The sequence below is a fragment of the Pseudomonas sp. H9 genome, from assembly GCF_004353925.1.
Lineage (GTDB): Bacteria > Pseudomonadota > Gammaproteobacteria > Pseudomonadales > Pseudomonadaceae > Aquipseudomonas.
The window spans coordinates 1-57,671 of the sequence record NZ_SMOK01000002.1; the positions used below are offsets into that span (position 1 = coordinate 1).

General features: G+C 60.5%; 47 protein-coding genes and 2 pseudogenes (1 of these 49 running past the window's edge). 26 read left to right on the forward strand and 23 right to left on the reverse strand.

What is annotated here, in order from left to right; all coding sequences use genetic code 11:
* Together E1573_RS00010 and E1573_RS00015 are read left to right on the forward strand one after the other, a co-directional pair.
* Window positions 1-165 (forward strand): annotated as a pseudogene (locus E1573_RS00010) (phosphate-starvation-inducible protein PsiE); the annotation flags it as partial.
* A 69-nt stretch (window positions 166-234) separates the two neighbouring features.
* Window positions 235-429: pseudogene (locus E1573_RS00015) on the forward strand (phosphate-starvation-inducible protein PsiE); the annotation flags it as partial.
* Window positions 430-515: 86 nt separating this feature from the next.
* Here E1573_RS00015 and E1573_RS00020 read toward each other — a convergent pair.
* The 4 genes from E1573_RS00020 to E1573_RS00035 all read right to left on the reverse strand — a co-directional run bounded on the left by E1573_RS00020 (window position 516) and on the right by E1573_RS00035 (window position 4,956).
* Complete coding sequence (locus tag E1573_RS00020) at window positions 516-923, reverse strand: HPF/RaiA family ribosome-associated protein (protein ID WP_133209361.1); 408 nt, start codon at window positions 921-923, stop codon at window positions 516-518.
* Between the two features lie 176 nt (window positions 924-1,099).
* Window positions 1,100-3,439: a TonB-dependent Fe(3+) dicitrate receptor FecA gene (gene fecA / locus E1573_RS00025; protein ID WP_133209363.1), complete on the reverse strand. Its 2,340-nt coding sequence runs from the start codon at window positions 3,437-3,439 to the stop codon at window positions 1,100-1,102.
* 90 nt (window positions 3,440-3,529) lie between these two features.
* On the reverse strand, window positions 3,530-4,465 hold the full coding sequence (locus E1573_RS00030) for a DUF4880 domain-containing protein (RefSeq protein WP_133209365.1): 936 nt from the start codon (window positions 4,463-4,465) through the stop codon (window positions 3,530-3,532).
* A complete protein-coding gene (locus E1573_RS00035) occupies window positions 4,462-4,956 on the reverse strand; it encodes a sigma-70 family RNA polymerase sigma factor (protein ID WP_133209367.1) in 495 nt (164 codons plus the stop codon). Before E1573_RS00035 ends, E1573_RS00030 begins: the two co-directional genes overlap by 4 nt.
* 217 nt (window positions 4,957-5,173) lie before the next feature.
* On the opposite strand from E1573_RS00035, the gene E1573_RS00040 reads away from it, so the two are divergent.
* The 4 genes from E1573_RS00040 to E1573_RS00055 all read left to right on the forward strand — a co-directional run bounded on the left by E1573_RS00040 (window position 5,174) and on the right by E1573_RS00055 (window position 9,440).
* Window positions 5,174-7,144, forward strand: coding sequence for a ligand-gated channel protein (locus tag E1573_RS00040; protein ID WP_133209369.1), 1,971 nt, complete (start codon window positions 5,174-5,176; stop codon window positions 7,142-7,144).
* Window positions 7,145-7,219: 75 nt separating this feature from the next.
* On the forward strand, window positions 7,220-7,522 hold the full coding sequence (locus tag E1573_RS00045) for a DUF3649 domain-containing protein (protein WP_133209371.1): 303 nt from the start codon (window positions 7,220-7,222) through the stop codon (window positions 7,520-7,522).
* Complete coding sequence (locus E1573_RS00050; protein WP_133209373.1) at window positions 7,522-9,114, forward strand: PepSY domain-containing protein; 1,593 nt, start codon at window positions 7,522-7,524, stop codon at window positions 9,112-9,114. The genes E1573_RS00045 and E1573_RS00050 overlap by 1 nt, the downstream gene beginning before the upstream one ends.
* A complete protein-coding gene (locus E1573_RS00055; protein WP_133209375.1) occupies window positions 9,114-9,440 on the forward strand; it encodes a DUF3325 domain-containing protein in 327 nt (108 codons plus the stop codon). Before E1573_RS00050 ends, E1573_RS00055 begins: the two co-directional genes overlap by 1 nt.
* Window position 9,441: 1 nt before the next feature.
* On the opposite strand, the gene E1573_RS00060 is transcribed toward E1573_RS00055, so the two are convergent.
* Window positions 9,442-10,317: a helix-turn-helix domain-containing protein gene (locus tag E1573_RS00060; RefSeq protein ID WP_133209377.1), complete on the reverse strand. Its 876-nt coding sequence runs from the start codon at window positions 10,315-10,317 to the stop codon at window positions 9,442-9,444.
* Window positions 10,318-10,454: 137 nt separating this feature from the next.
* Between E1573_RS00060 and E1573_RS00065 the strand changes: the two genes are divergently transcribed.
* On the forward strand, window positions 10,455-11,372 hold the full coding sequence (locus E1573_RS00065; protein ID WP_133209379.1) for a DMT family transporter: 918 nt from the start codon (window positions 10,455-10,457) through the stop codon (window positions 11,370-11,372).
* 25 nt (window positions 11,373-11,397) lie between these two features.
* Here E1573_RS00065 and E1573_RS00070 read toward each other — a convergent pair whose 3' ends face one another.
* Both E1573_RS00070 and E1573_RS00075 read right to left on the reverse strand, forming a co-directional pair.
* Entirely contained in the window at window positions 11,398-12,369 is a 972-nt protein-coding gene (locus E1573_RS00070; RefSeq protein ID WP_133209381.1) for a D-glycerate dehydrogenase, read from the reverse strand.
* Window positions 12,370-12,559: 190 nt separating this feature from the next.
* Complete coding sequence (locus E1573_RS00075) at window positions 12,560-13,507, reverse strand: LysR family transcriptional regulator (RefSeq protein WP_133209383.1); 948 nt, start codon at window positions 13,505-13,507, stop codon at window positions 12,560-12,562.
* A 186-nt stretch (window positions 13,508-13,693) separates the two neighbouring features.
* On the opposite strand from E1573_RS00075, the gene E1573_RS00080 reads away from it, so the two are divergent.
* Genes E1573_RS00080 through E1573_RS00095 form a run of 4 tightly spaced genes read left to right on the forward strand, consistent with a single transcriptional unit; the run spans window position 13,694 to window position 18,486 of the window.
* A complete protein-coding gene (locus tag E1573_RS00080) occupies window positions 13,694-15,220 on the forward strand; it encodes an efflux transporter outer membrane subunit (RefSeq protein ID WP_133209385.1) in 1,527 nt (508 codons plus the stop codon).
* Entirely contained in the window at window positions 15,217-17,403 is a 2,187-nt protein-coding gene (locus E1573_RS00085; RefSeq protein WP_133209387.1) for an FUSC family protein, read from the forward strand. Before E1573_RS00080 ends, E1573_RS00085 begins: the two co-directional genes overlap by 4 nt.
* Window positions 17,393-17,593: a DUF1656 domain-containing protein gene (locus tag E1573_RS00090; RefSeq protein ID WP_038607063.1), complete on the forward strand. Its 201-nt coding sequence runs from the start codon at window positions 17,393-17,395 to the stop codon at window positions 17,591-17,593. Before E1573_RS00085 ends, E1573_RS00090 begins: the two co-directional genes overlap by 11 nt.
* An 11-nt stretch (window positions 17,594-17,604) precedes the next feature.
* Entirely contained in the window at window positions 17,605-18,486 is an 882-nt protein-coding gene (locus E1573_RS00095) for an HlyD family secretion protein (protein WP_133209389.1), read from the forward strand.
* A gap of 356 nt (window positions 18,487-18,842) precedes the next feature.
* On the opposite strand, the gene E1573_RS00100 is transcribed toward E1573_RS00095, so the two are convergent.
* Window positions 18,843-19,283 carry a universal stress protein gene (locus E1573_RS00100; RefSeq protein ID WP_133209391.1) on the reverse strand — a complete coding sequence of 147 codons (441 nt, stop codon included), beginning with the start codon at window positions 19,281-19,283 and terminating at the stop codon, window positions 18,843-18,845.
* Between the two features lie 158 nt (window positions 19,284-19,441).
* Between E1573_RS00100 and E1573_RS00105 the strand changes: the two genes are divergently transcribed.
* From E1573_RS00105 to E1573_RS00115, 3 genes are all read left to right on the forward strand, one after another.
* Complete coding sequence (locus E1573_RS00105; protein WP_133209393.1) at window positions 19,442-20,347, forward strand: LysR family transcriptional regulator; 906 nt, start codon at window positions 19,442-19,444, stop codon at window positions 20,345-20,347.
* Window positions 20,348-20,457: 110 nt separating this feature from the next.
* Window positions 20,458-21,999, forward strand: coding sequence for an MFS transporter (locus E1573_RS00110; RefSeq protein WP_133209395.1), 1,542 nt, complete (start codon window positions 20,458-20,460; stop codon window positions 21,997-21,999).
* Window positions 22,000-22,030: 31 nt separating this feature from the next.
* Window positions 22,031-23,092 carry an HlyD family secretion protein gene (locus tag E1573_RS00115; protein ID WP_133209646.1) on the forward strand — a complete coding sequence of 354 codons (1,062 nt, stop codon included), beginning with the start codon at window positions 22,031-22,033 and terminating at the stop codon, window positions 23,090-23,092.
* Window positions 23,093-23,101: 9 nt separating this feature from the next.
* On the opposite strand, the gene E1573_RS00120 is transcribed toward E1573_RS00115, so the two are convergent.
* The gene (locus tag E1573_RS00120; protein WP_133209397.1) at window positions 23,102-23,926 is read right to left on the reverse strand and encodes an SDR family oxidoreductase; all 825 of its coding nucleotides are present in this window, start codon (window positions 23,924-23,926) and stop codon (window positions 23,102-23,104) included.
* A 157-nt stretch (window positions 23,927-24,083) separates the two neighbouring features.
* On the opposite strand from E1573_RS00120, the gene E1573_RS00125 reads away from it, so the two are divergent.
* From E1573_RS00125 to E1573_RS00135, 3 genes are all read left to right on the forward strand, one after another.
* Window positions 24,084-25,688 (forward strand): response regulator, encoded by a 1,605-nt coding sequence (locus E1573_RS00125; protein ID WP_165957272.1) that lies wholly within the window; start codon window positions 24,084-24,086, stop codon window positions 25,686-25,688.
* A gap of 103 nt (window positions 25,689-25,791) precedes the next feature.
* A complete protein-coding gene (locus tag E1573_RS00130) occupies window positions 25,792-28,920 on the forward strand; it encodes a YadA family autotransporter adhesin (RefSeq protein ID WP_165957273.1) in 3,129 nt (1,042 codons plus the stop codon).
* Between the two features lie 34 nt (window positions 28,921-28,954).
* Complete coding sequence (locus tag E1573_RS00135; protein WP_133209403.1) at window positions 28,955-29,815, forward strand: hypothetical protein; 861 nt, start codon at window positions 28,955-28,957, stop codon at window positions 29,813-29,815.
* A 71-nt stretch (window positions 29,816-29,886) separates the two neighbouring features.
* Here E1573_RS00135 and E1573_RS00140 read toward each other — a convergent pair whose 3' ends face one another.
* From E1573_RS00140 to algD, 13 genes are all read right to left on the reverse strand, one after another.
* Window positions 29,887-30,351 carry a multidrug transporter gene (locus E1573_RS00140; protein WP_133209405.1) on the reverse strand — a complete coding sequence of 155 codons (465 nt, stop codon included), beginning with the start codon at window positions 30,349-30,351 and terminating at the stop codon, window positions 29,887-29,889.
* 106 nt (window positions 30,352-30,457) lie between these two features.
* Window positions 30,458-31,909 carry a mannose-1-phosphate guanylyltransferase/mannose-6-phosphate isomerase gene (locus E1573_RS00145; protein ID WP_133209407.1) on the reverse strand — a complete coding sequence of 484 codons (1,452 nt, stop codon included), beginning with the start codon at window positions 31,907-31,909 and terminating at the stop codon, window positions 30,458-30,460.
* Window positions 31,910-31,942: 33 nt separating this feature from the next.
* Complete coding sequence (locus tag E1573_RS00150) at window positions 31,943-32,590, reverse strand: alginate O-acetyltransferase AlgF (RefSeq protein ID WP_133209409.1); 648 nt, start codon at window positions 32,588-32,590, stop codon at window positions 31,943-31,945.
* Between the two features lie 12 nt (window positions 32,591-32,602).
* Window positions 32,603-33,760 (reverse strand): alginate O-acetyltransferase, encoded by a 1,158-nt coding sequence (locus E1573_RS00155; protein ID WP_133209411.1) that lies wholly within the window; start codon window positions 33,758-33,760, stop codon window positions 32,603-32,605.
* Window positions 33,761-33,771: 11 nt separating this feature from the next.
* Window positions 33,772-35,229, reverse strand: a complete 1,458-nt coding sequence (locus E1573_RS00160; protein ID WP_133209413.1) for an MBOAT family protein — start codon at window positions 35,227-35,229, stop codon at window positions 33,772-33,774.
* A 179-nt stretch (window positions 35,230-35,408) separates the two neighbouring features.
* Window positions 35,409-36,590 (reverse strand): mannuronate-specific alginate lyase, encoded by a 1,182-nt coding sequence (locus tag E1573_RS00165; protein WP_133209415.1) that lies wholly within the window; start codon window positions 36,588-36,590, stop codon window positions 35,409-35,411.
* Window positions 36,591-36,598: 8 nt separating this feature from the next.
* Complete coding sequence (locus E1573_RS00170) at window positions 36,599-37,999, reverse strand: alginate O-acetyltransferase (protein ID WP_133209417.1); 1,401 nt, start codon at window positions 37,997-37,999, stop codon at window positions 36,599-36,601.
* A 12-nt stretch (window positions 38,000-38,011) separates the two neighbouring features.
* Window positions 38,012-39,577 (reverse strand): mannuronan 5-epimerase AlgG, encoded by a 1,566-nt coding sequence (gene algG, locus E1573_RS00175; RefSeq protein WP_133209419.1) that lies wholly within the window; start codon window positions 39,575-39,577, stop codon window positions 38,012-38,014.
* An 18-nt stretch (window positions 39,578-39,595) separates the two neighbouring features.
* A complete protein-coding gene (locus E1573_RS00180; protein ID WP_133209421.1) occupies window positions 39,596-41,077 on the reverse strand; it encodes an alginate export family protein in 1,482 nt (493 codons plus the stop codon).
* Window positions 41,074-42,546 (reverse strand): alginate biosynthesis TPR repeat lipoprotein AlgK, encoded by a 1,473-nt coding sequence (gene algK / locus E1573_RS00185; RefSeq protein WP_256659442.1) that lies wholly within the window; start codon window positions 42,544-42,546, stop codon window positions 41,074-41,076. The genes E1573_RS00180 and algK overlap by 4 nt, the downstream gene beginning before the upstream one ends.
* A gap of 12 nt (window positions 42,547-42,558) precedes the next feature.
* A complete protein-coding gene (locus tag E1573_RS00190) occupies window positions 42,559-43,725 on the reverse strand; it encodes an alginate biosynthesis protein Alg44 (RefSeq protein ID WP_133209423.1) in 1,167 nt (388 codons plus the stop codon).
* Between the two features lie 37 nt (window positions 43,726-43,762).
* Window positions 43,763-45,253, reverse strand: a complete 1,491-nt coding sequence (gene alg8, locus E1573_RS00195) for a mannuronan synthase (RefSeq protein WP_177494552.1) — start codon at window positions 45,251-45,253, stop codon at window positions 43,763-43,765.
* Window positions 45,254-45,315: 62 nt separating this feature from the next.
* Window positions 45,316-46,632: a GDP-mannose 6-dehydrogenase gene (algD, locus tag E1573_RS00200; RefSeq protein WP_133209427.1), complete on the reverse strand. Its 1,317-nt coding sequence runs from the start codon at window positions 46,630-46,632 to the stop codon at window positions 45,316-45,318.
* A gap of 868 nt (window positions 46,633-47,500) precedes the next feature.
* On the opposite strand from algD, the gene E1573_RS00205 reads away from it, so the two are divergent.
* The 6 genes from E1573_RS00205 (at window position 47,501) to E1573_RS00230 (ending at window position 53,229) form a co-directional block, all read left to right on the forward strand.
* On the forward strand, window positions 47,501-48,481 hold the full coding sequence (locus E1573_RS00205) for a quinone oxidoreductase (RefSeq protein WP_133209429.1): 981 nt from the start codon (window positions 47,501-47,503) through the stop codon (window positions 48,479-48,481).
* Window positions 48,482-48,495: 14 nt separating this feature from the next.
* On the forward strand, window positions 48,496-49,344 hold the full coding sequence (locus E1573_RS00210; protein WP_133209431.1) for a TauD/TfdA family dioxygenase: 849 nt from the start codon (window positions 48,496-48,498) through the stop codon (window positions 49,342-49,344).
* Window positions 49,345-49,389: 45 nt separating this feature from the next.
* Complete coding sequence (locus E1573_RS00215; protein ID WP_133209433.1) at window positions 49,390-50,442, forward strand: 3-keto-5-aminohexanoate cleavage protein; 1,053 nt, start codon at window positions 49,390-49,392, stop codon at window positions 50,440-50,442.
* Between the two features lie 101 nt (window positions 50,443-50,543).
* Window positions 50,544-51,875: an MFS transporter gene (locus E1573_RS00220; protein WP_133209435.1), complete on the forward strand. Its 1,332-nt coding sequence runs from the start codon at window positions 50,544-50,546 to the stop codon at window positions 51,873-51,875.
* Window positions 51,876-51,898: 23 nt separating this feature from the next.
* Window positions 51,899-52,225, forward strand: a complete 327-nt coding sequence (locus E1573_RS00225; protein WP_133209650.1) for a Rieske 2Fe-2S domain-containing protein — start codon at window positions 51,899-51,901, stop codon at window positions 52,223-52,225.
* Entirely contained in the window at window positions 52,222-53,229 is a 1,008-nt protein-coding gene (locus tag E1573_RS00230) for a YeiH family protein (protein ID WP_133209437.1), read from the forward strand. The genes E1573_RS00225 and E1573_RS00230 overlap by 4 nt, the downstream gene beginning before the upstream one ends.
* 72 nt (window positions 53,230-53,301) lie before the next feature.
* On the opposite strand, the gene E1573_RS00235 is transcribed toward E1573_RS00230, so the two are convergent.
* On the reverse strand, window positions 53,302-54,321 hold the full coding sequence (locus tag E1573_RS00235; RefSeq protein ID WP_133209439.1) for an AraC family transcriptional regulator: 1,020 nt from the start codon (window positions 54,319-54,321) through the stop codon (window positions 53,302-53,304).
* Between the two features lie 320 nt (window positions 54,322-54,641).
* Between E1573_RS00235 and E1573_RS00240 the strand changes: the two genes are divergently transcribed.
* The 3 genes from E1573_RS00240 to E1573_RS00250 all read left to right on the forward strand — a co-directional run.
* Window positions 54,642-55,196: an alpha/beta hydrolase gene (locus E1573_RS00240; RefSeq protein WP_133209441.1), complete on the forward strand. Its 555-nt coding sequence runs from the start codon at window positions 54,642-54,644 to the stop codon at window positions 55,194-55,196.
* Window positions 55,197-55,306: 110 nt separating this feature from the next.
* Window positions 55,307-57,175 (forward strand): DUF1302 domain-containing protein, encoded by a 1,869-nt coding sequence (locus E1573_RS00245; RefSeq protein WP_133209443.1) that lies wholly within the window; start codon window positions 55,307-55,309, stop codon window positions 57,173-57,175.
* A gap of 40 nt (window positions 57,176-57,215) precedes the next feature.
* A protein-coding gene (locus tag E1573_RS00250; protein WP_133209445.1) for a DUF1329 domain-containing protein crosses the window boundary here: on the forward strand, window positions 57,216-57,671 show its beginning. The gene runs 900 nt beyond the window's last position; the window shows 456 of its 1,356 coding nt (coding positions 1-456); it begins with the start codon at window positions 57,216-57,218; the stop codon falls past the right edge of the window.

Here is a 57,671-nt window from a genome sequence, read left to right on the forward strand (position 1 = left end):
GGCGACGTTTCGCACCACAAAGCGCCGGATGTCGGCTTGCTGTATGTGTGCGGCGGCATCCTGCTGTTGGCCTTCGCGATTCTGGTGGTGCGTTACGCTTCGTACCGCTACCCGTCGACCAAAGCCATCGATGCCAGCGGTAAAGAAATCGAAGAAAGCAAGTAACCAAACGGTGGGAGCGGGCTTGCCCCGCGATTGCAGTTTGTCAGGCACATTGCATCGCGGGGCAAGCCCGCTCCCACCGCCTTGACCCGCTTGCTCATCGGCGACGTTTCGCACCACAAAGCGCCGGATGTCGGCTTGCTGTATGTGTGCGGCGGTATCCTGCTGTTGGCCTTCGCGATTCTGGTGGTGCGTTACGCCTCGTACCGCTACCCGTCGACCAAAGCCATCGATGCCAGCGGTAAAGAAATCGAAGAAAGCAAGTAACCAGACGGTGGGAGCGGGCTTGTGTCACCTGCAATAAAAAAGGCGAGCCCATTGGGCTCGCCTTTTTACCGTCTGCGTTGTGTTATTCAGCTGATGCTGCGCGCTTGCTCGTTCTCGAGGAATTCTTCCTGTAGCAAGCCGTCGTTCTGAGCACCGTCAATGCTTTGCTGGGCCACCGCACGTTTGCTGCGCAGTTTGCCGTAGAAGTGCTCCAGTGCATGGTTGAGCTTGATCGCGGCGCCATCGACCGCCTGGTCGAGGGATGCGGATGTGTGGCTCACGGAAATCGGTTGATGGCCTTTTGGGCGTGCCTCCATCTGGCAGCGTTTGTCGTGCGGACCTGGCTTGGCGCCATTCTCGTCTCGCAGGTGGACCTCTACGCGGGTGAGGTCTTCTTCATATCGTTCGAGCGTGCTTTCTACTGTGCTACGGACCCACTCTTCCAGTCGAATGTTGCCTTGAATATGGTTGTCGCTATTGACTTGGATTTGCATAGTTCAATCCCTTATTCAGCTAGCTCGCAAGAGAATCGATGGGGCCTTGTCGGCCTGGAAACCATCGCCTCTTGACTACAAGGTCAGGCACTTGGCCGAACATTTCAAGCCCTTTTGAAAGATAAATTTCTTGTTGCAAAAAGCCCGGCGTCGGCCGGGCTTTTGCATGCGCTGGGTCAAAACGCGACAGAAGTCTGTAGGTATACCGTACGAGGCTCACCCACGTACTTGCCTTTGTTGTTGTCATCAAAGGAGCGTGTGTAGTACTGGTGATTGAGGATGTTCTTCACCCCAACGGCCACGTTCAGGTTCGCCAGTTGCGGGCCAAAATCGTAGCCCGCGCGGCTGCTGAACAGCATGTAGCCCGGGATGCGCCCGGTGCTGCCATCGGCACTTTCGGTCGAGGTGTTGGCGTTGTCGGCGAACTGGTCGCTCTGGTAGGTGCTGTCCAGGTTCAGCTGCCACGGGCCTTCGGTGTAACCGATGCCCAGGGTGCCTTTGTGGCGCGAGGAGAAGGGCACACGATTGCCCTTGTTCGGCCCGTCTTCGCGGATTTTCGCATCGACAAAGGCGTAGGTCGCATACACGTCAAAACCAGCCAGTGCCGGGTTCAGGCCTTCCAGTGCGTACTTGACGCTGGTCTCGATTCCTTGATGGCGGGTTTCGCCGCGGGCAATCACCGAGTCGTTGGTCTGGTTGCTTTCGTACTGGTTGTCGAAGTTGATCAGGAACGCGCCGATTTCCGCCTGCAACACACCGTCGTCATAGCGCGTACCCAGTTCCCAGGTGCGGGCCTTTTCCGGTTTCACTTCACCGCTGCTGACCCGGTTGGGCATCTGGCTGTACTGCACACTGCCAAACGAGCCTTCGGTGTTGGCGTACAGATTCCAGCTGTCGGTCAGGTGATACATCACGTTCAGTGCTGGCAGTGCGGTGTTGTAGTCGCCCTGGTAACGCACGCCGCTGATTTTGTTGGCCTGCTCGGAGTCGATCATTTCGTAGCGGATGCCCGGGGTGATGGTCCACTGGCCAATGTCGATACGGTCATCGAGGAAGATCGCGTGAGCATCGGTGCTACCACGGGTGTCACGGTCTTTGCGGCTGGCGGTGGTAGGCAACTGATCGGCGCTGATCGGCTCACGGTAGCGCAGTTCGTGGCTGGCTTCGTTGACGTAGCGGTAGCCGATACCCACTTCATGCCAGCTTTCACCGAGGGCGAAACCTTGCGAGAAGCGCGTTTCGATGCCGCGTACCCAGTACTCGCGGGGCGACAGCGAAATGAAGCTGCCCTGGTCGAGATAACCGCTGCGCAAGGTCTTGGTGAAGAAGCTGTTGACGCTGAATTGGCGAGCGTCTTCCTGGTAGTCGTAGCCGAGGTTGAACATGGTCCGGCGACCCCAGAACTTGTCGTCAAGTCGCGTCGACTGGTACGGGTCGGCGTCGTAATCGGCAACGCTCAGACCGCCGGGCATCTGTGCTTCACCTTCGTAATACTGGGCCATGGCGTGCAGGCTGTTGGCCTCGTCGAGCTGCAGTTTACCTTTGAGGATCAGGTCGTCGATCTGCGTGTCGCTGTGTTCGCGCCAGTCGCCGCCACGGGTGCCGGAGTACAGCAGGGCGCCGCCCAGGCCGTTGTCGTTGGTGCCGCCGGCGAGCAGGTTGGCGCTGGTCTTGAAGCCGTCATGGCTGGAAGACGGGCTGGTCTGGGTCTGGAAGCCTGCCTTGACGGTCGGTTCGTCTGGAATCGCCCGGGTCACGAAGTTGACGATGCCGCCGACGTTCTGCGGGCCGTAGCGCACCGCGCCACCCCCACGAACGACGTCCACGGCATCCATGTTGCCCATGCTGATCGGCGCGAACGACAACTGTGGCTGGCCATACGGCGCGAAGGGAACAGGGATGCCGTCCATCAGCACGGTAGAACGTGATGCCAGGCGCGGGTTGAGGCCACGAATACCGAAGTTCAGGGCCATGTCGTGGCTGCCGGTGCCGTTATTGTCTGGTGCGTTGACACCGGGAATACGGTTAAGCACTTCGCGGGCGGTGGTGGCGCCTTGGCGTTCGAATTCTTCACGGCGGATCACGTCGCGCGCGCCGGGATGCTCGAAGACGTTGTCTTGCTGAGCGACCCCCAACCAGTCACCGACCACGGTCGAAGTGCCCAGTTCTACCGGGGCACTGGCAGATGTTGCCGGTTGCAGGCTGAAGGCGTTTTCGCCTTCGGCACGCGCTTGCAGGCCACTGCCTTGCAGCAAAGCGTCCAGGCCCTGCTGTGGGCTGTATTGACCTTGCAGGCCGGGGCTTTGCACACCACTGGTCACTTGCGAGCCGAACGAGATCAGTACACCGCTTTCCCGGCCGAACTGGTTCAGGGCACTTTCCAGCGACATCGGGGCGATATGGTAAGTGCGTGCAGTGGCTTGTTCGGCCAGGGCAGGAACAGTGACAACGCTCAGGCCGATGCCGAACAGCAGTGGACGAAGGGCCTGGGCCAGTGGGCTGGGTCGAAGGGGCATGCAAGGTGTCCTTGAGAAGGTCAAAGCAAAGGGTTCTGCCTTCTCTGTCACGCGAGATGGAAAAACAGCTCAGGTGGTTTGAAGTTTTTTTCAGGCCCGTGCTTCGACCGTCACCCAGTAGCGGGTAAAGCGCCGCACACGTACCGGCAGGGCAACTTCCAGCAGGTCGAGAATACGTTCGCTGTCGGCCAGCGGATAACTGCCGGAAATCAGCAGGTCGGCCACTTCAGGGGCACAGTTGAGCTGGCCACGGCGGTAACGGCCCAACTCGTCGAGGAAGTCGCCCAAGCGCATGTGCGCAGCCACCAGCATGCCGTCGACCCACGCCCCGGCATTGCTGTCGATTAACTGCGTGGCCTGCCACTGCGGGCCGTTGAAGCGAGCCTGGCGCCCGGCGGCCAGGGGTTGGCCGGCAAGGCTGGCGCTGCCTTGGTGAACGCTGAGCTGGCTGTAATGGGGGTACTGGCGCAGGTTGTATCGACCGCTTTCGAGTTGCAGCAGGCCGAAGTCGGTGAGCAGGTGCAGCGGGCGGGTATCGTCAGCGACGGTGAGCTGTATTTCACCTTCAAGCAGGCGCACCAGGCGTAGCTGAGCATCGAACTGCACATCGGCGGCGCTGCGGGTGTTCAGGTGTAGCAGGCTGCCGTCGTCCAATGGTTGGCGACGTCGCTCGCCCACTGGGCTGCGGTAATCGGCCAGCAAGGTGGGCAATGGATTGTGTTGGTGCAGGGTCAAGCCAACGCTGCCTCCTACCCCCAGAATCAGCAAGGCCTTGAGTGCCCGGCGACGGCTGGCTGACTGCGGCGCTTGCAACGCCGCATGGGCCAGCGGCGAAGACAAACCACGTAGGCGCTGGTTGACGCGTTGGATGTGCTCCCACGCCCGGCGGTGTTCTTCATGGGCTTGCAGCCATTGCTGCAGTGCTTGCTGTTGGCGCGGATCGAGTGCTCCGCCCTGCAGTTCGATGAGCCAGTGCACAGCCTGCTCGGCCACCTGCGGCGAGAACGTCTGTTGGGCGCTGTTCACAGGGCAAAGTAACAGCGCAGGGCTGCCTTGTTCAGGTAACGCTTGACCGTGGCCAGGGAGATATTGAGCTGGGCGGCGATTTCGCCGTAGCTCAAACCATCGACCTGGGCCAGCAGGAACGCGCGTTTGACCACCGGGGCCAAGCCATCGAGCAGGCGGTCGAGTTCCAGCAGGGTCTCAAAGATGATCGCCCGGTGTTCCTCCGACGGCACCAACTCTTCTGGCAGTTGTGCCAACGCCTGGTAGTAAGCGCGCTCGATGTCTTGACGTCGGTAGTGGTTGAACAGCACGCGTTTGGCCACGGTGGTCAGGAATGCCCGCGGCTCGTTGAGCACGGGTGTTTCTCGGGCCTGCAACAGGCGCATGAAGGTGTCGTGGGCCAGGTCTGCGGCGTTGTCCGGGCAGCCCAGGCGTTGACGCAGCCAGCCGGTCAACCAGTTGTGATGGGCGTGGTAAAGGCCTTCGAGCGAGGAAGGGGAGGCACTGGGCACCGTGAACACTCCGGCGCCGTGATGCGCAACAGAATAAGAATTGTTCGCATTGTAGTGCTTCCCGTGGCGGTTCGGCAATCAGACGCAGACTGACGGCAAAAACGGAGGGTGGAAAATGTAAATAACGTAAATAAGCTGTACTCTCATTTGAGAATAAATAGCATTCGCTCCCTGAGTATCTTTACCCAATCTTTACTTTTCTCAGGGAGAGTTCTACGTGTCCCCGCTTTTCACCCGCTCCTGTCTCGCGCTCACCCTCTGCTCGCTGTACACCAACCACGCCAGTGCCAACGAGCAGAAGCCGATGGAACTGGACAACGTAGTGGTCACTGCTTCCGGTTTCTCTCAGCAAATCAAAGATGCGCCGGCGTCGATCTCGGTGATTACCCGCGAGCAGATCGAGAACAAGTCCTACCGTGATGTGACCGATGCTCTGAAAGACGTTCCGGGCGTAGTGGTTACCGGTGGCGCCAGTTCCAGCGACATCAGTATTCGCGGCATGGCCTCCAAGTACACGCTGATGCTGGTTGATGGCAAACGTCAGGACTCACGGGCTACCCGTCCGAACAGTGATGGCGCGGGGATCGAGCAAGGCTGGATGCCGCCGCTGGAAGCGATTGAGCGTATTGAAGTGGTGCGCGGGCCGATGTCGTCGTTGTATGGCTCCGACGCGATGGGCGGGGTGATCAACATCATCACCCGTAAAGTCACGCCGAACTGGTACGGCGGTGTGCGTAGCGAAGCCACCTTCCAGGACCGTTCCGACTCGGGTGACTACAACAGCACCAGCGCCTTCGTCTCCGGGCCGCTGATCGAGAATCTGGTCGGTTTGCAGCTCTATGGTCAAACCTCGAACCGTGACGAAGACGACTTTACCAACGGTTTTAACGAGCAGAGCACCGACAGCGGCACGGCCAAGCTGTCGTTCACCCCTGACGAACACAACGACATCACCTTCGAGGCGGGTAAGTCTGAGCAGGAGCGTAATGCGCACAAAGGCAAGTCGGCGCGTTCCTCCGACAGCTTCAGTGACTACGAGCGCACCAACTTCGCCATCAGTCACTCTGGTCGCTGGGAAAGCATCACCACTGACAGCTACCTGCAGCGCGAGAAGATCGAGAACCCGGGCCGGCGCATGGAGCTGGAGAACACCGTGCTCAACTCGCAGGTGTCGTTCTTCAGCGATTCGCACATCACCACCATCGGTGGCTCGTACAAGTACGAAGACCTGACCGACGAAGGTAACCAACTGGCCGCAGCCTCCGACGTCAACCAGCTGACGCGTTGGTCGTGGGCGCTGTTTGCTGAAGACGAATGGCGTCTGACCGAGGCGTTCGCGTTGACCGGTGGCATTCGTATGGATAAAGACGAAAACTACGGTACACATTGGTCGCCACGCTTGTACGGCGTGTATCACCCAACCGAGCACTGGACCGTCAAAGGTGGTGTGTCCAGCGGCTATCGTTCGCCGGACATCCGCGCGGCCGTGGATGACTGGGGGCAGATCACTGGCGGTGGTGGCGACCCGGCAATCATTGTGGGTAACTCCAACCTCAAGCCGGAAAAGAGCCTGAGCCAGGAAATCGGCGTGATCTGGGACAACCTGGAAGGGTTCTCCACGGGTTTGACCGTGTTCAACACCGACTTCAAAGACAAGATCACCGAAACCCGCCGTTGCACCGACAGCACTGGCGGTGCCTCGGGGCAGTGCCAGATCGGCGGGACCTCGTACAAGTTCATCAGTGACCGGGTGAACGTCGATGAAGCACAGATGCGCGGTATTGAAGCGACGCTGGATTGGGACATCACCCAGGCGCTGAAGCTCGCCACCAACTACACCTTCACCGACTCCGAGCAGAAGAGCGGCCCACAGAAGGGCAAAGCCCTGAACCAGATGCCACGGCATATGGTCAACGCCACCCTGGACTGGCAGACCACCGACCAACTGGGTACCTGGGCGCGCCTGAACTACCGCGGCAAGACGTCTGACTACCTGGGCCGCACCACCATGTCCGATGGCACACCGTCTTACACCTTTGTCGACCTCGGCGGCACCTACCGGGTGACCAAGAACGTGAAGCTGCTGGCGGGCGTCTACAACGTGTTCAACAAGGAAGTCGATTACGAGAATTACCAGACCGTGCTGGATGGTCGTCGTTACACCGTCGGTATCGATCTGTCGTTCTGACAATCAGGCCTGCGGCTTTGCATATGAGAATATAACTCATTATTATTGGCTTCCTCTTCACTAGGAATGGACGCCATGAAAAGCAAAGCCGCCGGCTTGCCCCTGAATTATCGCCTGGCTGTGACCTCACGCTGCCTGGCCGCTGTGTTCGGGGGGTATTTGCTGGCGGCCATGGCCAGCGTCTGTGTCACCCTGTTGGCACCGATGCCCAAAGCAGAAGCCGTGCTCACCGGCATGATGCTGTCCTTCTTGTTCTACTTGGTAGCCTTTCTCTGGTGCTTTGCCAGCCGCAGTGCCTGGCAGGCCTGGCAGGGTGTGTTGCTGCCGAGCCTGGTGCTCGGGGTGATCAACGGTCTGGCTTACTGGATGAAGAACTGATGAAAGAGGGCTTTCGCCAGGCCATGGCCTGGCTGCACACCTGGACCGGGCTGATATTCGGGTGGTTGCTGTTTGCGATCTTCCTCACCGGGACGATGTCGTACTTCAAGGAAGAGATCAATCACTGGGCCAAGCCTGAGGTGAAAGCGCGCGCGCTGGAGCCCATGAGCAGCCTGGCCTTGGCGCAGGACTATCTGGAGCAGCATGCACCCAACGCGCGCAGTTGGTTCATCCGCCTGCCAGAAGCGCGTGAACCCGGCTTGAGTGTCGGCTGGAGCGCAGAGGGTGCAGGGCCACGCGGTTTTGTCGATAAAACCCTCGACCCTGCCACTGGCGCTGAGGTGCAGGCCCGTGAAACCCGCGGCGGTGAATTCTTCTACCGCTTCCATTTTCAGCTGGAAATGCCTCACCCCTGGGGCCGCTGGTTGTCGACGTTTGCCGCGCTGATCATGTTCATCGGGCTGGTGACCGGCATCATTATCCACAAGAAGATCTTCAAGGAGTTCTTCACCTTCCGCCCAGGCAAAGGCCAGCGCTCCTGGCTGGATGGGCACAACGCGATTGGCGTTCTGGCGCTGCCGTTTCACTTGATGATCAGCTACAGCAGCCTGGTGATCTTCATGTCGCTGGTGATGCCGGCGAGCATCATTGCCAGCTATGGCGACAACACCCGCGGCTTTTTCAATGACTTGTTCGGCGCGCCCGAACAGCTCAAGGCGGCCGGTACTGCCGCGCCGCTGTTGCCATTGCCGACGCTGTATCAGCAAGTCCAGGAGCAAGTGCCCGGCACTCGCGTGGGCTGGATCGAGGTACAAAACCCCGGCGACCAGAACGCCCGCGTGCGTTTCTCGCATCATGGTGGTGATCGGATTGCCTACAAGCGGGGCGGTGGCTGGACTTTCGATGGCGTCAACGGCGACTTGCTCGGTGGCAATAAGGCCGAGTCTGTCCCGGTGCTGATCGTCGGTGGCATGTATGGTTTGCACATGGGCAAGTTCGCCGAGCCGTGGCTGCGCTGGCTTTACTTCTTCTTTGGCGTGCTCGGCACAGCGGTGATTGGCACTGGCCTGGTGATGTGGCTGGGCAAGCGTCAGCTCAAGCATGCCAAGAGCGGTACGCAGCCTTTCGAATTGCGTCTGGTAGAAGTATTGAACATCGCCAGCATGAGTGGCCTGTTGCTGGGCGTGGCGGCGTTCTTCTGGGCTAACCGATTGCTGCCGGTGGGCCTGGAAGGTCGTGCGGGTTGGGAGGTCAACAGTTTCTTCCTGCTGTGGGGGCTGGCGCTGGTACACGCCATGCTGCGACCGGGGCGTCGCGCCTGGGCGGAACAGCTATGGTTGGCTGCGCTGTTGTGGGCCGGTTTGCCGCTACTCAATCAATTGACCACGGAGCAGGGGTTGATGCAGGCGATTCCTGCAGGCGACTGGGCCATGGCCGGCTTCGACCTGACTGCATTGGGTTGTGGCCTGTTCTTCGCCTGGGGCGCACGCAAGATGCAGCGGCCACCGGTGGTGGCAGCCAAGCGCGCCCCCAAGGCTGCTAACGCTGCCAAGGCCGCTAAGGCCACCCTGATCGAAAGTGAGGTCAGCTGATGCTCGCCGTTACCCTGTTCGGTTTTGCTGGCTTTGCCTGCCTGTGCCTGGCCATGGAGAAGCATTACAAGGAATTGCTTGGCGCCACACCCAGCAGTGCGCGCTTACGCATCTTGCGTATCGGAGGCTGGTTGTTGCAGTTGCTGGCGCTGGCTTTGGCTGTGCGTCACAGCGGTTGGGCCATGGGCCTGGTTGAATGGTTTGCAGTGTTGATGGCAGGGGGCACCCTGTGGGTGTTCCTACTGCCGTATCAACCACGGTTGTTGCTCGGGTTGCTTGGCCTCAGCCTGGTGCTGGGGCCGGTAATGCTGATACTGCCTCAGTAAGTTAGGGCCTGAAGGCGGCCCTATACTCACCCGGCGTCGCCCCAAGTGCCTGGCGAAAACGGTTGCTGAAATGGCTGGCACTGGCAAAACCGCAGCGCAGGGCGATTTCGCCCAAGGCCAACTCGCCAAAGCGCAGCAACTGCCGCGCCGTGGCCAGGCGCCGGGCCAACAGGTATTGGTGGGGCGGTAGGCCGAAGCTCGCGCGGAACATTCGTGCGAAATGGTATTCGGACAAGTTGCACAGGGCGGCCAGCTCACCGAGGGTCAAGGGTTGGTCCAGGTGCGCTTCAATGTAATCGCACAACTGTCGGCGTTGGTGCGCCGCCAGGCCACCTTTCAAGCGCAGGCCCTGGCGCAGGCCAACCTGGCTGAGCACGGCGTGGTCGAGAATGTCGTGGGCCAGGGTGCTGGTCAGCAGGCGCTCGCCGGGCTCGTCCCAATCCAAATCAATCAATTGGTGAAAGCGCTGTGCTTGCACAGGGTCGTCAAGGAAGGTCGCTTCCTGCAATTGCAGCTCACGTGGTTCGCGGTCGAGCAGGCGGATGCAGCCCAGGGCGAATTGTTCCTGGCTGATATACAGATGAGCAAGGCGGATCGAGCCATTGACCACCCAGTGCGATGCCGAACCTGCGGGCATGATGCACAGTTTGTCGGGCGCACCTTTGAGGCCGGGTTGTTCACGGCGGAAGGTGCCGGTGCCGTCGGCGATATAGCACGACAACGTGTGGTGGCTGGGCGCTTCGTAGTCGCGGGCATCGTGACGGTTGTTCCACAGGGCTGCAGCCAGGCCGTCGCCCAACTGCGCGCTGTGCTCCAGGCGGGCATGGGGCGAGTCGTGCATGGCTTTGAAAACTTGCAGTTGATCCAGTGCGTTCATCAGCGACTCCTCAGGCCTTCATCCTACGCTGCCAGACAAGGCCTGACAGCAGTGAGCCGTGCAAAAGCGCAAGAATCTGCAAGCGCGCAGGCTGCTTGCGGCAGGAGACTTAAGGCCTGAAGTCGAGGAGTAAGGCCATGAACCTGACGTTGTATTTACTGACCGTATTGATCTGGGGCACCACCTGGATCGCCCTGAAACTGCAGTTGGGTGTGGTCGCCATTCCGGTGTCGATTGTCTATCGCTTCGCCCTGGCGGGATTGATCCTGTTTGTCATCTTGTTGTTCAGCCGCCGCCTGCAGCCGATGAACCGGCGCGGCCACGGTGTCTGCCTTGCGCAGGGTTTTTGCCTGTTCTGCGTCAACTTCATGTGCTTTCTGACCGCCAGCCAGTGGGTTCCCACCGGGCTGATCGCTGTGGTGTTTTCCACCGCTACCTTATGGAATGCGCTGAACGCCCGAGTGTTCTTCGGCCAAAAAATCGCCGCCAATGTGCTCGGTGGTGGTGCGTTGGGATTGATCGGCCTTGGCTTTTTGTTCTGGCCGGAACTGTCAGGCCATACCGCCAGCCGTGAAACCCTGATCGGTCTGGGCCTGGCGTTGCTTGGCACTTTGTGTTTTTCGGCGGGCAACATGCTGTCGAGTTTGCAGCAGAAGGCTGGCTTGCGGCCAATGACTACCAACGCCTGGGGCATGTTGTATGGGGCCGGGATGCTTGCAATTTATTGCCTGGTCAGTGGCATTCCGTTCGATATGGAATGGAATACGCGCTACATCGGCTCGTTGCTCTACTTGGTGATTCCGGGCTCGGTGATCGGCTTTACGGCCTACCTGACCTTGGTTGGGCGCATGGGGCCGGAGCGTGCGGCGTATTGCACCGTGTTGTTCCCGCTGGTGGCGTTGAATGTGTCGGCGTTCTATGAGGGCTATCAGTGGACGGCCCCGGCGCTGTTTGGTTTGGTGTTGGTGATGTTGGGGAATGTGTTGGTGTTTCGGAAGGCTAAGCCAGATCGCGGGGCAAGCCCGCTCCCACAGGGATCGGTGAAAGCTCTGTAGGAGCGGGCTTGCCCCGCGAAAGCAGTTACTTCCAAACCTGCGGATTAACCAGATCCCGCGGACGCTCGCCGAGCAGGGCGCTACGCAGGTTGTCGATAGCGCGGTTGGCCATGGCTTCGCGGGTTTCGGCAGTTGCCGAGCCTACGTGCGGCAGGGTCAGGGCATTAGGCAACTGGAACAGCGGCGATTCAGTCAGCGGCTCTTTCTCATACACGTCCAGGCCGGCACCACGGATGGTGCCGGTACGCAGGGCCTCAACCAGCGCCGCTTCGTCAACCACCGGCCCACGGGACACGTTGATCAGGAAGGCGCTGGATTTCATCAACTGCAGTTCACGGCTGCTGATCAGGTGCTTGGTCTGGGCACCCAGCGGTACCACCAGGCAGACGAAATCGGCTTCGGCCAACAGTTCGTCCAGGCTGCGGAACTGGGCGCCGAGTTCCTGTTCCAGTGCGGTCTTGCGTGAGTTGCCGCTGTAGATGATCGGCATGTTGAAGCCAAAGCGGCCACGGCGGGCGATGGCTGCGCCGATGTTGCCCAGGCCAACGATACCCAGGGTTTTACCGTGTACATCGCTGCCGAACTGGGCCGGGCCGACGGTGGCCTGCCATTGCCCGGCCTTGGTCCAGGCATCGAGTTCAGCAACACGCCGGGCGCTGCCCATCAACAGCGCGAAGCCGAGGTCAGCGGTGCTTTCGGTGAGCACGTCGGGGGTGTTGGTCAGGGCAATGCCGCGCGCGTTGAGGTAGTTCAGGTCGTAGTTGTCGTAGCCCACCGAGACGCTGGATACCACCTCCAACTTGGCGGCATTGGCCAGTTGTGCTTCACCGAGCTTGCGCCCCACACCGATCAGGCCGTGGGCCTCGGGCAAAGCTTCGTTGAATTGCGCGCTGATGTCGCCGAGCTTGGGGTTGGGGACGATTACGTTGAAGTCTTGCTGCAGGCGTTCGGCCATCGCCGGAGTGATACGGCTGAAGGCGAGGACAGTCTTTTTCATCTGCGAAATCTCTGCTGGCGGTGAAGAATGGGTAGCACGCTATCATTCTCTACCGCCTCTGTGCAGCAAGATTTCTGTACTGGCGGACTTGCTGTAGGAGCGGGCTTGCCCCGCGATTCGGTGTGACTGACAGATCGCTATCGCGGGGCAAGCCCGCTCCCACAGCAAGCCCGCTCCTACCAGTCAGATTTCAGTTGGCGATCAGCAGCTCGTGGGTCTTGAGGTCGGCTTCATGGGCGGCGAGGATTTCCGGCAACGAGTTACGCAGGTACTCCACCCAGGTTTTGATCTTGGCATCCAGGTACTGGCGCGATGGGTAGATCGCGTACAGGTTCAGTTCCTGCAAGCGGTAGTCCGGCATCACCCGCACCAGTGAGCCGTCACGCAGCCCGTCGATGGCCGAGTAGATCGGCAGTACGCCAACGCCCATGCCACTGCGGATCGCGGTTTTCATTGCATCAGCCGAGTTCACCTGGAACGGCGCCTGGGTGATGTTGACCATCTCCTGGCCTTCCGGGCCGTCGAACAACCATTTTTCCAGCGGAATCACTGGGCTGACCATGCGCAGGCAGGCGTGGTTGAGCAAGTCGCTGGGCTTATGGGCCACACCGTGCTGTTTCACATAGTCGGGCGAGGCGCAGACGATGCTGTAGGTGATGCCCAGGCGCTGAGACACAAAGCCCGAGTCCGGCAGCTCGCTGGCCAGCACGATGGACACGTCATAGCCCTCGTCGAGCAAGTCCGGCACGCGGTTGGCCATGGTCAGGTCGAAGGTTACGTCCGGGTGGGTTTCGCGGTAGCGGGCGATGGCATCGATGACGAAATGCTGGCCGACGCCTGTCATCGAATGCACCTTCAACTGCCCGGCCGGGCGCGCGTGGGCGTCGCTGGCCTCGGCTTCGGCTTCTTCGACATAGGTCAGAATCTGTTCACAACGCATCAGGTAACGCTTGCCAGCTTCAGTCAGGGCGATGCGTCGGGTGGTGCGGTTGAGCAGGCGTGTTTGCAGATGGGCTTCAAGATTGGAGACCGCCCGCGAGACGTTGGCGGTGGTCGTATCCAGTTGCACGGCCGCGGCAGTAAAGCTGCCGACTTGCGCTACGCAACTAAAAGCACGCATGTTTTGCAGGGTGTCCATGGGTCGCTCTCAAAGTAGACGACAAATTGTGACATGAAGTAACCGGGGCGGTCTTCAGACTAAAGCCGGATTATCGCCGTTTTCGTAACAAAGATTCGCAGTAATACACGCTTATCGCCAGTGCAGCTGCCCCCTAGAATTGCGTCTCCAAGCGTCATCCACCTTCTACGTCGGGAATTCGCAGCTGTGCCGCGTCGCATCATCAGAGCGCTGAATGCGCTCAGTGTCTGTGCCTTTAGCTTGACCTTGAGCGGCTGTATCGGAACCTGGGGCATTGCCCCGCAAAGCAAGACGCTGCAAGCCAATACCCTGACCACCTCTGAGGCGATCCGCGAGGCCGCCCAGGATGCCCACTGGCCTGACCAGCAGTGGTGGCGCGCCTATGGCGATCCACAACTGGATCGCTGGATTGCCCTGGCCGTCAGTAACAGCCCGACAATGGCCATGGCCGCTGCGCGAGTGCGCGAGGCCAAGGCCATGGCCGGTGTGGTCGAGTCTGCCGAGAAACTGCAGGTCAACGGCGAGTCGACGCTCAAGCGCCATAACTGGCCGGAAGACCAGTTCTACGGCCCTGGCGCCTTGTCGGGGGCCAATACCTGGGACAACAACGCCGCGTTGGGCTTCAGCTACGCCCTGGATCTCTGGGGACGTGAACGCAATGCCAGCGAGCAGGCCGTGGACATGGCTCATATGAGTGCGGCGCAGTTGCGTCAGGCTCAGCTGGAATTGCAGAACAACATCGTCAAGGTGTACATCCAGCTGTCACTGCACTTTGCCCAGCGCGATATCGTCAAAGCCGAGCTTGAGCAACAAGAGCAGATTCTGGCCCTGGCCGAACGCCGCCTGGCCGGTGGCATTGGTACCCACTTCGAAGTCAGTCAGGCGCAGACGCCGCTGCCGGAAACCCACCGTCAGCTTGATGCCTTGAACGAAGAAATTGCCCTGGCGCGTAACCAACTGGCGGCATTGGCCGGTAAAGGCCCGGGCGAGGGCGCGCAGGTGCAGCGGCCGCAACTGTCGCTCGGCGCAGCCTTGAAACTGCCATCGACGCTGCCTGCCGAACTGGTGGGCCAGCGCCCCGATGTGGTCGCCAGTCGCTGGCAGGTTGCGGCGCAAGCCCGAGGCATTGATGTCGCTCACGCCGGGTTCTTCCCCAACGTCGATTTGGTCGGTGGCCTCGGTTTCATGGCCACCGGCGGCGGTGCGCTGGAGTTTCTGACCGGGCGCAAGTTCAACTACAACGTCGGCCCGGCGATCAGCCTGCCGGTGTTTGATGGCGGCCGTCTGCGTTCGCAGTTGGGTGTGGCGTCGGCGGGGTATGACATCGCCGTCGCGCATTACAACCAGACGGTGGTCAACGCACTCAAGGGCATTGCCGACCAGTTGATTCGCCGTGAGTCGATGAACGAGCAGCAGCATTTTGCAGCGGAGTCGGTGGCCTCGGCGCAGAAGACCTACGACATTGCCATGATCGCCTTCCAGCGAGGCCTGACCGATTACCTCAATGTGCTCAACGCCCAGACTTTGCTGTTCCGCCAGCAGCAGATCCAGCAGCAGGTCCAGGCTGCACGCCTGAGTGCCCATGCCGAGCTGGTTACTGCGCTGGGTGGCGGTTTGGGCGCCGGTAATGACGTACCGAGTGAAGATAAACAGCAGGCGCCAAAAACGCCGGCGACCCTGGCGATCTTCGACAAGCCGGATCACGCCGAATGAGCGCACTGACACTGCCATTTCGCTGGTTGGCATCCCTTGAGTGGCGCCGTGGTTTTTTCGAGTGGGCACGCACCGATGGCGTGACCTGGGTGTACATCTTCAAGGTGCTCAGCGCAGCGTTTCTGACTCTGTGGCTGGCCATGCGCCTGGAATTGCCGCAGCCGCGCACGGCGATGATCACCGTGTTCATCGTCATGCAGCCGCAGAGCGGGCATGTGTTCGCCAAGAGTTTCTGGCGTTTGCTCGGCACCTTGGCCGGCTCATCGATGATGGTGCTGTTGATTGCGTTGTTTCCGCAGAACACCGAGTTGTTCCTGCCGAGCCTCGCCATCTGGGTTGGCCTGTGTTCCGCCGGGGCCATGCGCTACCGCACCTTTCAGGCTTATGGCTTCGTGCTTGCCGGCTACACCGCTGCAATGGTTGGTTTGCCGGTCTTGCAACACCCTGACGGCGCGTTCATGGCCGCGGTCTGGCGGGTGCTGGAGATCTCTCTGGGCATTCTGGTGTCGACCCTGGTCAGCGCCGCGATCTTGCCGCAGTCGGCCGGTGTGGCGATGCGCAATGCCCTGTACCAGCGTTTTGGCGTGTTCGCCGGTTTTGTCGTTGAAGGCCTGCGCGGCGAAAGCCAGCGTGATCGCTTCGAAAGTAGCAACGTGCGCTTTATCGCCGAGGCGGTCGGCTTGGAAAGCCTGCGCAACGTTACCGCGTTCGAAGACCCGCACATGCGCCGGCGCAATGGCCGCCTGGGTCGTATGAACAGCGAGTTCATGGCCATCACCACGCGTTTCAACGCCTTGCACCAGTTGCTTGAACGCCTGCGCCTGCGTGGGCCGTTGCAGATCGTCACGGCAATTGAACCAGGCCTGGCGGCCTTGGCCGAATTGCTTGAGGCTTATGCCGGGCGGGCCTTGACCAGCGCTGATGCGGCGCGGCTGGCCGAGCAACTGGCTGCCTACAAGGATGGCTTGCCGGAGCGCGTGCGCAGCCTGCGTGCTGCCTACGTCGAAACCGGGCCGAGCGATGCCGACCTGCTCGACTTCCATACGGCTTACGAGCTGCTCTATCGCTTTGTCGATGATGTGCACAGCTATGCCCTGACCCATGCCTCGCTGGCCGAGCACAACCATGCCCGTGAGCAATGGGACGAGCCTTATGTGGCACAGACCAACTGGATGGTGTCGCTGGCCGCCGGTTTACGCGCCTCATTCATTTTGCTGGTGTTGGGCAGTTTCTGGATCCTCACCGCTTGGCCAAGCGGGGCAATGATGACCCTGATCGCAGCGGCCACCGTAGGCCTGTCGGCGGCTTCGCCGAACCCCAAGCGGATGTCGTTTCAGATGGCCTGCGGCACCTTGATTGGTGCCTTCATCGGCTTTTTCGAGACCTTCTTCGTGTTCCCGTGGATCGACGGCTTCCCCTTGCTCTGCCTGGTGCTTGCGCCGGTGTTCGTGCTCGGGGCCTTCCTGGCGTCGCGCCCGGCGTATGCCGGGGTCGGTCTGGGCCTGCTGATCTTCTTTGCCACCGGCTCGGTGCCAGACAACCTCACGGTGTACAATCCGTACAATTTCATCAACGACTACATCGCCATGGTCATCGGCATGCTGGTATGCGCAGCAGCCGGCGCGATCATCCTGCCGCCGAACAGCCGTTGGTTGTGGAGCCGCCTGGAGCATGACCTGCGCAGTCAGGTGCTGTTCGCCATCACCGGGCGCCTGCGTGGCCTGGGCTCGGCCTTCGAGAGCCGCACCCGCGATCTGCTACACCAGGCCTATGGCCTGGCTGCCGGTAAACCTCAGGTGCAGAGCAGCCTCTTGCGTTGGATGTTCCTGGTGTTGGAGGTGGGCCACGCGATCATCGAGCTGCGCAAAGAGCAGGCGATCCTGCCGGTGCACCCGTGCTATGCCGAATCACAACCCTGGCGTCAGGCAATCCGGGTCATGGGCCGGGCGCTGGCGCGTTTGTTCCTGCAACCGAGTGTAAGTAACCACGAACGTGCCCTGGTGGCGGTAGATCACGCCATCAGCCGGGTGCAGGCCACCGATGAGCCGTTTGCCCGCCACTTCGACACCTCGGCACTGCGCCGGGTGCAGAGCTACCTGCATTTCATCCGTACCTCGTTGCTCGACCCTCAGTCGCCGCTGGCCGCATTGGCCCCGGCCCAAGGACTGCCCCATGCCCCGTGAAATCGCCTTCCATGGCGTCTACATGCCGACCATGACCCTGATGTTCCTGTTCGCCGCCGGGCTTGCCTGGGGCCTGGACCGGTTCATCGCCAGTTATGACGGCTACCGCTTCTTCTGGCATCCGGCGTTGCTGCGCCTGTGCCTGTTCATTTGTTTGTTCGGATCCATGGCCCTGACTCTCTACCGTTGAGACCCCTGTTGATGAAAAAGTTTTTCAGCCTGATCGCCACCTTGCTTGTATTGGCTGCTGCCGTGGTGATCGGCCGCCAGCTCTGGGTGCACTACATGAATACCCCCTGGACCCGCGACGGGCGGGTGCGCGCCGACATCATCAACGTAGCTGCGGACGTACCGGGGTATGTAGTCGATGTGCCGGTGCGTGACAACCAGTTGGTGAAGAAGGGCGACCTGCTGATGCAGATCGACCCTGAGCACTACGAAGTGGCGGTTAAACAGGCGCAGGCGTTGGTGGCCTCACGCAAGGCCACCTGGGAGATGCGTAAGGTCAATGCCAACCGGCGTGCCGACCTCGACAACCTGGTGATCTCTCGCGAGAACCGTGACGACGCCAGCAACATCGCCAATTCGGCCCTGGCCGATTACCAGCATGCCCAGGCGCAACTGGCAGCCGCTGAACTGGACCTCAAACGCACCAGAATTCTGGCCACCGTCGATGGCTACGTGACCAACCTCAACGTGCACCGAGGCGACTATGCGCGCACTGGCGAGCCGAAAATGGCGGTGGTCGATAAAGACTCGTTCTGGGTTTATGGCTTCTTTGAAGAAACCAAGCTGCCACGGGTGAAAGTCGGAGATCAGGCTGAACTGCAAATGATGAGCGGCGAAGTGCTGCAGGGCCATGTCGAGAGCATTTCCCGGGGCATCTACGACCGCGACAACCCGGAGAGCCGTGAGCTGATTGCCGACGTTAACCCGACCTTCAACTGGGTGCGCCTGGCCCAGCGGGTGCCAGTGCGCATTCATATCGATGAAGTGCCGGAAGGCTTTTTGCTGGCTGCGGGTACCACCTGCACAGTGGTAGTGAAGCCGTCGCAGGGCAAGCCAGCTCCCACAGAGGGCTGACATCCAATCCTGTGGGAGCGGGCTTGCCCCGCGATGCGGTGCGCCAGAAAAACTGCAATCGCAGGGCAAGCCAGCTCCCACAGAGGGCTGACATCCAATCCTGTGGGAGCGGGCTTGCCCCGCGATACGGTGCGCCTGAAAGACTGCAATCGCAGGGCAAGCCAGTTCCCACAGAGGGCTGACATCCAATCCTGTGGGAGCGGGCTTGCCCCGCGATGCGGTGTGCCAGAAAAACTGCAATCGCAGGGCAAGCCAGCTCCCACAGAGGGCTGACATCCAATCCTGTGGGAGCGGGCTTGCCCCGCGATGCGGTGCGCCTGAAAGACTGCAATCGCGGGCCAAGCCAGCTCCCACAGTCAGGTGCTTCGCGAATCCACCAACACTGGGCAATCCACCTGATCAATCACCTTGCTGCTGATCGACGGATCAAGCAAGCGCCCCAGGCGGCTCAGGTGGCGATGTCCCATGACAATCAAGGCACAGCCGAGCCGCTGTGCTTCACTGACAATTACGCTGACCGGATCACCCTGAACCAGCGCACCGTCACTGGCGAATCCCATGTCCTGCAGCCGTTGCGCTGCCGATTGCACCGCCAGGTTGGCATGGCGCTGCTCGTCGCTGGCCGCCGGGTACTCCTGCTGTTCGTACAGGCCGATGCTGCCTACGGTAAAGGCCGTGTCGATGGCCAGCACCACATGCAGGCGATGGCGTTCGGGCTGGCAGTACTGTTGTGCAAGCTGCAGCAAGGCATGGGAAGCGTTGGAGCCATCGATGGCGATCAAGACGGGACTGAGCATGCACGGCTCCACTGGGCCACTATCAAGCCGAGCATTGTTGGTCAGGCATTGGCTCAGATAAATGGCGTTGCATGCATTGTGTAGTTGCGTGCGGTGCAACTCGGCGGCCATAGCCGAGCTGTTAACATCACTGTTTATTGGCCCAAGGATAATTGCACATGCAGATTCCGGATATGAACCTGTTGGTTGCCCTCGACGCGTTGCTCGATGAGGGCAGTGTGGTGGGCGCCGCACGGCGCATGAACCTGAGCCCGGCAGCAATGAGCCGAACCTTGGGGCGTATCCGCGAGGCCATCGGCGACCCGATTCTGGTCCGCGCCGGCCGTGGACTGGTGCCCACTCCGCGAGCGCTGGCCCTGCACGATCAGGTGCGGGCGCTGGTCGAGCAGGCCGGTCTGGTGTTCCGCAGCCGTGAGGAGGTCGATCTGGCCACTCTGGATCGGGCTTTCAACATCCGCACCAATGATTTGTTCATTGCCCTGTATGGCGCGCAGTTGCTGCGCACTATGCATGAGCAGGCGCCGCAGACGGTGCTGCGTTTTGTGCCGGAGGGCACCGGCGATGATGATTCGGTACTGCGCGACGGGCGCACCGATCTGCTGGTCAGCTCGACCATCGACCTGGGGCCCGAGATCAAGGTGCAGAGCCTGTTCAACACCATCTATGTTGGCCTCGCCCGTGAGGATCACCCGATCTTCGACGCCGAGATCACCCCCGAGCGCTTTGCCGCTTACCCGCAAATCAGCGTGTCGCGCCGTGGCCGTGCCAACGGGCCGATTGACCTGGAGCTTGCCAACTACAAGGTGCAACGCCGGGTTGCGCTGATCACCCCGAGTTTTCATTCGGCGATGTTTTCCCTGCCCGAGTCCGACTTGTTGCTGCCGATGCCGGCCAACATCCTCTCTAGCGTGACCAAGCTGGGGCTGCCGCTGCGTTCATTCCGCATTCCGCTGCCGATGGAGCGGGTCACGGTGATGCAAGCCTGGCATCCGCGCTTTGATAACGACCCGGCCCACCGCTGGCTGCGCCAAACCCTCAAAGCCTGCTGCAGCGAGAGCCCGTGAAGCACGGATTGCGTTTAGTGCACTAGTAAACTGCCGATATGTCAGTTTTCGACAACATTGACCCTTCAATAGACTTCTGCGGGTAGTTGTTCCCCCCGGAGATGTCTTACATGAGTTCGTTGACTGCACTGTCTAGCGCTGGCGCCCCGACGCCTGCGGCCAGCCCTGCAGCGCCCAGTGCGTTTGGCCTGCGCATCGTCGTCGGACTGCTGGGTGTGTTGCTGGCGGTGTTGTGCGCGGGCCTCAACGAGATGGTCACCAAGGCATCGTTGGCGGATATCCGTGGTGGCCTGTTTATCGGCGCTGACGAAGGCGCCTGGCTGATTGCGGTGTATGCAGCGGCGTCGGTGTCGGCCATGGCCTTTTCGCCGTGGATGGCCGCGACCTTTTCCCTGCGCCGTTTCACCCTCTGTGCAATCAGCGCTTTCGCCCTGTTGGGGTTGCTGCAGCCGTTTGCGCCGAACCTCTCGAGCCTGATGCTACTGCGCATTTTGCAGGGGCTGGCATCAGGTGCCTTGCCGCCGATGCTGATGAGCGTTGCGCTGCGTTTCCTGCCGCCGGGGATCAAGGTCTACGGCCTTGCCGGCTATGCCCTGACGGCCACCTTCGGCCCGAACCTGGGCACGCCACTGGCCGGCTTGTGGACCGAGTACGTTGGCTGGCAGTGGGCGTTCTGGCAGATCATTCTGCCGTCGCTGCTGGCCATGGCCTGCGTCGCCTGGGGCCTGCCGCAGGACCCACTGCGCCTGGAGCGCTTCAAGCAGTTTGACTGGCGCGGCGTGCTGTTGGGCTTGCCGGCGATTTGCTCGCTGGTGATTGGCCTGACCCTGGGCGACCGCATGGGCTGGTTCAGCTCCCCGCTGATCTGCTGGCTTTTGGGTGGTGGTTTAGTGCTGCTGGTGCTGTTTCTATACAACGAATGGTCTGAGCCATTGCCGTTCTTCAAGCTGCAAATGCTCAAAACCCGCAACCTGACCCACGCTCTGGTGACCTTGTTCGGCGTGTTGATTGTGCTCACTGCGGCGATCCTCATTCCGTCCAGCTATCTGGCGCAGATCCAGGGCTACCGCCCGGCGCAGACTGCACCGGTCATGCTGGTGGTGGCCCTGCCACAGCTGCTAGCGCTGCCGTTGACCGCCGCGTTGTGCAACGTGCGAGCGGTGGACTGTCGCTGGGTGCTGGCCTGCGGCCTGGGCATGCTGGCGTTGTCGAGCCTGCTGGGTAGCCAGCTCACCAGCGAGTGGATTCGCGACAACTTCTACTGGCTGCAGATGCTGCACATCTTTGGCCAGCCGATGGCGGTGTTGCCACTGCTGATGCTTGCCACCGGCGGCATGACCCCACAGGACGGCCCCTTCGCGTCGGCCTGGTTCAACACCGTCAAAGGCCTAGCCTCGGTGGTCGCCACAGCGGTGCTGGAGGCCCTGACCACCCTGCGTCGCCATTTTCACTCCAACCACCTGGTCGACAGCCTGGGTAACTCACCCCTGGTCGACAGCCAGGCACCGGGCCTGGCCAAGCGTATCCATGAGCAGGCGCTGGTGCTGACGTCAGCCGACCTTTACCTGTGCATGGCGTTGTTGGCTGCGGCGCTGATTTTGCTGATTCCTTTTGTGCCTACACGGATCTATCCACCCCGTGCAGTGGCTTAGATTCCTGTTCTGAGAGAACAACATGACGACAATAACGACCCACCGAAAAACCGCCTTGATCGCTACCGCACTTGTGGTGGCGGGCCTGCTGGGCGTAGGCCTGCCGCTGCTGCTGGGGGGGGATTCCGAGCAGAGCACCAACGATGCCTACGTGTCAGCCGACTACACCGTAGTCGCCCCGAAAGTGGCGGGTTTCATTACTCAGGTGCTGGTAGAGGACAACCAGCAGGTCAAGGCCGGGCAGGTGCTGGCGCTGATCGATGACCGCGATTATCAGGCCGCTCTGGCGGCGGCACAGGCGCAACTGTTGGTGTCGACCGCGCAGCAGCACAATGCCCGGGCGACCCTTGAGCAACAGGCGTCGTTGATCGCCCAGGCGCAGGCAGCGGTGCGTGTCGACCAGGCCGAAATCACCTTTGCCAATCAGGAACTGACCCGTTACAGCCGGTTGGCCAAGATCGGTGCCGATACCCTGCAAAACGCCCAGCAAGCGCGCAGCCGTGTCGATCAAGCCACCGCGCAGCTGACCAACTCGCAAGCGGCACTGACAGCGGCGCGCAAGCAGGTCGATATTCTCCAGGCTCAGTTGGACAGTGCCGATGGCGGCCTTAAGCATGCGCAGGCCGGCCTGGAGCGGGCGCAATTGGATCTGTCTTATACGCGCATCGTTGCGCCCATCGATGGCATGGTCGGTGAGCGGGCGCTACGTGTTGGCGCCTACGTCAATGCCGGTGCGCGGCTGCTGTCGGTGGTGCCGCTGGAACAGGCCTACATCGTCGGCAACTTTCAGGAAACCCAACTGACCCATGTACAGCCGGGGCAACCGGTGCACATTCGTGTTGATACCTTTGCCGGCCAAGACCTGCACGGTCGGGTCGAGAGCATCGCACCGGCCACCGGTGTGACGTTTGCTGCGGTGAAACCGGACAACGCTACGGGCAACTTCACCAAGGTGGTGCAGCGTATTCCGGTGAAGATTGTTTTCGACGCCGACCAACCTTTGTTGCAACGCTTACGCGTCGGCATGTCGGTAGTGGCAACTATCGATACCCGTGCGCCGCTGGCTACCGGTAACGAGGTCAGCGCGCGATGAGCACTGCGCTTACAACGGCCGGCTAAGGCCGAAGCGCTTTTTCAGCACCGCGTCCAGCAATGCACGCGGCAGCCAGCGGGCCATCAGTGGCAGTGCCCGGCTGCCGTTGCCCAGGCGCACCAAGGTCGGCGTAGGTTTTTTCGCCACGGCTGCCAGCAGGCCTTGGGCGAAGTCAGTGGCCGTGGTCGGATGGTCCTGAGAGGCGCGGGCACGCGCATGGATGTATTCACGCAACGGCCACCATGGCGAATCGGCGGCCAACACTTGCTCCGCCTGAGTCTGGGCGTTGTCGGCAAACTGCGTGGCGATGGCCCCCGGCTGTACCTCCAAGACGCGAATTCCCATCGGTGCCAGTTCCAGGCGCAGTGCATCGCTCAAAGCATGCACGGCGGCTTTCGAGGCACAGTAGGCACCGGCAAAAGGCGTGACCAACACGCCGGAGACGCTGCCGATGTTAACCACCAGCCCTTTGTTGCGGCGCAAGGCCGGGAACAGTGCGCGGGTGACCCCGACCAGAGCGAACACGTTGGTCTCGAACTGGCGCTGCATAGCCTCGACGCCACCATCGAGCAGCGGGCCCATGGCGCCGTAACCGGCGTTGTTGATGAGAATATCGAGACCGCCATGGGCCGCTTCGATCTCCGCGCTCAGGGTTTGCAGGGCCTGGGCATCGTTGACGTCCAGCTGGCGGCCGGTGAACCCCGCAGCCTGCAGACGCTCCACATCGTGAGCTTTGCGGGCGGTCGCCCAGACTTCATAGCCGGCCTGTTTGAAACAATCGGCCAGAGCGCGGCCGATGCCGCTGGAGCAACCGGTGATCAGTACGATGGGCATGGACGATCCTTCGCGACGCAGGGTGAGGAAGCCCGATCATACGCAGCTCGCCCGAAGACTGGAAAGCTTCAAGCTTCAAGCTTCAAGCTTGCAGCTTGCAGCTTCCCAGTCACCTATGCTTGTTGCGCAGAGAAGTTTCCACAAGGGAGGATGGAATGTGGCCACTGTGCTGCTCGTGGACCCGACCCCAATCGTACGCAGCGCGCTGCGGGGCCTGCTGGAAAGTATGGGGCATGCCATTGGCGCCGAGGCTGTTGATGTACCTTCGGCACTCACCCTGGCGCGAGAGACGCGCCCCGAGCTGGTCATCCTTGAAATGGCGCTACCCGGCGCAGGTGGCCTCGACCTGCTGCGCCGCCTCAAGGCGCGTGACCCAGCGCCGAAGTTGCTGGTTTACAGCCGGCAGAATCCGGAACATTTTGCACCGCTGTGCTTCCAGTCAGGGGCCAGTGGCTTCGTTAGCAAAGACGAGGACCTTTCAGAGCTGCGCAAGGCCATTGGCGATGTGTTGGCCGGACGCGCGCATTTTGCTCGCAATCATATGTTGCCGGGCAGTGGCGGTGAGCTGGACAGCCTGACACCACGCGAGCTGGCGGTACTGAAACTGATTGCCGAAGGTCACTCCAACCTGAGTATCGCCGAGCAATTACGGATCAACTTCAAGACCGTCAGCACCTACAAGGGCCATCTGCTCGAAAAACTGCACGTTGGCTCCAATGTGGAACTGGCCGAAATCGCACGGCGCAATGGCCTGGTGGGCGGGCAGGAGAACAGTGCTGGCGCCATGGTGGCAGACGTGTTGCCGCTGGAGTTGGGCATGCTGCGTGAGCTGGTGAACGCTTCGCCCAATCCGATGTTTGTGCGCACCACCACCGGCACGCTGCTGTTCTGCAACCAGCGCTTCCTCGACTACTACCACATCACCGCAGAAGAGGCGCTGAACTCCGGATTTGCCGACGCGCGCTGGTTCTCAGCCTCGTTACGGCAGCGGCTGCCGGAGATGTTTGAGCGATTGGTCAAGGAGGGCGTTCCGGTTTCCGTGAGCAACCGCGTCGAGGTTTTTGGCGAGCCGCGTGTGCTGCATTTCTGGATGGTGCCGTATCGCGATGCCAACGGTCATTTCGCCGGTATGTTGGGAGGCTTGCAGGACATCACCACCAGCGAGGGGCATTTGATCGAGCTTCGCGATCGCGCATTGGCCGCTGAGGCGCAGTTACGCCAGCGGGCCGACCTGTACAAATCGTCGCTCACTGAACTTGCCGTACGCCTGCAAAACATGGAACTGCACCCGGCAACGCCGGGCCTTGCGGCGCTGGCTGACCGTTTGGCGCGGCTACGGCGTATTTGCGATCTCGAGGATGCCCAGGTAGCGCCTTTGCCAGTCTCCTGTGAGTTGTGCGCCTTGATCGAGCGCACCCTGATCGGGCAGGCGGTAAGTCTGTTGACCCTGTCCGCTCCGAGCGCCAATTGGGTCTGGGTGGACGTGCAGCTGTTTTCGGAATGGATGAACAGCGCGCTGGCACTGTTTCACAGCGATTACGATGCGCCGACCCTGCTGCGCCTGAGTATGACGCAGCGAGAAAACGGACGACTGCTGGCGCATCTGCAGATCAACGGTCAGATGGCGCTGGACAGCATCATAGACCGCAGCCACGCCGAGCATCTGGCAGAGCAACTGGGCGGGCATTTCAACTATCAACGCCTTGAAAACGAAGCTGTCGTTACCTTCGAGCTCGAATTGCTCATGGCCACCGCCCGCTGACTAGCGAAGAACTCTGATAGCGCTGCCTGAAGGACTCTGAGTTCGCTCAGCGCCCCCTCTCCCTAGCATGTGTGCAACTCGATCCACTGCCGGAGTTGCCATCATGATCACCCGCTCGAAGCCGTGTTTCCTGCGCCGCGCCAGCGCGCTGTTCGCCCTTGGCGCTCTCAGTGCTGCCTTCCTCGGCGACGCCATCGCCGATACGCCGATTACCTTCGTCGGCAATACCGGCTCGGTGGAGAAGCAACTGGGCGATTTCTTCTTCATTGAAGGGACAGCCATGACCGCCGGTAACTACTCGGGCTTGAACCTGAGAACCGAGGTGGATGGCAACGGCAACCTGCAACTGCAGATGGCTGACAATCCGGTGTTCGAGTCGGTGATCACCGGCAACACCATGATCAACAATGATGGCTTGACCATTCTCGGTGGCCCAAGCGTGAGCACCTACGGTATCGACGCGGGCTACCAGAAAATCACCAGCGTCGCAGCAGGCGATATCAGTGACAACTCAACCGATGCAATCAATGGTTCGCAGTTGAGTGCAACCAACCAACAGGTTAGCCAGAACACCACCAACATCAACAACATGAACACCAGCATCAGCAACGGTACGGTCGGCACGGTTCAGCGCACCGGCACGGATCAGCTGTCACTGATTGCAGCGGGCGGTGATGCCTCTGCGCCGGGTAACGCGCAAGTGCTGACTAACGTGGCGCAGGGTGCACTCAACGCAAATTCCATCGACGCTATCAACGGCTCGCAGTTGCATGAAACCAATCAGCAAGTGGAGGCCAATACCACCAATATCAGTAACATTGATGGTCGTGTGACCACTGTGGAAGGTAATGTCACTACCTTGCAGGGCGATGTTACCAACCTGGCCAACACCCCGATTACGTTCCTTGGCAATGCCGGCGCGGTTGAGAAGAGATTGGGTGAGACCTTCATCATCCAAGGTGCGGAGTCTACCGCCGGTAGTTACTCGGGTTCCAACCTGAGAACCGAAGTGGATGGCAACGGCAACCTGCAGCTGCAGATGGCTGACAATCCGGTATTCGAGTCGGTGATCACCGGCAATACCACGATCAACAATGATGGCTTGACCATTCTCGGCGGCCCAAGCGTGACCACCTACGGTATCGACGCGGGCAACCAGAAGATCACCAGCGTCGCAGCAGGCGATATCAGTGACAGCTCAACCGATGCAATCAATGGTTCGCAGTTGAGTGCAACCAACCAACAGGTTAGCCAGAACACCACCAACATCAACAACATGACCACCAACATCAGCAACGGCACGCTCGGCCCGGTGCAGCGCACCGGCACCGATTTGCTGTCGCTGATTGCCGCCGGTGGTGATGCCAGTGCGCCGGGCAATGCGCAGATGCTGACCAACGTGGCGGCGGGTGCGGTTAACGCAAACTCTATCGACGCGATCAACGGCTCGCAGTTGTATGCGACCAATCAGCAAGTGGACGTCAACACCACCAATATCACCAACCTTGATGGCCGTGTGACGACTGTGACAGGCGACGTCACCACCTTGCAGGGTAATGTGACCAACCTCGGCAACCACATCGATAACATCTACAACACCGGCACCAAGTATTTCCATGCCAACTCGACCGGTAGCGATTCTTCTGCCACGGGTGTGGATTCGGTGGCCATCGGCATGGGCGCGGTTTCCAGTCATGACGGCAGCGTCGCCCTGGGTGCCGGTTCTGTCGCCAACGGCAGCACCCTCGGGCACCAGGCCTATCTGGTGGGCGGCACCGCCACGGGCGAAGTCAACATCGGTAACCGTCGCGTAACTGGCCTGTCGGCCGGTGCAGACGATACCGACGCGGTGAACGTCGCGCAGCTCAAGAAAGTCACGGCTGCCTCCACCGAGGGTTCGGTCAAGTACGACCTCAATGGCGATGGCACCGTCAACTACAACAACGTGACCCTGGGTGGCACCACTTACAACAGCGTCACCAAGGTCGGTGGTACCAGGATTACCAACGTTGCCCGGGGTGTCAGTGACAGCGATGCGGTGAACATGTCTCAGCTCAACGAGACCAACGCCCAGGTCACCAACATCGATGGTCGCGTGACCACCGTCGAAGGCAGCATCACCAACATCAACAATGGCGCTGGCATCAAGTATTTCCACGCCAACTCCAGCAAGGCTGACTCGGTCGCCAGTGGCACTGATTCCGTCGCCGTCGGGCCGAGCGCTCAGGCCAGCGGCAAGGGTTCTGTCGCGATGGGTGATGGCGCCAGTGCTGCCGCAGACGGCAGCGTGGCCCTTGGGCAAGGCGCTAGTGATAACGGTCGTGGTGCCGAAAACTATACCGGCAAGTACTCTGGCGCGGCCAACGCCAGCGTCGGGACTGTTTCGGTAGGCAACGCCGCCAAAGGTGAAACCCGCACCCTCAGTAACGTCGCTGACGGCAAAGAGGCCACCGATGCCGTCAACCTGCGTCAGCTCGACGGTGCCGTGACGGAGTCCAAGCACTACACCGACAACTCGATCAGCAAGGTCAACACCGAGGTGACCAACGTCACCAAAAACGTCACCAACCTCGACAACCGGGTAACCCATGTCGAGGGCAATGTCACCAAGGTGCAGAACGGCACCGATGGCATGTTCCAGGTCAATAACACCCGTCAACTGGCCAAACCGAAGCCTGTCGGTAAAGACTCGGTGGCCGGTGGTGCCGGAGCGGTAGCGGCAGGTGACAACAGCACTGCCATCGGTTCCAACGCCAAGGCCAGCGCCCGTAACTCGGTCGCCGTCGGTGCCAACTCGGTAGCCGAGCGCGACAACAGTGTCTCGGTGGGCAGTGCTGGCAGCGAACGGCAGATCACCAACGTGGCTGCCGGTACCGTGAAGACTGATGCCGTAAACCTCGGCCAGTTGCAGAAGAGCATCGGAGACATTTCCAACCAGTTCTACGACTACACCGATTCTCGCTACAACGCGCTGCGCCACGATCTGAAGAAACAGGACGACATCCTCAGCTCAGGCATCGCCGGTGCAATGGCCATGGCCACGCTTCCACAGCCTCATACGCCAGGCGCCAGCATGACTTCTGTCGGGCTTGGCAACTTTCGTGGCCAAGGGGCGCTGGCAGTGGGCGTGTCGAAGATTACTGACAACGGCAAATGGGTCATCAAACTGCAAGGCAGTGCAACCAGCCAAGGCGAGTCCGGTGTTGCCGCCGGGGTCGGTTACCAGTGGTGAGTTTTTCCATCCCCTTAAGCGTAAGGAGTGAATCATGAATACTTCCAGCAAGTGGCTGACCACCCTGTTGCTTGCGCTCTGCCTGCTGGCCGGCTGCAACAATACCGCGCAGAATGCCGTCAGCACCGGCAAGGCCAATGTTGAATCGCTTGGGATCTTGGAGTATCCGGCGCTGCCGGTGATCCGTAACGCGCTTTTCAGCATGTCGCCGTTGGTGGATGGCAAACGCAACCCGGCGGTTATGCAGCAAATTTGCGGCCTGGCTCGCGATGAATTGAAACAGAGCGATGTCGACCGGTTTGTCAGTGCCAGCGGCGAGACCCGTGAATCGTTGATCAATAAGGGCGGGGTGACCGCGCTGTTGGTCAGCGGTAATCACCAGGGTCAGGAGATCGCCTGTGCCGCGTTTCTGGCGACGGCTCCGCTTATTCAGGTCGATGGTAATGATTTCATCGCGGCGCAAAAGGGTGCAGACGGCAAGCTTCAGGTCGATTCGCGTCGTCTGAAAGAGGTCATGGCGTTCCGGATTGCGTTGGCCCGCACTGACGCCGAGTACTTCTCGCTGATTGCTGAGAAGCTGCAGCAAACGCCGGGTCTGACTAGCGCACAGTATCAAGCCAAAGCTCGTGAGCTGTTTTCCGAACTGGCACCGGCCTACCTGAAACGCGCCAAAGAGCAGATGCCGCTGCCTGGTACTCAGTATCAACTCAAACGTCTGGACAATGAACGCTTCGCCTTTGGTACGTCCAATGGTGGCGAGTATGTGTACGGGAACGATGGTATGACACTGCGCCAAGACAACATCACGTGGTATGGCGAGGGGCAACTGATGGGGCAGCGTCGTACCCTGAAAATTGCCTATTACCCGGATGCTGTTGTTGAGCGTATCCGGTAGGAGCGGGCTTGCCCCGCGATTGCGGTGTGTCAGTCACATAGCAATCGCGGGGCAAGCCCGCTCCTACATTATTAGTTACTGAAGCTGCCGCGTAGTTGTTCAGCATGAAACTCTAAAGATTGCGGACGATATCCTGAACGCAGCGGCGGCAACGGCAGGCAGTCGCTCCACTCGGCACCAGGCTGCAACTCACCGGGGCCACGGTAGCGCGGCGCGCTGTAGGTGTTTTCGCTGAGGTTGACGCTGTCGCCAGGGGCGTAGGCGGCAACGCGCCAGCGCAAGGTTTGCAGGGGCACATCGTTACCGTTTTTCATGTGCACGCGTAGCGGTCGGTCGGCAGGGCACTGTTCGGGGGCGTAGGTCAGGCGCAGGTCCAGACGGGCCAGTTGGCGGGTTTCGCGGTTGTCCTGCCAGACTACCCACAGAGCCACCAGGCCCAGGCCGAAAATGGCTGCCAGGGAAATCGGCAGGGCTTTGGCAGGGTAGCGCAGCAGCAACACCAGCCAGGTGAGGATGAGCAGGGCGCCGATGATCATGGGCGAGGCCTTGGTTACGGAGGTGCTTTTATCCTAACCAAAAAGTATCGCGGGGCAAGCCCGCTCCCACCGGTCTGGTGGGAGCGGGCTTGCCCCGCGATAGGGGTTACTGCGCGATGGTTTTGACCGAAATCCCTCGCTCAATCGGCGTCGAGCGCCCGTAGATATCCTCGAAACGCTCGATATCGTCTTCCCCCAGGTAGCTGCCCGACTGTACCTCGATGATCTCCAGCGGGATCTTGCCGGGGTTGCGCAAACGGTGCACCGAGGCAATCGGGATGTAGGTGGACTGGTTCTCGGTGAGCAAGAACACATTTTCGTCGCAGGTCACTTCAGCGGTGCCCGATACCACGATCCAGTGTTCTGCGCGGTGGTGGTGCATCTGCAGCGACAGGCTGGCGCCCGGTTTGACCGTGATGTGTTTGACCTGGAAACGGCCGCCCATGTCCACCGAATCGTAGGACCCCCACGGCCGATACACTTCGCAATGATTTTGCGTTTCGCTGCGGCCCTGTTCGTTGAGGGTGTTGACCAGTTGTTTGACGCCTTGCACCTTGTCTTTGTGGGCAATCATCATGGCGTCTTTGGTCTCGACTACCACAATGTTCTCAAGGCCGATCACCGAAACCAGTTTGCCGTTGCCGTGAATCATGCAGTTGCGGCTGTCCTGGACCACCACGTCGCCTTTGGTGACGTTGCCGTTGGTGTCTTTCTCGTGCACGTCCCACAGGGACGACCAGCAGCCCACGTCGCTCCAGCCGGCACTCAGCGGTACCACGCAGGCACGTTGGGTTTTTTCCATAACTGCGTAGTCGATGGAGTTGTCCGGGCAGCAGGCGAAGGTGGCGTCATCAATGCTCAAGTTGTCGCCGTCTTCGGCACTGCGTTCCAGGGTCAGCAGGCAGGTGTCGTAGATGTCCGGGTCGTGCTTTTTCAGCTCTTCCAGGAAGCGGCTGGCCCGGAACAAGAACATGCCGCTGTTCCAGAAGTAGCCGCCAGCCTGAACGAATTCGTTGGCGCGTTTCTCGTCGGGTTTTTCCACGAACTGTGCGACCCGGCTGATGCCTTCGGGCAGCAGCGCGTCCTGGCTGGATTTAATGTAGCCGTAGCCGGTTTCCGGTTTGGTCGCCGGTACACCGAACAGCACCATCTCGCCGCGTTCGGCGGCCACGGTTGCCAGGGCCAGGGCGCGTTGCAGGGCTTTCTGGTCGTCGATGACGTGATCGGCTGGCAGCACCAGCATCAACTCGTCACGCCCTTCATTGACCAGCTTCATCGCCGCCAGCGCGACTGCCGGTGCGGTATTGCGGCCAAACGGCTCAAGCAGAATGCCCTGGGTTTCCAGCTTCAGGTTTTGCAGTTGCTCAGTGACGATGAACTTGTGGTCTTTGTTGCAGACCACGATCGGTGTGTCCATGCCTTCGAACACCAGGCGCGACAGGGTTTGCTGGAACAAGGTGTGTTCACCGGTCAGGGCCAGGAACTGCTTGGGAAATTGTTTGCGCGACAGGGGCCACAGACGCGAACCGCTACCACCGGACAGGATGACTGGAATCATGAGTGTTCTCCGAAGTTTGAAATAGGCAGTTGATTAACGGGTCGATACCGGGCGCTTGACCCAGACCGGCGACAGCGCGTCGCCGGAACCTGTGATGTAGAGCACCGCTGCTTCGCCGCGCTCCAGCGCCACCGGCTTCAGGTCGCTGACTTTTTTGTCGCCTTCATACAGGGCCAGGCTGACCTTGACCGGGTTGATCTCACGTTCGCCACGGGCCTTGGCGGCCACCGCTTTAACCACTTCGGTTTTGCCGTCGGCGGTTTTCAGGGTCAGGGCCTGGTTGCTGAGGTTCTGTACGCGAACCAGGGATTTCTGCTTGTTCTTGAACGGTGGTTCCTCGACCAGTTGCGGCGCTCCCGAGGCGTTGTTGACCAGGGTGTAGTAGTGGTCGGAGGCGAGCTTGACCGGCAGGCTCTGGCTACCGAGCTTGGCGCTGTAGTCGCCTTGCGGCATGAAGCTGAAATCGCTGCTGGCCTGGGCCGCGACGTTGTTGATTTGGGTGGTGCCGACGCTGGCGCTGACCGCTTGGTTGCTGGCGTTGTAGATGCGTACGAAAGTTGAACCTTTCGGCGCGCTCGGGCCGTACAGGGCGGCATCGGCGCCGGCCCAGGCCTGCAGCGAGAGCAGGCTCATACCGGCAGTCAGGGCAAAGGCTTTGGCAATACGGTGCTTGGTGGTCATGTGCGTTACCTCTCAGTGTTCCGTCCGGTTGGACGACAGGGCCAGATCGTGATTGGCATTACGGGTTTTCTTCAGCTGGGCGATCCACTGCGGATCGAAGTCGCTGAGGTCGTTCTTCATTGGCAGATAGCGTTCCGGGAACTCCCAGATCAGCACTTGTGGCGCGCTGTCTTTGAAAGCGGCGCTTTGCAGGTACTTGAGCATCGGCAGCAGCGGGCCATGGCCGTCTTCGGCGTAATTGACCACGTCACTGCGCAGTGCCTGCTGCAAGGCGCCGAGGAAGTTCCAGTTGGGGTTGGCGCTGTAGCTGGTACCCACCAGCGCCACCGGGATTTCGTTGTCGGCAAACAGTGCGTCAGCGTTCTCGCTTGCAGCCTGCGCCGGGCGGGTCGTGCGTGCCTGCAGGGTGTCCGGTGGCGGCAACAGGTTGCTGAACAGCGGATCGAGCGGCAGGAAGTTGGTCAGGTCGCCTTTGTACTGTGTGCTTTGGCGCTGTTCGGTAATGAACGGCTGTGGCTCACCGCTGAGCAGGTTCTGGCGGCTGACGGCTTCGGCCAGGTGTTGTGCAGCGACTTCGGCGCCCATGGGCGTCCAGTGGGTGTCGGTGCGCAGGAACACCTGGCCGCGGACTTTGGCGGTCGTCAGCGGCGCCAGCAGGTCAGGGGCAAACACGCCGGCCTGACGGGCCTGGGCATGGAACTCGTTGTACAGGTCGTCGTGCAGGCTGGCCGGGGTCTGTTCGCCCAGGTACTCGCTGTACAAGCGCGCCTTGGCAGGGATGATCGCCAGCACCAGCTGTACACCGCGCTGCTGCAGGGTGTCGCGCACACCACGGATCAGGGCGAGGTTTTCCTGTTCGAACTGATCGCTGTTGGCGACCGGTTTGAACTCCTCGTCACTGAATAACCAGTTTTCGCGGCCCAGTACCACGCCGGGGCGGCCTTCGTTGAACAGCTTGAAGTCCAGCGCCGCCCAGAGGTTGGTGCCGATGCGTTTGAGCGGGAACTGGTCGTCGTAGTGGGTTTCGGCCGCTTTCGCCAGCTTGCCGTCGAGCACAGTCATCTGCGCGGTGCGCTGGAAGCTGCTCAAGCCTCCCAGCGACCACACACCAAGGGCCAGCAGCAAGATGAGGAAGAGCACCGAATAGAGTTTGCGTAATGATCGGGTCATGGTCGGCTCACTCAGAACTGGAAGTAGAGAAACGGCGAGTAGCTTTGTGCCGAAAGCTTGAGGATCGAGGCGACGAACAACAGCAGCACCAGGGCGCGGGTGGCGTACAGCCCCCAGTCCAGGCTCAGGCTGCCGTCGGCATGCACTGCCACCGGCTGCGCCTTGGGCGCAGGCTTGGCGTTGCGGTAGAAGTCGCGCAGGCCGAAGAACGCCAGGGTCGCGTAGGCCACCAGCAGGGTGGCGACTTGCAGGCCGGTGAGGTTGGCGCGGTTGAGTTCCGACAACTGCCAGTCACTGAAGCTGAACATCGCGCCGTACATGCGTGCGGCCACATCGAGGTTCTCGGCGCGGAAGATCACCCAGCCGATCACCACCAGCAGGAAGGTGAAGGCCCATTTGATTGGGTTGAACCGCTGTGGGTTGGTGTCCAGGCCCAGTGCGCGCTCGATGGCCAGCCACATGCCATGCCAGGCGCCCCAGATGATGTAAGTGAAGTTGGCGCCGTGCCACAGGCCGCCCAGCAACATGGTCAGGAACAGATTGCGGTAGGTATTGAAGGTGCCTTTGCGGTTGCCGCCCAGGGTGATGTACAGGTAATCGCGCAGCCAGGTCGACAGGCTGATGTGCCAGCGCCGCCAGAACTCGGTGATCGACTGGCTGATGTAGGGCTGCTTGAAGTTTTCCATGAAGCGGAAGCCCATCATCAGGCCCAGACCGATGGCCATGTCGCTGTAGCCGGAGAAGTCGAAATACAGCTGCGCGGTATAGGCCAGAGCGCCCAACCAGGCGTCGCCGGTGGTCGGGTTCTGCAAGGCGAAGCAATGGTCGGCGACCACCGCCAGGGTGTCGGCGATGAAGACCTTTTTGATGAAGCCCTGCATGAACCGCGTGCAGCCCTCGGAAAACTTATCGAGGGTGTGGGTGCGGTGGTTGAACTGGTCGGCCAGGTCACGAAAGCGCAGCACGGGCCCGGCGATCAGGTGCGGGAAAATCGCCACGAACGCGGCAAAGTCGATCAGGTTGCGCGTGGCCGGGGTGTCGCCGCGGTACACGTCGATGATGTAGCTGATCGACTCGAAGATGTAGAACGAGATACCGATCGGCAGCAGTACATGCGTCAGGATGAACGGCTCAAGACCGAACGAGGTCATGATCGCGTTGAGGCTGTCGACCCCGAAGTTGGCGTACTTGAAGTAGCCGAGGATGCACAGATCGACAGCTACGCCGAGCAACAGCCAGCGCTGCGCCGATTTAGTGCGCACACCCGCCGCGCCGACTTTCAGGCCGATCCAGTAGTTCCACAGGGTGACCCCGGCGAACAGTGCCAGGAAGTCCACCCGCCACCAGGCGTAGAACAGGTAGCTGGCCAGCAGCAACAGCGCGTTGCGATAGCGTTGCCCGCTCAAGTAGTACAAGCCGAGAAAGATCGGCAGGAACAGGAACAGGAACACATTGGACGAAAACACCATCCCGATCTCTCCTTGTCGTTATCCATATCGGGGCAGCAGCCCCCCAAACCCCCCGTGAACCATCACCGGGGGAAACCATTGCATCTATTGCTGTCGGTGGGAGCGGGCTTGCCCCGCGATGCGATTTCGCTGACACACCGCAATCGCGGGGCAAGCCCGCTCCTACCGACAGCGAGTCTTCATTTTTTCGGTTCGTAAACCCGGGTCAGGTCGCCGCCCAGGCGGAAGTTTCTGAACGGCTGCATGTCGTGCTTTTTCTCTAGTGCATCGGCGCTGCAGCGGTAGAGGCTGCACCAGGGTTCGAGCCAGGCGTATTTGCTCTCGACTTTCAGGTCGCTCATGTTCTGCTTTTCGCCGTTCTTGGCTTTGAAAGCGCTTGGATCTTTGGCACCCGACAGCACTCGCTCGCCCAGGCGTTTCAGTGCGCCATTGTTTTCGGGGCGTACATCGACGCCATTGGCCTGGGCGAAGCTGGCGATCATCGCCAGCGGCGGCAGGGCATAGTTGTGGTAGGCAAGGGCGCGTTGCTTACGCTTGAGCTCGTTGGGCAAAAAGCCTTGGGCATCGACCTGATTGGCCGCTACCCGGTACTCCTTCACCGACCAGTCGAACAGGTCGCGGCGGTCGGTGGCGACGGCGGTAGCCATCACCGACCAGGCGGCCCAGTAGGAGTGGTTGTTGATTTTTTCCAGAGGCAGGTCGCTCCAGTCCTTGACCACCTGATCGGCCAGGCGCGCGAACCATTTCTCGATCAGCTCGGCTTCTTGCTGGTGCGCAGCCAAAGGTTGGGAGTTGGAGAACTTCAGGTGCAGCCACGAGCCGCTGAGGCTACCCAGCGCCCATTTGCGCATGGACTTGCCGGTGTGGTTGTAGTCCGTCGACATCAACGCATCGGCGCGGGCCCAGGTACTCAGCCATTTCAGGGTGCAATCGAGTTGCTGCGGGCGACCGTCGCGCATGTACTGCATCACCTGCTTGCTGACCCCGCGTTCCAGTGCGGTGATGCTGGCGGTGGAGTCGCGGAAGGCTTGCTCCGACGCCTTGTTCAGCGTGGCGCGGGCACTGTCCGAGCCTTCGTACTTGCTGCGAAATTGCAGCTTGCCGGTGTAAGGCTTGGGCGTGGCTTCACAGGTGTAGTTGCTCGGGCCGGTTTTGAGTTTTTCGATGCCAGCGTAGTAGCCCTGCGGGGGGACCAGGCCAGCGGCGTGTGCTGCCGGGCCGAACAGGGCCAGAGCAAGCACCAACGCCCGGTAGGAGCGGGCTTGCTGTGGGAGCGGGCTTGCCCCGCGATGGCGGTGTGTCGGTGAAATAGCATCGCGGGGCAAGCCCGCTCCCACAGGGGATTTGATGGGGTTGTTCATAAATTGGCTCACTTTCGTTTGCACAGTGTGGCTTCGACGTTCTGGGTGCCGCTTTCCGGGCCCTGGACTTCTACGGCGAGCAGGGTCTGGCTGGCCCAGTCTTCGTCTTCGCGCAACTGGAAGGCGAAGCGACCATCGGTGTCGGAGGTCTCAGGTTTTTCGATCTTCACGTCTTCGTGGCGGCCGTTCAGGTACCACAGCGTGGCCTGCAGGACCTTGACCGAGGTGTCTTCAAACTTGATGTCCAGTTGGTGACGGTTGTTGGTCAGGTCTTTGATCACGCCACCCTTGCCGTTGACCATCAGCTCGTTCTTGCCTGGTTTGAGCGCGGTTTTGGCGTGCATTAGCGCCGGTTTGCCTTCGCAACCGTTGTCGAGCAGGGCGAGCATTTGGCGCCAGATGGTTTCCTGGTCAAGGCGATAAAGGGGCGAGAACTCCCAGATCAGAATCTTCGGCGGGTTGTTCTTGAATTCCTCGCTGCCCAGGTACTGGATCATCGAGCCCTCAAGGCCGCCGCCGGGGAAGGCGACGTTGAGCACGTCGGCGCCAATGTACTGTTCGAGGAAGCCCGAGAAGTTGTAGTTCTTGCCGCTGTGGCTGGTGCCGACCAGGGTGATCTGCGGGTTGCCGGAATCGCCGAACAGGTCGTCGCTGCCACTTTCGCCTTTGGGCTCGGTGACGAACTGGTCCATGTACTGCACCGCATAACTGGTGCCGCACAGTTGCCCGGCAACGTTGTGCAGGGTGCCGGTCTTGCCCATGCGCCCAGACTTGTGGCTTTCGAATTCGCGCCGGGGAATGTCGCTGAACGCTGGCATGTCATGCACGGTGTCGGCGACGATTTTCGCGGCGCGCTCGGCACCATATGGCGTCCAGTGCTGGTCGCCGCGGAAGTAGAAATCTTTGCCCTGGTCGGCCGCCGCCAGTTGCTCGTTGGTCAGCGGCGACAGGTCAGGGACGTTGTAGCCCATCTTGCTGAAGCGAGCGAGCATCGCCTGATAGTTGCCCAGGGCTTTCTCGTAGTTGAACGCCGCTTTCTCGGCGGGGTTGAGCATGTTGCGGTTCACCAGGCCACGGGTGGGCTGGTACACCACCACCAGTTCGATGCCGCGCGCCTGGAACGCATCGTGCAACTGCTGCAGGCGTTTGTAGCCGGCTGGGGTGGTCTGGAATTCGGTACGCAGGTCTTCGCGGGTACGGAACAGCCAGTCGCCTTGTGCCTGAACCAGGGTGGTGAAGTTCTGCTGATAGCGGGTGGTGTAGCGGCTGGCGTCATGCGCTTCGGGGCACAACTGGCAGCACGGCGCGGCGCTGAAGGTTGGTGCCTGCACAGCTTCAGCTTTCGCGCCGTTGCTGATTGCCAGTAAGGCCGCACTCAGGCCCAGCAGTTTCATCAGGTGTGGGGTCATGTCGTGGCTTCCTCAATCCGCCATTTCGGTCTGGCGTTCGACCGGGTCGATCAATACGGCTTTCTGCTGGCGCACCATCAGGTCGAGGATTTCGTCCTGACGCTCGCCCAGTACACCGGAAAAACTGATACCGCTGGCCTTGCTCGGGGCCAGCATCGAGACCCGGTACAGTTCCACGCTCAACGGTGAGTCAATCGACAGCGGGCCACTGCGGTTGGCCGCCAGCTCGCCACCGACAACGATCAGCGAAACCTTGGTGTCGAACGGGTCGAGGGCGATGTCGCGGTCAGTGTCGGAGAGGTCTTTAATGTGCCCGTACACACCCACCAGGCCGTTGGCCATGGCGACGTTTTCGTACAGGCGGATGTTCACGCTGTTGCGCACGCGAATGCCGTGGCGACGGTTGTTGATGACCTTGTTACCCCAGATCAGGTTGTCGCCGCTTTCGTACAGGGTGATGCCGTCGGTGTGGTTGCGGTAGATCTCGTTGTAGGCGATCAGGTTGTTGACGCTGTTACGGTCGATCACCACGCCCGAGAGCTTGTTGTCATAGCTCTTGTTGTTGATGATCCAGCTGTCGTTGACCTCACGGGAAATAATGATCCCGTGCTTCTTTTTCGTCCCATAGACGGTATTGCCAGCAATAATCAGCCGGTGCGAACGGTCGTGCGGGTCGATGCCGTAGACGATGTTGTCGCGGTAGGTGCTGTCTTTCACCACGAAGTCACTGGTTTCGTAGCAGTAGAAGCCGTACCACATGTCACTGAACTCGGAACCGATGATCCAGCCGGTCGGCTCCGGGCGGCCCATCTGTTTGGCCATGTTCGGTGTGTACTGGGAAATACTCACACCATAGGATTTACTCTTGGCGTAGCCGAAGCTGGCCATCTGGCTGTTGACGATGTAAGTCTCGGTACCGCCCCACGACAGCAGGAACGGGCGGAACTCGTTGGGCGAACGGAAGCTGGCCGGGCCGTTGTCCTTTTCGCGCCAGCCCGTCACCTTGGTGTCGGTGACAAACAGCTTGCCGTCGTTGACCATGAACGAGCCGCCTTCCTGCGATAGGCGCAGCTCTTTGACCTTGGCGTCGATCTCCAGCACCCCTTTGGCACCGACCACGATCGGCAGGCGCGCCAGGTACACACCGGGTGCTGTTTCGCTCAGGTACTGTTTGGGTACCCGTTTGCTCAGCTCGGTGAAATCGACATGGCCGTCATCGATGAAGATCGCCTGCGGAATACCGTGCTGACGTGCCACCCACTCGGCCATCTTGTTGTCGCCGCCGATGAATTCCTTGAGCGCGTTTTCCTGGAGCATCCGCCGCACCGAGACCTTGCCCTTGTGGGCCCGCTGGATCTTCTTCTGCACCGCCTCGGCGGTGTAGCCAGACAGGTCGGGCAGGGTCGGCGCGGGAATCTGCAGCGGTTCGATCGGCGCACTGCTGACGGTGTAGGTCTTGGCCTGCTGCAGCCCTTTGGCGACCGGGGCAGCCGCCTGGGCGTTAGCCAGGGCGATGCTGCTGGCCAGGAGTAAGGTGCCGGCCAGCACGCGCTGCAAGGTGTTGGATTGAAGGCTCATATCAGTGCACTCCCGGCATCAGAATCGCCAGACCACGTCGACGAAGGCGCGATGCATGTACGAGTCGGTGTCTTTGCCATAGGCGTCACCCGGCTTGAATACACCGGCACGCAGACGCACCAGGGCCGACGGTTCATCGACCGACTGGCTCAACGACGCCGGCAACAGGCCTTGTTTGAAGTACTTGGTGACCACCACGTCCATTTCCTGGCCGAGGTCTTTCTCGCCCTGAATCAGCGGACGGTTGATGCCGTTGTCCTCGACCACGGCGTTGATACCGCTGCTGCCGATGTTCTGGTCGCCATCGACACGCCAGAACTTGTGGTAGATCAGGCTGGCGTCGTAGTCGTCGCGTAGTTGCCAGGAGGTGAACAAGGTGGCGGCCTGGAGGTTGCCCAGCTCGCCGCGGAACGCTTCGCCGAAACGGTGCACACGCGAGCGGGTGCCGGTGAAGTTCGAACGGTTGCTCTCCAACCCGGTTTGCTCGTAGTTACTGGAGCCATCGCTGCCACCGCCGCCGCTACCGCGGGCGTAGGCCGCACCGACTTGCCAGTTCGGGTCCAGGCGCAGGCGGATGCCGAGGTCGGTGGCCCAGGCGTTGACGTCGCCACTTTGTTTGCCTGTGGCCACTTGTTCGCCGTTGACGGTGGTGGTGTTGAGGCTGTCGCGATCACCGCTCAGCCAGGTCACGCTGCCCCAGTAGTTGACGCGGTTCTGGTTGCGCCAGTTGTAGGCGTCGCTGTTGGCTTCAAGGCCGAGCCAGGTCAGGTCGCCGGTGCGGGTCTTGTCCAGCTCATCGACGGTTTCGCCAGGGTTTTTCAGCTTGCCGTCGTCGTGGGTGTGGTGCGCGCGCAGGCCAACCCAGTGGCCGGGCGTCCATTGCGTGGCGATGTCGCCGTACACGTGCAGGCGATCCTTGTCTTCCGGGGCCAGCTCGGTGAGGTCGGTACGGTATTCACTGAAGCGCTCGGCGACGCCAAGGTTGGCACGCAGCAAGGTGGTGTCGAAGGTCCAGTTCAAGGCTTCGATGTTGGTGTCGCGCCACATGCCGTCGTCATTGCGCAGGCGCTGGCGGCCGAAGCGCAGTTGCTCGCCGGGGTAGGCGGTCAGGCCGCTGTAACCGACCCAGAACTCACGCATAGCCAGGTAGCTTTTGTCTGCTTCACGGCCATCGGCACTGCCGTTGTCGGTTTCGGCTTCGTCGCCGGATTGGCGCAGGGTATCGGTTTCGATGATGTCGGTGGCGGTCACCGCCTGGCCCATGGCAAAGGCGCTCCAGTTGCCGCGTTCACCGTAGACCCAGGGGCGCAGGTCCAGGCCCAGGCCGTTGACGTCACCGCCAGAGCGAGTGCCCAGGTCGCGGTCGTCTTCGGATTGGCCGGTGATCTTCACATCGAGGCCGAAGTTCTTTTCAGCAGTCATAGCCGCCAGGGTCGGGCACGACCAGAGCAGGGCGAAGCCAAGGCCCAGGCCGGCTTTCATCCACGGATTGAGTGTCATAGGGAGTCCTCGCCTTGATCGGGTGCTTGCACAGCCTGCAAGGCCAGGGCGTCTGCGCCTTGGCCGAGGGCGCCACGGGCCTGGCGCTCCTGTTGCAGCAGGCGCTGGCCTTGGGCCTTTTGCGCTGGGGAAAGTTGCTGGTCGAGCTGGGCGGCCAGTTCACGCGATTGATCGCTGGAGTTGGCTTGTGCCAGTTGGCTGAACACCCAGGCGTTGACCAGGTCTTGGCGAATGCCGTGGCCTTCGCTGAACAATTGCGCCAGGGCGTAGTCGGCGCTGAGTTGACCGCCACGGGCAGCGGTCAACAGGTGATCGACGGCCTTCTGTGGCTCGACTGTGCCCAGGTAGCCACGGCGATAAAGCTGCCCCAGGTAGTAATGGGCGCTGATTTCGCCAGCGTCGGCAGCACTGAGAAGGTGGGTTTCGGCCTTTTGCGCATCGGCTGGCACGGTTTTGCCTTCGTAGTACAGACGACCCAGCAGCAGCTCGGCGCGTGGCTGTTGCGCGCTGCGGCCCTTGTCGATGTAGTCCATCAACTTGTCGGTGTCGCCCAATTCGGGGAAGTCATAAAGCAGTTGCGCGAGGCTGACCCAGGAGCCGGGATTGGCAGGTGCAATTTGTTCGAGCAGGGCTTGGGCGGTTTTTTCGTCGGTCTGGCCCAGCGTGCGGTCAGCCAGCACGCGGGCCACACTGTCGACCCGCGTGGCCGGGATCGCGCCGCGTTGGTAGGCACTGTTCATCTGCGCCAGCAGTGCGGCCTGTTGCTCTGTCTGGCCGCGCTTCTGGTACACGCTGGCCAGCTCGACGTAGCAGATATCGGTGCTGTTCAGGGCCGCCTTGCAGATTCGCTCGACCTCGGCCAGGTGCTGGTCGTAGGTGTTCTGCGTGCGGTACAGCAGGATCTGCGCCAGGCCCGCTTCCGGGTAACCGGCGGCGCGCCACTGATCGATCTGCTGCTGCGCATTGGTGCTCGGGAAACTTTGTGGGTATTGCAGGTAGAGCATGGCCAGTGGAATCAGGGTATTGCCCTCGCCATTGGCGAAGGCTTTTTTCAGCAGGGTTTCGGCTTCCTGGCGTTCGGCCTGTGTGGCGTCCGGCTTGGCGGCGAGCAGGCGGCCAAGGCGTGCCTGGGCCCGCGGCGAGATATCGGCGGCGGCGCGGTAGGTAGCTTCGGCTTCCTTGAGCTTGGCCGGGTCCTGGGTTTGCACCTGGATATCGGCCAGGCCTACTTGGGCTTCGCTGTAACCGAGGTCGGCCAGTTGCCGGTAGTTCTGTTCGGCCAGCGCGGTGTCGCCGCGCTTGAGTGCTTCGTTAGCCAGACGCTGGTCGGGCAGCCCGGCGCAACCGGCCAGGCTGATGGCCAGTGCGAGGCACAGGTAGGAGCGGGCTTGCCCCGCGATCTGTATTCCAAGGCTGCTGGAGTTATCGCGGGGCAAGCCCGCTCCTACAGGGGGGAAGGTGATGGTCATGGGCTTGTCCTCTTAGAGCCCACGGGCCACGGCTTTGTCGATCAGCCAGTCCAGCGACGGGCCGCTATCGCTGTCTACTGCGACCGGGCGGCCAACCAGTTCAGCGGGCAACGCACCTTGCGGTTTGATCTGCACACGAATGTCCGACGACAGGTCTTCGCTGTTCAAGCTGGTGCTGCTGACGATCTCGCCAGTGCGCCATTCATCGTCGCCGGCAATCTGGAAGTTGACCTGAGTACCCGGCTTGACGTCGTCGAACTGGCGGTAGCTGAAGCGTGCTTCGATGGTTGGGTTGGCGGTGCGCGGGATCAGTTGGAAGATCACCTGGCCTTTGCTGGCGTACTGGCCGTCATCCACCAGTTGGCGGGCAACCACACAATCGCACGGGCTGGTCAGGGTACCGCTCATTTGCTTGCCGAACAGTTCTTCGACTTTGCTCGGTTCAAGCTGTTGATCGTCCAGGTGACCTTTGAGCATGTCGAGCATGCTGGTGCTGAACGAAGCCAGCGGCGCGCCTTTGACCACGTGACCTGCGTCTTCGACCAGGCTTTGCACGGTGCCGTCGCGGGGCATGGTGACGTTGGTGGTCGGCACGCTGACCACGCCGGCCTGGGCATGGCTGACGAAGTACACGCCGTACACCGATTTGGCGATAAAGCCGAACGCCGCTACGCCGACCACGAATACGCCGAGGCTGAAGGTCACCGCGCGCAGACGGCCGAGGGCACTCATGCCCGCACCGGCGTCTTTCTGCTTGCGTGCCTTGGTGAAGTTGTCGCGTTGCAGGGTACTCAGTACGTCGCCGATGGTGATCAGTTCACCCGACAAGTGCGAGGTGATGATGTGGCGCAGGGTGGCGATGTCGCGCGGCTCCAGGTTCTGGAACTGCACACCGGTACGCCCGTTGCTGGTATCGAAGGAGCGGACCTGGAACTCGATGTCCATGGCCAGGCCGAGTTTGTCGACGGTGAACTGCAAGCGGCCGCGTAGCACCTCGCCGACTCTCAGCGGGTGCTTGGCATGAAAACTCAGGCCGCCGGCAGACAGGTCGTCGACCTTTACTTCCAGGGTTTCGCGGTTGCTTCCCAGGTAGCGCAGTTTGGCTGGGATACGCACCCGGGCGTGCTGGCGCTGGGCTTCTGACTCATGCACGACATTGACGTTCACGGCGGTATTCATGGCGATTTGTTCCTGTTTAATCCAATCGGGTTCCGGCTCACACGACCATGAACAGCACAGCAATGAAGATGCTGGCCGCCGAGAAGGTCATGGTCCGGGAGGACCAGGTGTTGAACCATTGTTGAAAGCTGGCGAGGTCGCGTTTGAGTGCAGTGGGCTGGCGGGTCCAGGACTGCTTGTCGAGGCGGAAGAACACGTAGATCTTCATGATCGCGCCGACGATCTGGTTGTAATAAAGAATTAGCGGGTAGGCCGGGCCAATGTTGTGCCCCGAGCACAGCAGCATGAAGGTCAGGATCAGGCGGGTGATGCCGATCCACAGCAGGTACACCAGCAGGAAGCCGAGGCCGAATTTCAGGCTCGCGATCACCGCCACGGTCAGGCCCAGCAGGCTGGTCCACATCGACACGCGCTGGTCGAACAACACCACGCTGGTGAACAGCCCCAAGCGACGAATACCCAGGCCCAAGGCCCGCGAGTTCTGCCGCAGGTTGTTGCCGTACCAGCGGTACATCAGCTTGCGGCTGGCTTTGATGAAGCTTTTTTCCGGCGGGTGCTCGACCGTATTGATCGCCGCATCGGGCACGTAGAAGGTGTCGTAGCCCAGGCGCATCAGGCTGAACCAGCTCGACTTGTCGTCGCCGGTGAGGAACTTGAAACGCCCCAGGCGCCAGTGCTGCAGCGAGTCGTTCTCGACGTCGGCAATGAACTCGGGGTTGGTGACCACGGCGGCGCGGAACACCGACATGCGCCCGGTCATGGTCAGCACGCGCTTGGACAGTGCCATCGAGCACATGTTGATGTGGCGTTGGGCGAAGCGCAGCTTGTGCCATTCGCTCATGATGTAGCCGCCACGTACTTCGCAGAATTCGTTGGTGGTCAGGCCGCCGACGTTGGCGAACAGCTTGAACCAAGGCACGGTCTTGCGTACCACGCCTTCACCGAGCACGGTGTCACCGTCGATCACCGCGACTACGGCGTTCTCATCCGGCAAGTGGCGGGAGATGGCGCGGAAACCATAAGCCAGGCCGTCACGCTTGCCGGTACCGGCGATACGCACGAAGTCCAGGGTGACGCGGTCTGGCGGATTGAATTTTTCCCAAAGGCTTTTCACCAGCAACTCGTCGGACATTTCCACCAACGAGCAGACCACGGTGGTTGGGTAACCGCAGTCGATGGCCTCACGGATTACCGAGCTGTAAACCTGAGCGGTGGTCAGTGCGTCGATACGAAAACTGGTGACCATCAGATAAACATGGGACGGATCGGCGGCGCTGCCCAGCTTGCGCACTTTGCGGCGCAGCATCGGGTAGACCACGTAGAGGAACAGCATGCCGCGCACGAAGTGGGTGGCACCCATGGAGTAACGCCAAATACCGACCGCGCCGACGAGGAAAATGAAATCCTTCGATTCGGGGTCGAAAATGGAGTTGGGCAAGGCCAGGGCGATCAGCATGAGCAGGCTCACGTAGAACAGCCAACCGGCGACCTGCAGCAGGCCGTGCTTGAGCCTTTGCATGTTGTGCATCCGTATCCAGGGAATAGAGTCAGGGGTGTGCAGGGCCCGAAGGCCCTGCGCAATCTGCCGGGTTACCAGCAGATCCCTTCGGTGCGGGTGGTCGGGGAGCTGGTTTTGCTCATGAAACCGACCAGGTCGATGACCTGCTTGCCTTCAGGTGCCTGCTGAGCCAGGGCGCGGAACTTCTCGTCGCGGTTGCCCAGTACGATCACGTCGGCGTGGTGGATGACCTGATCGAAGTCGGCGTTGAGCAGCGACGACACGTGAGGGATCTTCGACTCGATGTAGTCTTTGTTCGCCCCATGCACACGGGCGTACTCAACGTTGCTGTCGTAGATGTTCAGCTCGTAGCCTTTGCCGATCAGGCGCTCGGCCAGTTCTACCAGCGGGCTTTCACGCAAGTCGTCGGTGCCGGCCTTGAAGCTCAGGCCGAGCAGGGCGACTTTGCGCTTGTCGTGGCTTTCGATGATGTCGAAGGCGTTTTGCACCTGCGATTCGTTGCTGGTCATCAGCGAGTTGAGCAGCGGCGCCCGTACATCCAGGCTGCTGGCCCGATAGGTCAGGGCGCGTACGTCTTTGGGCAGGCACGAGCCGCCGAAGGCAAAGCCTGGGCGCATGTAGTACTGCGACAGGTTGAGGGTTTTGTCCTGGCAGACTACGTCCATCACTTCGCGGCCATCGACACCAACGGCTTTGGCGATGTTGCCGATCTCGTTGGCGAAGGTCACTTTCGCAGCGTGCCAGACGTTACAGGTGTACTTGATCATCTCGGCCACTTCGATGGCTTTGCGGATGATCGGTGCATCGAGTTCTTCGTACAGGGCCTGCAGAACGTCGCCGCTGGCTTTGTCCAGTTCACCGATGACGGTCATCGGTGGCTGGTCGTAGTCATTGATCGCGGTGCTTTCACGCAGGAATTCCGGGTTGACCGCAACGCCGAAATCGACACCGGCCTTTTTCCCCGAGCAGTCTTCCAGAATCGGGATCACCACGTTTTTCACGGTGCCTGGCAGCACGGTGCTGCGCACCACGATGGTGTGGCGGCTGGATTTTTCACGCAACACATAACCGATTTCACGGCACACCGATTCGATGTATTCCAGGCCCAGGTCACCGTTCTTTTTGCTCGGCGTACCCACGCAGATCATCGACAGCTCGCTGTCACGGATGGCCGCGGCAAAATCAGTGGTGCCACGCAGGCGGCCGGTGTTGATGCCTTGCTGCAACAGTGCTTCAAGCCCGGGTTCGACAATTGGCGATTTGCCCTGGTTGATCAGGTCGATCTTGGTCTTGGAAACATCCACGCCAATCACTTCATGACCCCGTGCGGACAGGCAGCCAGCACAGACTGCACCTACATAACCCAAACCAAAGATGCTGATACGCATCGCTATCACCTCATGTGTTTATCATGCCGGCTCAACTAACAGAGCCAGACCGGGTTGATTAACCAGCAATTTACGGGCGAGCGAAGTTGTGGCAAAAAGATGTCACTTCATCGTTCGCAGGCATATAAATAGGGAGTGCAAAGGTAGTTCGCACTCAAAGTTGGCAACCAATGGCCAAAGTAATGGACGTGCCCTGAAATGCAGCCGTCTTTATTGCAGTTCGGCGCTCCGAGACTGCAGTGCTTGTTCTTTCAAGTGAATTAAATCCTTTGAAATCAACCACTAGGACGATTTGTAGGGCGCGGATCTCCTGGTCTTGATCGAAAGCGCAGATATCGGCTTTCGCGTTTTAATTGTTGTGATGCTCACCGATAGTGCATCGACAACTGTTTTGTAAGTCATCTCTCACACCCAGTGCGAGAATCGTTACGGGTGGTATGAGCGATGCGCGAGGGGATAAGTTCCAGAGGGGGTTCGCTGAAAATGAAAGTTTTCTAACTATTTCTTCAAGTGCCATTACTTCCACTTTGATAGCACTTGTTGGTTTCGTCCCTGTATATAAAGGACGAACGCGGGGCGGGATGTTTTTTTGCCAGTACTGAAATTATTTTTCGTTTTTTTTCAAAATAATTGAATTTCGGCGCCGATAAATTGGCGTCATTATCGTGACATGCCATCGGTAGGAGCGGGCTTGCCCCGCGATTGCAGTTTGTCTGTCACATCGCCTCGCGGGGCAAGCCCGCTCCTACCTGTCACGAAATGTTCCGACGGTGTCGTCCGATGAGACGCACCCCCGAATCCTGCAGCTTACAGTCCAGTCAACGTTATCGCCGTAGTGCACCCAAAACGCTGATTGGAGAAAAAAAGCATGGCCCGCGTTGTACGATTTTACGAAACCGGTGGTCCTGAGGTTCTGCGCTTTGAACAAGTCGAAGTCGGCGATCCCGGCCCAGGCGAAGTGCGCCTGCGCCACGTCGCGGTCGGCCTGAACTACGCCGACACCTACTTTCGCAATGGCACCTACCCGATCCCGATGCCCAATGGCATCGGCGTTGAAGCGGCCGGTGTGGTGGAGGCCGTAGGTGAAGGTGTCAGCAATGTGCAGATTGGGGATCGGGTTACCTACACCGGTTTTACCAATACCCTCGGCGCCTACAGCACCGAGCGCCTGATCCCGGCCGAACCCTTGATCAAGCTGCCGGAAGACATTTCCTTCGAGACCGCCGCAGCCATGACCATGCGCGGGCTGACCTCGGCATACCTGATGCGCCGGATCTACGACTTCAAGGCTGGTGACAGCATCCTTCTGCACGCCGCTGCCGGTGGCGTCGGATTGATTGTTTCGCAGTGGGCCAAGCTTCAAGGCCTGAAGGTCATCGGCACGGTGTCCAGTGAGGCCAAGGCCGAACTTGCCCGCGCGCATGGTTGTGATCATGTGATCAATTACAGCCACGAAGACGTCGCCGGACGTGTGCGTGAATTGACCGACGGTGTCGGCGTCAATGTGGTGTTCGATAGCGTCGGCAAGACCACCTTCGAAGGCTCGCTCAATTCCCTCAAGCGGCGCGGCCTGATGGTCTGCGTCGGCACTGCATCGGGGCCGATTGCACCATTCAACCCAGCACAGCTGGCGGTAAAAGGCTCGCTGTTCGTGACGCGTCCGGCCCTGGCGGACTACATCGCCGACCCGGCAGAAAAGGCCGACCTGGCGGGCGAAATATTCGGCCTGGTCGGCAGCGGCAAGATCAAGATCGAGATCAACCAGCACTACTGCCTGGAAGACGCAGTGCAGGCGCACCGCGATCTGGAGGCGCGTAAAACCACAGGCTCTTCGATCTTCGTCATCTAGTGAGGTCTGCTGCTATGCAAGTGGAACAACTGACCTGCAGCATTGGTGCTGAGCTGACCGGGGTAAACCTGGCCGATGCTGTGCATGATGACGGCTTGTTTGCCGAAATTCGCGCACAATTGCTTAAGCATCGAGTGCTTTTTCTCCGCGATCAGGACATCACCCGCGCCGAGCATGTGGCCTTCGCCCAGCGCTTCGGCGAACTGGAAGATCACCCGGTGGTCGGCAGTCACCCGGACTATCCAGGCCTGGTGCAGGTGTACAAAGACCCGCAGAGCCCGGTCGACCGTTATGAGAACTCCTGGCACACCGACGCCACTTGGCGCGAGGCACCGCCCATGGGTTGCGTGCTGCGTTGCCTGGAGTGCCCGCCGGTGGGTGGCGACACCATGTGGGCGAATATGGTCGAGGCCTACAAGCATCTGCCGAATGAAGTGAAAGCCAAAATCGAAGGGCTGCGCGCCCGCCATAGCATCGAAGCGACTTTCGGTGCGGCGATGCCGATCGAAAAGCGCCTGGCGATCAAGGCGCGCTACCCGGATGCCGAGCACCCGGTGGTGCGTACCCATCCGGAAACCGGCGAGCAGGTGCTGTTCGTCAATTCCTTTACCACTCACTTCACCAACTTCCATACCGCCGAGCGAGTGCGCTTTGGCCAGGACTACACCCAGGGTGCCTCCGAGTTGCTGCGCTATCTGGTCAGTCAGGCGCACATCCCGGAGTACCAGGTGCGCTGGCGCTGGAAGCCCAACAGCATTGCGATCTGGGACAACCGCAGCACCCAGCACTACGCCGTCATGGATTACCCGCCTTGCCATCGCAAGATGGAGCGCGCCGGGATCATTGGCGAGAAGACCTACTGAGCCACCTCACCTGATTCCAGGCAATAACAACAAAAGGAGATGAACATGCAGTTTCTCGACGATTCCCTGCACCCGGAAAACATGGAAAAAGTGGTGATTACCGTCGCCCCTTACGCGCCACAGTGGATGCCCGGTGACTTTCCGGAAGATATTCCGCTGACCATGGATGAGCACGTCCAGGCCGCAGTCGACTGCTACGAAGCCGGTGCCACGGTGTTGCACCTGCATGTGCGTGAACTGGATGGCAAAGGCTCCAAGCGCCTGTCCAAGTTCAATGAATTGATCGCCGGTGTACGTGAAGCAGTACCGGACATGATCATCCAGGTTGGCGGTTCGATTTCCTTTGCCCCGGAGGGCGAGGGCGCTGAAGCCCTGTGGTTGTCCGATGACACCCGGCACATGTTGGCGGATCTGACCCCGAAACCGGATCAGGTCACGATTGCCATCAACACCATTCAGATGAACATCACCGAGTTGCTGTACCCCGAAGGTATTGAAGGCACCTCGCTGCTGGAGCCGGCCACCCATGCCGCCTACAGCGAAATGACCGTCCCGGCAGGCCCGGGCTGGGTGGCCGAGCACCTCAAACGCTTGCAGGCGAGCAATATCCAGCCGCACTTCCAGCTGGTCGGTATCCAAGCCTACGAAACCCTTGAGCGTCTGGTGCGCAAGGGCGTCTATAAGGGGCCGTTGAACCTCACCTGGATCGGTATTGGTGGCGGTTTCGATGGACCAAACCCGATGAACCTGATGAACTTCATCAACCGTGTACCGGATCGTTGCACCCTGACGGCCGAATCGCTGCTCAAGAACGTGTTGCCGCTCAACACCATTGCCATGGCCATGGGCCTGCATCCGCGGCTCGGTAATGAAGACACCATTATCGATCAGCACGGCAAGCGCTTCTCGTCGGTAGAGCAAGTCAAGCAAACGGTACGCATTGCCCATGAGCTGGGGCGTGAAATCGCCACCGGTAAAGAGGCGCGCGACATTTACCGTATCGGTGTGCAGTACGACACCATCGAACAAACCCTGTTGGCCAACGGCATGGCGCCGAACCGCAAACAAGGTCAGAAGGGCGTACCACAACGCGGTTGATTCAAGGGGCAGGGCATCGAAAGTGCTCTGCCCCCGCTCCATGCAGGCGTGTGCAAGACCAGAACAATAACAAAACAGGTGCCCGACACCGAGGAGGCAGCATGGCGTTTCATCCCAGCTCCGTGGCCGATGAAATTGATACTTCGATTGGCATTCCACGGCGCTACGCCTGGATTGTGTTTGTGCTGACCTTCGGCTTGCTGATTTCCGATTACATGTCACGGCAGGTACTTAATGCCGTGTTCCCGATTCTCAAGAGTGAGTGGACGCTGGGCGACGGTCAGCTCGGCTTGCTCAGCGGTATTGTGGCCCTGATGGTGGGCCTGCTGACCATTCCTCTGTCGATGCTTGCCGACCGCTTTGGGCGGGTAAAAAGCCTGACTCTGATGGCGTTGCTCTGGAGCCTGGCCACCCTGGGCTGCGCCCTGGCCGAAAATTACCAGGAGATGTTGGTTGCCCGCTTCATGGTCGGGGTTGGTGAGGCTGCCTATGGCAGTGTCGGCATTGCCGTGGTGGTGTCGGTGTTTCCCAAAAGCATGCGTGCAACGCTCGCCAGTGCGTTTATGGCCGGTGCCATGTTGGGCTCGGTTCTGGGCATTTCCATCGGTGGTGCGATTGCCGTGAAGCTCGGCTGGCGCTGGTCGTTCGCCAGCATGGCGTTGTTTGGCCTGGTGCTGGCGGCGCTGTTCCCGCTGATCGTCAAGGAAGCGAAAATTGCCCCGCAGCGCCTTGCCGCGCTCGGGAGCAAAGCAGAAGCCGTGGCCGGGCGCCCGCTGCGTACTCTGTACGGCACCCGCTCAGTGATCGCCGCTTACGTCGCCAGCGGCCTGCAGACCTTTGTTGCTGGCAGCATGATTGTGTGGATGCCCAGTTACTTCAACCGCTACTACGGCATGGGCGAGGGCCAGGCCGGTGTGCTGGCTGGTGTCATGGTACTGTGCTGCGGTGGTGGGGCGGTACTGTGCGGCATGCTCAGTGATCGCATGAGCCGACAATCGCCGCTGCGTAAAATCGAGATGTGCATGGTGTTCTGCCTGGGCAGTTGCCTGTTGATGTCGCTGGCCTTGATCCAGTCGGTGGGCCCGTTGCAATTGACCCTGATCGGCCTGGCGATGCTCATGGTGACGGGGGTCAACGGCCCGACCATTGCCACGATTGCCAACCTGACCCACTACAAAGTGCATGCGACTGCGTTCGCGGCGCTGACACTGGTCAACAACCTGCTCGGCCTGGCGCCGGGGCCTTTCGTCACCGGCAAAGTATCGGACCTGCTCGGCCTGCACAGCGCCTTTCAGCTGGTACCGCTGATGAGCATCGCAGCGGCAGCGGTGTTCTTCTACATCCGTAGCCACTACCTCGATGACATTGCCCGTGTGCAAGGGCAAGTGGTCGTGCAGGCACCGACCAAAGCTGCGATGGAGGTATCGTCGTGACCGAGGCTTCGCGTGTTCACGGCATGCCGCGGCGCCTTGCCGTCCCCCCCGAGAAAGTGCCGTCGGAGGGCAGGCGCGCGCTGTTCGAATGTGAAGATAAGAGCCTGGCGCTGTTCAATGTCGCTGGCCAGCTCTACGCCATCGACGACAGTTGCCCGCATCAGGGCGCCTCGCTGTGCGGCGGTAAACTGGAAGGGCGTGTGATCCAGTGCTGCGCCCACGGCCTGCGCTTCGACCTGGCCAGCGGTTACTTGCTTAATTCAAACAGTGTGAAGGTCGCCAGTTACCCGGTTGAAGTCCTCGACGGTCAGGTGTTCATCGTCACTGCTGCCGAGGAGCCCGTGGTATGAGTGCCATTGCGCTGGCCTGCGTGCATAGCCGCGTGCAGGAACGGCTGCCGGGTGTGGTCGTGTGTCTGATTGTGGGGGCTGCGGCAAGCTTTCTGTCTGAGCACTACGGTGCGCCGGTCATGTTGTTCGCGCTGCTGCTGGGCATGGCACTGAACTTTCTCGCGGCCGATGGTAAATGCAAGGTCGGGATCGAGTTCACCGCACGGACCGTGTTACGCCTCGGTGTGGCCTTGTTGGGGATGCGCATCACCCTTGAACAGATCGCCGCTTTGGGCTGGAAACCGGCGGCACTGGTGGTGATCTCGGTGGTGGTCACCATCTGCGTGTCGATGGTGGCGGCCAAGGCCATGGGCTTTCAGCGCTTGTTCGGCATGCTGACCGGTGGTGCTACGGCGATTTGCGGTGCTTCTGCGGCGTTAGCACTGGCGGCGTCTTTTCCCCAGCATCCGCAGAAGGAGCGCGCCACGCTGTTTACCGTGATTGGAGTGTCGGCGCTCTCGACCCTGGCCATGATTACCTACCCGATGCTGGCCAACTGGCTGGAGCTGGACCCGACAATGGCAGGGGTGTTCCTCGGGGCCACCATCCACGACGTGGCTCAGGTGGTGGGAGCGGGCTACAGCCTGTCGACGGAAACCGGCGATACCGCCACGGTGGTCAAGTTGATGCGTGTGGCCATGCTGGTGCCGGTGATTGTCTGTGCGGCGATGATTGCCCGCAGCCAGGGCGCCGACCCTACTGGAAAACGCCCGCCGTTGTTGCCGTGGTTCGCGGTGGCGTTTCTGCTGCTGGCGTGTCTTAACAGCACCGGCTGGGTTGCCCCGGTTGTGCAGGGGCTCACCAATGACCTGTCGCGTTGGTGCCTGGTGATTGCCATCAGCGCCCTGGGCATGAAGACCCAGCTCAAGGAACTGGCCTCTGTAGGGATTAAACCAATCCTGTTGATGGTGGGGGAGACAGTATTTCTGGTCGCTCTGGTGCTGCTCCTGATGCACGCCTGGTAGGAGCGGGCTTGCCCCGCGGTTGCGGTTTGTCTGTCACATCGCATCGCGGGGCAAGCCCGCTCCTACCGGGGGTTAGTTGTCTTTGCGTGGCACGATGTTGTGCGCGCTGCGCCAGGCCGCTGGCGGCATGTTGAATTGAGATACAAACCACCGAGTGAACGAGTTGGGCATGGAGTAGCCGAGCATGTCGGCGACCCGCCCCAGTGAGTTGCCGGGGTTTTCCAGGTAGCGAATCACCAGATCGCGACGCACGCTGTTGATCAACTCACTGAAGCTGACCCCTTCTTCGTCCAGACGGCGCTGCAGGGTACGCACGTTCATGCCCTGGCTCTGGGCGATCTGCGCAATGGTCGCGCGCCCCATGGGCAGCAGCAGATAAATCGATTTGCGCACGTCGGTTGCCACCGAGCGGTCATTTCTGCCGAGCATCGAATCCATGTAGCGCTGTGCGTGGCGTGCCATGGCCGCATTGGCCAGCGGGTTGACGCTGTCGAGGTTGGCAGCAGGGCAGACGATGCCGTTGAACTCGCAGTTGAACTCCACCTTGCAGCCGAAGATGCGCCGGTGAACCGAGAGGTCTGTCGGGGCATCGTGAGAGAAGCAGACTTTGGTCGGTTGCCAGTGGCCGCCGAGCATCGCAGCGCAGAAGCGGTGCATCACGGCAATGGCCAACTCGATGGACTGGCGATTATTGGTGCCCATGTCGGTCACCAGCTCTTCGCGAATGATCACCGTGTTGCCAGCTTCTTCAATGTAGATCGCCAGTGACTCGTTGATCACTTGTCGATATCGCACGATCACATCCAGTGCGTCGCGAAGCGTGTTCTGGTGGCTGAGCAGCAGGCTTACCTCACCAAAATCCGCCAATTGACGCAGCTCTGCCATGCGCAGGCCGATGGATTCACAGCCACTCAAACGTGCCGATTTTTCCAGCAGGATGATGCTGGCAGTGGCCGGGATGCGTTGCGCCGGATCGCTCAGCAGCGCAGGGCTCAAACCTACTTCGGCTAACAGGGTGACCGCATTCAACCGCAGATGATGGGCCACATCCATGTAGTTGGTCAGTACAGCGGTTCGTGCTTGAACGGGCATGTCGTGCATACCTTCTATTTAGTGACAAATGAGATATCGCTACCGCAATCGCCTGTCAGTTATAGAGGCTTGATCGCTAAATGGAAAGTATCAACTTTGTCCGGTAGGAGCGGGCTTGCCCCGCGATGCGATGTGACAGACAAACCACAATCGCGGGGCAAGCCCGCTCCTACCAGGTGGTGCCACGGCCATTGTCATCAAAAGGGAAGCGGCTGACGTTAAATGTAACCCGTTCAGACAAGGCGAATTTTACTGTGCTGCTGACAGGGTCCGAATCATTCAAGGACCACTCGATCCATGACGCACAGGAAAAAAGGACGATGAGCGACACCACGGTTTTAATCGTTCCAGGCTTGCGTGATCACGTGCCGGAACACTGGCAAACGCTGCTGCAAGACAAGTTGCCGAAGGCTCGCTCGGTGCCTCCGTTGGAGCACAACAAACTCAGCCTGGTAGCCCGCACCGATGCTATCCAGCGCGAGCTGGAGCAAATCGCCGGCCCGGTGATTCTGGTGGCCCACAGCGCTGGTGTGTTGATGGTGGTGCACTGGGCCGCTCGCCATGACTACCCGATCAAAGGCGCCTTGCTGGTTACGCCGCCAGACCTTGAAACCCCTTGGCCGGCCAATTATCCGACCCCGGAAAGCCTGCGTGCCAACGGCTGGGATCCGCTGCCCGAAGGCCCGCTGCCGTTCCCGTCAATCGTCGCGGCCAGTAGCAACGACCACCTTGCCAGCCTGGACGCGGTGACCCACATGGCCCGTGGCTGGGGCAGTGCCCTGATCAACCTCGGTGCTGTCGGCCATCTCAACCCTGCCGCTGGCTACGGCGAATGGCCACAGGCTGAAACCTTGATCCGTACGCTGGATCGCTAGGCACAACAGCAGACCAGCCCAGACCGCAGGAAACCCGCATCACCTCAAGAACCTGATGCACGCCGTTGTTTGAACCAAAAACAAAAAAAACAAAACACGGAGACAGCGCAATGTTCAGCACCACAGAGAAAATCCCTCCACGTCGCAACCTGCTGGCGACCACCCTGGCACTCGCCTGCCTACCAGCCCACGCCTTTGAACTGACCGATGGCAGCAGCGACTGGAGCGTGCGTTTCGATAACACTCTCAAGGCCAGTTACGGTCAGCGGGTGGAAAGTCAGAATGCCAAGATCGCCAACGCTGCCAACTACAACGATGGCGACAACAACTTCAGCGTCGGCAGTGCCGTGACTCAACGGCTCGACCTGCTGACTGAGCTTGATGTGGTGTACCAGCGCAAGATGGGGTTTCGCGTCAGTGCCGCCAGTTGGTACGACCATGCCTATGACAATGTCGGTTCCAACTCCAACCCGTTTCCAGGGCAAGAGGGCAACGCCGGTAACCTGGTAGCCGCGCGGCCCTCCGGATCGATTCAGCCGGGCGACTCACTCAATGGTCGTGTTGCGAGCACGCATGGGCTGAGCAATTACACCGACCGTTATTACAACGGCCCCTCGGGAGAAATTCTCGATGCGTTCGTGTTCTACAGCACCGAGGTCGGCGAAGAATCGATGTTCAGCGCCAAGCTCGGCCGCCACAACATGTTCTGGGGCGAGACGTTGTTCAACGCGGCCAATGGCATCAACTACGGTCAGTCGGCCCTGGACCTGGCCAAGCTGTACAACGTGCCGGGCACCGAAACCAAGGAACTGTTTCTGCCGCGCAGTCAGTTGTCGCTGTCGTACACCGTCAATCCGGAACTGACCCTCGGTGCGCAGGTCTTCCTGGAGTTTCGCAACACCCGCCTGCCCGAGGGTGGTACCTACATGGGCGGCTACGACATGTTCGGTGAAGGCGGGGATGTGTTCTGGCTGCCGGTACCGACTGCGTTGGGTGGCGCCGGGGCGTATTACGCGACTTCGCGTGGGCACGATCTCAAGCCGCACAATACTGGCGATTTCGGCCTCATGGCCAAGTGGAGCCCGGCCTGGCTGGACGGCACGCTGGGCTTCTACTACCGCAAAACCTCCGACCCGATGCCGGTGGTGCTGATCAATGCACCGAACCTGCAACAGCCCGGCCTGCCAGGGCTGACCGGCGCACAATACCTGGCCGCGTATGCCGATGACATCGATATCTATGGCTTGAGCTTGTCCAAGAGTGTCGGGCCGGTCAGCGTCGGGATGGATGTGAACTACCGCGAGAACATGCCACTGCTGAGCAACTTCACCACCATCAACTCGACACTGGACGCGCAGGCTGACCAAGGCCTGGTCAACGGCAACAACCTGATCGGTGCCATGCCTGGCCGAGGTGATACCGGAACCGCCCGTGGCAAAACCTTGCATGTGGTGCTCAACGGCCTGGTGAGCTTTGGCAATACGCCGCTCTGGGACTCCTCGTCGCTGGCGGTGGAAGGGGCGATGACCCATCTGGTCAGTGTCGACAAGGGCAAGCAGTCGTTCAAAGGCAATTCCAGTTACAACGGCGTCGATAAAGTCGACACCAATGCCTATTCCATCGCGGTGAACTTCACCCCGACCTGGTTCCAGGTTTTCCCGAGCATCGATATGTCGATGCCGATGTCCTACAACGTCGGTCTCAAGGGCAACTCGGCGGTGCAGTTGGGCGGTGCCGAAGACGCCGGCAGTTACTCCGTAGGCGTCGCCATGGACGTTTACCAAAAGTACAGATTCGACCTCAAGTACGTGGACTCTTTTGGTCCGTTCAATACCTGTGAAACCGGGTTCGACAACAACACCCCCGGCAGTAGCGGGCAGTACCGCTGTATTCCCGGCCAGATCACTTCGCAAGCCGGCCTGGCGCCGCTGTTGAAAGATCGCGGGATGCTCACCGCCTCATTCAAAACCACCTTCTGATTGACGCTCAGATTACAAAAACAAAGTGGAGAGAATTCACATGAGATTGCTCAATTGCGTGCTGGCCGCTTCTCTGGTGGCTGTTGCTGTAGGTCAGGCTCAGGCTGCGGTATCGGCCCAGGAAGCCGCCAAACTGGGGGCCAGCCTGACCCCGGTAGGCGCTGACATGGCCGCTAATGCCGACGGTTCGATTCCAGCCTACCAAGGTGGGCTGACTACCGCGCCAGCCGGGTTCAAGGCAGGCGACGGCATGCGTCCCGACCCGTTTGCCGACGAGAAGCCGCTGCTGGTGATCGATGGCAAGAACGTTGATCAGTACAAGGGCCAACTGACCGCCACTACGGTGGAGCTTGCCAAGCGCTACCCAACCTATCACCTCAATGTGTACCCGACCCATCGCACCGTTGCCTTGCCGCAGGCGGTGCTGGATAACAGCGTGAAAAATGCCACCGGTACCAAGTCCGTCAATGGCGGTCTGGCCATTGAAAACCTGTTG

Excerpts from the sequence above, each read along its gene's own strand:
- E1573_RS00020 (WP_133209361.1), bottom strand. The coding sequence starts at position 923 with ATGCAAATCCAAGTCAATAGCGACAACCATATTCAAGGCAACATTCGA.
- fecA (WP_133209363.1), bottom strand. The coding sequence starts at position 3,439 with ATGCCCCTTCGACCCAGCCCACTGGCCCAGGCCCTTCGTCCACTGCTG.
- E1573_RS00045 (WP_133209371.1), top strand. The coding sequence starts at position 7,220 with ATGAAAAGCAAAGCCGCCGGCTTGCCCCTGAATTATCGCCTGGCTGTG.
- E1573_RS00050 (WP_133209373.1), top strand. The coding sequence starts at position 7,522 with ATGAAAGAGGGCTTTCGCCAGGCCATGGCCTGGCTGCACACCTGGACC.
- E1573_RS00055 (WP_133209375.1), top strand. The coding sequence starts at position 9,114 with ATGCTCGCCGTTACCCTGTTCGGTTTTGCTGGCTTTGCCTGCCTGTGC.
- E1573_RS00060 (WP_133209377.1), bottom strand. The coding sequence starts at position 10,317 with ATGAACGCACTGGATCAACTGCAAGTTTTCAAAGCCATGCACGACTCG.
- E1573_RS00065 (WP_133209379.1), top strand. The coding sequence starts at position 10,455 with ATGAACCTGACGTTGTATTTACTGACCGTATTGATCTGGGGCACCACC.
- E1573_RS00070 (WP_133209381.1), bottom strand. The coding sequence starts at position 12,369 with ATGAAAAAGACTGTCCTCGCCTTCAGCCGTATCACTCCGGCGATGGCC.
- E1573_RS00075 (WP_133209383.1), bottom strand. The coding sequence starts at position 13,507 with ATGGACACCCTGCAAAACATGCGTGCTTTTAGTTGCGTAGCGCAAGTC.
- E1573_RS00085 (WP_133209387.1), top strand. The coding sequence starts at position 15,217 with ATGAGCGCACTGACACTGCCATTTCGCTGGTTGGCATCCCTTGAGTGG.
- E1573_RS00090 (WP_038607063.1), top strand. The coding sequence starts at position 17,393 with ATGCCCCGTGAAATCGCCTTCCATGGCGTCTACATGCCGACCATGACC.
- E1573_RS00095 (WP_133209389.1), top strand. The coding sequence starts at position 17,605 with ATGAAAAAGTTTTTCAGCCTGATCGCCACCTTGCTTGTATTGGCTGCT.
- E1573_RS00100 (WP_133209391.1), bottom strand. The coding sequence starts at position 19,283 with ATGCTCAGTCCCGTCTTGATCGCCATCGATGGCTCCAACGCTTCCCAT.
- E1573_RS00105 (WP_133209393.1), top strand. The coding sequence starts at position 19,442 with ATGCAGATTCCGGATATGAACCTGTTGGTTGCCCTCGACGCGTTGCTC.
- E1573_RS00110 (WP_133209395.1), top strand. The coding sequence starts at position 20,458 with ATGAGTTCGTTGACTGCACTGTCTAGCGCTGGCGCCCCGACGCCTGCG.
- E1573_RS00120 (WP_133209397.1), bottom strand. The coding sequence starts at position 23,926 with ATGCCCATCGTACTGATCACCGGTTGCTCCAGCGGCATCGGCCGCGCT.
- E1573_RS00130 (WP_165957273.1), top strand. The coding sequence starts at position 25,792 with ATGATCACCCGCTCGAAGCCGTGTTTCCTGCGCCGCGCCAGCGCGCTG.
- E1573_RS00135 (WP_133209403.1), top strand. The coding sequence starts at position 28,955 with ATGAATACTTCCAGCAAGTGGCTGACCACCCTGTTGCTTGCGCTCTGC.
- E1573_RS00140 (WP_133209405.1), bottom strand. The coding sequence starts at position 30,351 with ATGATCATCGGCGCCCTGCTCATCCTCACCTGGCTGGTGTTGCTGCTG.
- E1573_RS00145 (WP_133209407.1), bottom strand. The coding sequence starts at position 31,909 with ATGATTCCAGTCATCCTGTCCGGTGGTAGCGGTTCGCGTCTGTGGCCC.
- E1573_RS00150 (WP_133209409.1), bottom strand. The coding sequence starts at position 32,590 with ATGACCACCAAGCACCGTATTGCCAAAGCCTTTGCCCTGACTGCCGGT.
- E1573_RS00155 (WP_133209411.1), bottom strand. The coding sequence starts at position 33,760 with ATGACCCGATCATTACGCAAACTCTATTCGGTGCTCTTCCTCATCTTG.
- E1573_RS00160 (WP_133209413.1), bottom strand. The coding sequence starts at position 35,229 with ATGGTGTTTTCGTCCAATGTGTTCCTGTTCCTGTTCCTGCCGATCTTT.
- E1573_RS00165 (WP_133209415.1), bottom strand. The coding sequence starts at position 36,590 with ATGAACAACCCCATCAAATCCCCTGTGGGAGCGGGCTTGCCCCGCGAT.
- E1573_RS00170 (WP_133209417.1), bottom strand. The coding sequence starts at position 37,999 with ATGACCCCACACCTGATGAAACTGCTGGGCCTGAGTGCGGCCTTACTG.
- algG (WP_133209419.1), bottom strand. The coding sequence starts at position 39,577 with ATGAGCCTTCAATCCAACACCTTGCAGCGCGTGCTGGCCGGCACCTTA.
- E1573_RS00180 (WP_133209421.1), bottom strand. The coding sequence starts at position 41,077 with ATGACACTCAATCCGTGGATGAAAGCCGGCCTGGGCCTTGGCTTCGCC.
- algK (WP_256659442.1), bottom strand. The coding sequence starts at position 42,546 with ATGACCATCACCTTCCCCCCTGTAGGAGCGGGCTTGCCCCGCGATAAC.
- E1573_RS00190 (WP_133209423.1), bottom strand. The coding sequence starts at position 43,725 with ATGAATACCGCCGTGAACGTCAATGTCGTGCATGAGTCAGAAGCCCAG.
- alg8 (WP_177494552.1), bottom strand. The coding sequence starts at position 45,253 with ATGCACAACATGCAAAGGCTCAAGCACGGCCTGCTGCAGGTCGCCGGT.
- algD (WP_133209427.1), bottom strand. The coding sequence starts at position 46,632 with ATGCGTATCAGCATCTTTGGTTTGGGTTATGTAGGTGCAGTCTGTGCT.
- E1573_RS00205 (WP_133209429.1), top strand. The coding sequence starts at position 47,501 with ATGGCCCGCGTTGTACGATTTTACGAAACCGGTGGTCCTGAGGTTCTG.
- E1573_RS00210 (WP_133209431.1), top strand. The coding sequence starts at position 48,496 with ATGCAAGTGGAACAACTGACCTGCAGCATTGGTGCTGAGCTGACCGGG.
- E1573_RS00215 (WP_133209433.1), top strand. The coding sequence starts at position 49,390 with ATGCAGTTTCTCGACGATTCCCTGCACCCGGAAAACATGGAAAAAGTG.
- E1573_RS00220 (WP_133209435.1), top strand. The coding sequence starts at position 50,544 with ATGGCGTTTCATCCCAGCTCCGTGGCCGATGAAATTGATACTTCGATT.
- E1573_RS00225 (WP_133209650.1), top strand. The coding sequence starts at position 51,899 with ATGCCGCGGCGCCTTGCCGTCCCCCCCGAGAAAGTGCCGTCGGAGGGC.
- E1573_RS00230 (WP_133209437.1), top strand. The coding sequence starts at position 52,222 with ATGAGTGCCATTGCGCTGGCCTGCGTGCATAGCCGCGTGCAGGAACGG.
- E1573_RS00235 (WP_133209439.1), bottom strand. The coding sequence starts at position 54,321 with ATGCCCGTTCAAGCACGAACCGCTGTACTGACCAACTACATGGATGTG.
- E1573_RS00240 (WP_133209441.1), top strand. The coding sequence starts at position 54,642 with ATGAGCGACACCACGGTTTTAATCGTTCCAGGCTTGCGTGATCACGTG.
- E1573_RS00245 (WP_133209443.1), top strand. The coding sequence starts at position 55,307 with ATGTTCAGCACCACAGAGAAAATCCCTCCACGTCGCAACCTGCTGGCG.